At 38.4% G+C, this 54,555-nt stretch carries 43 protein-coding genes (1 of these 43 running past the window's edge); 14 read left to right on the top strand and 29 right to left on the bottom strand.

The window, feature by feature from the left end:
* Window positions 1-313: 313 nt before the first annotated feature.
* Window positions 314-2,659: a T9SS type A sorting domain-containing protein gene (locus JIV24_RS04190; protein WP_200463757.1), complete on the top strand. Its 2,346-nt coding sequence runs from the start codon at window positions 314-316 to the stop codon at window positions 2,657-2,659.
* A gap of 271 nt (window positions 2,660-2,930) precedes the next feature.
* Window positions 2,931-3,542, top strand: a complete 612-nt coding sequence (locus JIV24_RS04185) for a DUF6266 family protein (protein ID WP_200463756.1) — start codon at window positions 2,931-2,933, stop codon at window positions 3,540-3,542.
* A 270-nt stretch (window positions 3,543-3,812) separates the two neighbouring features.
* On the opposite strand, the gene JIV24_RS04180 is transcribed toward JIV24_RS04185, so the two are convergent.
* Window positions 3,813-4,169, bottom strand: coding sequence for a response regulator (locus JIV24_RS04180; RefSeq protein ID WP_200463755.1), 357 nt, complete (start codon window positions 4,167-4,169; stop codon window positions 3,813-3,815).
* A gap of 367 nt (window positions 4,170-4,536) precedes the next feature.
* Here JIV24_RS04180 and JIV24_RS22845 point away from each other — a divergent pair, with 367 nt between their 5' ends.
* Entirely contained in the window at window positions 4,537-4,677 is a 141-nt protein-coding gene (locus JIV24_RS22845) for a T9SS type A sorting domain-containing protein (RefSeq protein WP_353890329.1), read from the top strand.
* Between the two features lie 241 nt (window positions 4,678-4,918).
* On the opposite strand, the gene JIV24_RS04170 is transcribed toward JIV24_RS22845, so the two are convergent.
* The gene (locus JIV24_RS04170; RefSeq protein ID WP_234445701.1) at window positions 4,919-5,365 is read right to left on the bottom strand and encodes a nucleoside deaminase; all 447 of its coding nucleotides are present in this window, start codon (window positions 5,363-5,365) and stop codon (window positions 4,919-4,921) included.
* 198 nt (window positions 5,366-5,563) lie between these two features.
* Between JIV24_RS04170 and aspS the strand changes: the two genes are divergently transcribed.
* A complete protein-coding gene (gene aspS / locus JIV24_RS04165) occupies window positions 5,564-7,324 on the top strand; it encodes an aspartate--tRNA ligase (RefSeq protein WP_200463753.1) in 1,761 nt (586 codons plus the stop codon).
* A 156-nt stretch (window positions 7,325-7,480) separates the two neighbouring features.
* Here the strand turns inward: aspS and JIV24_RS04160 are convergent, their stop codons facing one another.
* Window positions 7,481-9,079: a hypothetical protein gene (locus tag JIV24_RS04160; protein ID WP_200463752.1), complete on the bottom strand. Its 1,599-nt coding sequence runs from the start codon at window positions 9,077-9,079 to the stop codon at window positions 7,481-7,483.
* Between the two features lie 418 nt (window positions 9,080-9,497).
* Between JIV24_RS04160 and JIV24_RS04155 the strand changes: the two genes are divergently transcribed.
* Genes JIV24_RS04155 through JIV24_RS04145 form a run of 3 tightly spaced genes read left to right on the top strand, consistent with a single transcriptional unit; the run spans window position 9,498 to window position 13,426 of the window.
* A complete protein-coding gene (locus JIV24_RS04155; protein WP_200463751.1) occupies window positions 9,498-12,461 on the top strand; it encodes an AsmA-like C-terminal region-containing protein in 2,964 nt (987 codons plus the stop codon).
* Window positions 12,442-13,095: a thioredoxin domain-containing protein gene (locus JIV24_RS04150; RefSeq protein ID WP_200463750.1), complete on the top strand. Its 654-nt coding sequence runs from the start codon at window positions 12,442-12,444 to the stop codon at window positions 13,093-13,095. Before JIV24_RS04155 ends, JIV24_RS04150 begins: the two co-directional genes overlap by 20 nt.
* Window positions 13,096-13,099: 4 nt before the next feature.
* On the top strand, window positions 13,100-13,426 hold the full coding sequence (locus tag JIV24_RS04145) for a hypothetical protein (protein ID WP_200463749.1): 327 nt from the start codon (window positions 13,100-13,102) through the stop codon (window positions 13,424-13,426).
* Between the two features lie 95 nt (window positions 13,427-13,521).
* Here the strand turns inward: JIV24_RS04145 and JIV24_RS04140 are convergent, their stop codons facing one another.
* The 8 genes from JIV24_RS04140 to JIV24_RS04105 form a co-directional block, all read right to left on the bottom strand.
* The gene (locus tag JIV24_RS04140) at window positions 13,522-14,058 is read right to left on the bottom strand and encodes a peroxiredoxin family protein (RefSeq protein ID WP_200463748.1); all 537 of its coding nucleotides are present in this window, start codon (window positions 14,056-14,058) and stop codon (window positions 13,522-13,524) included.
* Window positions 14,059-14,191: 133 nt separating this feature from the next.
* Entirely contained in the window at window positions 14,192-15,238 is a 1,047-nt protein-coding gene (gene mnmA, locus JIV24_RS04135; protein WP_200463747.1) for a tRNA 2-thiouridine(34) synthase MnmA, read from the bottom strand.
* A 381-nt stretch (window positions 15,239-15,619) separates the two neighbouring features.
* Complete coding sequence (locus tag JIV24_RS04130; RefSeq protein WP_200463746.1) at window positions 15,620-16,396, bottom strand: prephenate dehydrogenase/arogenate dehydrogenase family protein; 777 nt, start codon at window positions 16,394-16,396, stop codon at window positions 15,620-15,622.
* Window positions 16,397-16,487: 91 nt separating this feature from the next.
* Window positions 16,488-17,585 (bottom strand): bifunctional 3-deoxy-7-phosphoheptulonate synthase/chorismate mutase type II, encoded by a 1,098-nt coding sequence (locus JIV24_RS04125; RefSeq protein ID WP_200463745.1) that lies wholly within the window; start codon window positions 17,583-17,585, stop codon window positions 16,488-16,490.
* Between the two features lie 6 nt (window positions 17,586-17,591).
* A complete protein-coding gene (locus tag JIV24_RS04120; protein WP_200463744.1) occupies window positions 17,592-18,764 on the bottom strand; it encodes a pyridoxal phosphate-dependent aminotransferase in 1,173 nt (390 codons plus the stop codon).
* A gap of 1 nt (window position 18,765) precedes the next feature.
* Window positions 18,766-19,665 carry a prephenate dehydratase gene (locus JIV24_RS04115; RefSeq protein ID WP_200463743.1) on the bottom strand — a complete coding sequence of 300 codons (900 nt, stop codon included), beginning with the start codon at window positions 19,663-19,665 and terminating at the stop codon, window positions 18,766-18,768.
* Window positions 19,666-19,945: 280 nt separating this feature from the next.
* Entirely contained in the window at window positions 19,946-22,000 is a 2,055-nt protein-coding gene (locus JIV24_RS04110; protein ID WP_200463742.1) for a hybrid sensor histidine kinase/response regulator, read from the bottom strand.
* A 54-nt stretch (window positions 22,001-22,054) separates the two neighbouring features.
* Window positions 22,055-23,923, bottom strand: a complete 1,869-nt coding sequence (locus JIV24_RS04105) for an ABC-F family ATP-binding cassette domain-containing protein (RefSeq protein WP_200463741.1) — start codon at window positions 23,921-23,923, stop codon at window positions 22,055-22,057.
* A gap of 109 nt (window positions 23,924-24,032) precedes the next feature.
* Here JIV24_RS04105 and JIV24_RS04100 point away from each other — a divergent pair, with 109 nt between their 5' ends.
* On the top strand, window positions 24,033-24,737 hold the full coding sequence (locus JIV24_RS04100) for a VOC family protein (protein WP_200463740.1): 705 nt from the start codon (window positions 24,033-24,035) through the stop codon (window positions 24,735-24,737).
* A 104-nt stretch (window positions 24,738-24,841) separates the two neighbouring features.
* Here JIV24_RS04100 and JIV24_RS04095 read toward each other — a convergent pair whose 3' ends face one another.
* Window positions 24,842-25,984, bottom strand: a complete 1,143-nt coding sequence (locus JIV24_RS04095; RefSeq protein ID WP_200463739.1) for a 1-acyl-sn-glycerol-3-phosphate acyltransferase — start codon at window positions 25,982-25,984, stop codon at window positions 24,842-24,844.
* A gap of 234 nt (window positions 25,985-26,218) precedes the next feature.
* Between JIV24_RS04095 and JIV24_RS04090 the strand changes: the two genes are divergently transcribed.
* Entirely contained in the window at window positions 26,219-26,563 is a 345-nt protein-coding gene (locus tag JIV24_RS04090; protein WP_200463738.1) for an STAS domain-containing protein, read from the top strand.
* 20 nt (window positions 26,564-26,583) lie between these two features.
* Here the strand turns inward: JIV24_RS04090 and JIV24_RS04085 are convergent, their stop codons facing one another.
* On the bottom strand, window positions 26,584-26,931 hold the full coding sequence (locus JIV24_RS04085) for a carboxymuconolactone decarboxylase family protein (RefSeq protein ID WP_200463737.1): 348 nt from the start codon (window positions 26,929-26,931) through the stop codon (window positions 26,584-26,586).
* A 41-nt stretch (window positions 26,932-26,972) separates the two neighbouring features.
* The gene (gene miaB / locus JIV24_RS04080) at window positions 26,973-28,367 is read right to left on the bottom strand and encodes a tRNA (N6-isopentenyl adenosine(37)-C2)-methylthiotransferase MiaB (protein WP_234445700.1); all 1,395 of its coding nucleotides are present in this window, start codon (window positions 28,365-28,367) and stop codon (window positions 26,973-26,975) included.
* A gap of 179 nt (window positions 28,368-28,546) precedes the next feature.
* Between miaB and JIV24_RS04075 the strand changes: the two genes are divergently transcribed.
* From JIV24_RS04075 to JIV24_RS04065, 3 genes are all read left to right on the top strand, one after another.
* Window positions 28,547-29,389, top strand: a complete 843-nt coding sequence (locus JIV24_RS04075; protein WP_200463736.1) for a universal stress protein — start codon at window positions 28,547-28,549, stop codon at window positions 29,387-29,389.
* Window positions 29,390-29,428: 39 nt separating this feature from the next.
* Complete coding sequence (locus JIV24_RS04070; RefSeq protein ID WP_200463735.1) at window positions 29,429-29,872, top strand: SPOR domain-containing protein; 444 nt, start codon at window positions 29,429-29,431, stop codon at window positions 29,870-29,872.
* 119 nt (window positions 29,873-29,991) lie between these two features.
* Window positions 29,992-31,893, top strand: a complete 1,902-nt coding sequence (locus JIV24_RS04065) for an amidophosphoribosyltransferase (RefSeq protein WP_200463734.1) — start codon at window positions 29,992-29,994, stop codon at window positions 31,891-31,893.
* A 278-nt stretch (window positions 31,894-32,171) separates the two neighbouring features.
* On the opposite strand, the gene JIV24_RS04060 is transcribed toward JIV24_RS04065, so the two are convergent.
* Window positions 32,172-33,290: a DNA alkylation repair protein gene (locus tag JIV24_RS04060; RefSeq protein WP_200463733.1), complete on the bottom strand. Its 1,119-nt coding sequence runs from the start codon at window positions 33,288-33,290 to the stop codon at window positions 32,172-32,174.
* A 291-nt stretch (window positions 33,291-33,581) separates the two neighbouring features.
* On the opposite strand from JIV24_RS04060, the gene JIV24_RS04055 reads away from it, so the two are divergent.
* A complete protein-coding gene (locus JIV24_RS04055; RefSeq protein WP_200463732.1) occupies window positions 33,582-35,786 on the top strand; it encodes an outer membrane protein assembly factor BamB family protein in 2,205 nt (734 codons plus the stop codon).
* A gap of 1,075 nt (window positions 35,787-36,861) precedes the next feature.
* Here the strand turns inward: JIV24_RS04055 and JIV24_RS04050 are convergent.
* The 14 genes from JIV24_RS04050 to JIV24_RS03985 all read right to left on the bottom strand — a co-directional run bounded on the left by JIV24_RS04050 (window position 36,862) and on the right by JIV24_RS03985 (window position 53,773).
* Window positions 36,862-38,043, bottom strand: a complete 1,182-nt coding sequence (locus tag JIV24_RS04050) for an acetyl-CoA C-acetyltransferase (protein WP_200463731.1) — start codon at window positions 38,041-38,043, stop codon at window positions 36,862-36,864.
* A gap of 414 nt (window positions 38,044-38,457) precedes the next feature.
* Window positions 38,458-39,195, bottom strand: coding sequence for a lysine 5,6-aminomutase subunit beta (kamE, locus tag JIV24_RS04045; protein ID WP_200463730.1), 738 nt, complete (start codon window positions 39,193-39,195; stop codon window positions 38,458-38,460).
* Between the two features lie 144 nt (window positions 39,196-39,339).
* On the bottom strand, window positions 39,340-40,902 hold the full coding sequence (gene kamD, locus JIV24_RS04040; RefSeq protein WP_200463729.1) for a lysine 5,6-aminomutase subunit alpha: 1,563 nt from the start codon (window positions 40,900-40,902) through the stop codon (window positions 39,340-39,342).
* 13 nt (window positions 40,903-40,915) lie between these two features.
* Window positions 40,916-42,499, bottom strand: coding sequence for a lysine 5,6-aminomutase reactivase ATPase KamC (gene kamC, locus JIV24_RS04035; protein WP_200463728.1), 1,584 nt, complete (start codon window positions 42,497-42,499; stop codon window positions 40,916-40,918).
* Window positions 42,489-43,364, bottom strand: coding sequence for a hypothetical protein (locus JIV24_RS04030; protein ID WP_200463727.1), 876 nt, complete (start codon window positions 43,362-43,364; stop codon window positions 42,489-42,491). Before JIV24_RS04030 ends, kamC begins: the two co-directional genes overlap by 11 nt.
* Before the next feature lie 61 nt (window positions 43,365-43,425).
* Window positions 43,426-44,709, bottom strand: coding sequence for a lysine 2,3-aminomutase (kamA, locus tag JIV24_RS04025; protein ID WP_200463726.1), 1,284 nt, complete (start codon window positions 44,707-44,709; stop codon window positions 43,426-43,428).
* Window positions 44,710-44,770: 61 nt separating this feature from the next.
* Entirely contained in the window at window positions 44,771-45,811 is a 1,041-nt protein-coding gene (kdd, locus tag JIV24_RS04020; RefSeq protein WP_200463725.1) for an L-erythro-3,5-diaminohexanoate dehydrogenase, read from the bottom strand.
* 72 nt (window positions 45,812-45,883) lie between these two features.
* Window positions 45,884-46,708 (bottom strand): 3-keto-5-aminohexanoate cleavage enzyme, encoded by an 825-nt coding sequence (gene kce / locus JIV24_RS04015; protein WP_200463724.1) that lies wholly within the window; start codon window positions 46,706-46,708, stop codon window positions 45,884-45,886.
* A gap of 225 nt (window positions 46,709-46,933) precedes the next feature.
* On the bottom strand, window positions 46,934-47,707 hold the full coding sequence (locus tag JIV24_RS04010; RefSeq protein ID WP_200463723.1) for a CoA-transferase subunit beta: 774 nt from the start codon (window positions 47,705-47,707) through the stop codon (window positions 46,934-46,936).
* 18 nt (window positions 47,708-47,725) lie between these two features.
* Entirely contained in the window at window positions 47,726-48,709 is a 984-nt protein-coding gene (locus JIV24_RS04005) for a CoA transferase subunit A (RefSeq protein WP_200463722.1), read from the bottom strand.
* A 3-nt stretch (window positions 48,710-48,712) separates the two neighbouring features.
* A complete protein-coding gene (locus tag JIV24_RS04000) occupies window positions 48,713-49,960 on the bottom strand; it encodes an aspartate aminotransferase family protein (RefSeq protein ID WP_200463721.1) in 1,248 nt (415 codons plus the stop codon).
* 416 nt (window positions 49,961-50,376) lie between these two features.
* Window positions 50,377-51,870 (bottom strand): dihydrolipoyl dehydrogenase family protein, encoded by a 1,494-nt coding sequence (locus JIV24_RS03995; protein ID WP_200463720.1) that lies wholly within the window; start codon window positions 51,868-51,870, stop codon window positions 50,377-50,379.
* An 88-nt stretch (window positions 51,871-51,958) separates the two neighbouring features.
* Window positions 51,959-52,906, bottom strand: coding sequence for a GNAT family N-acetyltransferase (locus JIV24_RS03990; protein WP_200463719.1), 948 nt, complete (start codon window positions 52,904-52,906; stop codon window positions 51,959-51,961).
* Window positions 52,907-52,936: 30 nt separating this feature from the next.
* Entirely contained in the window at window positions 52,937-53,773 is an 837-nt protein-coding gene (locus JIV24_RS03985; RefSeq protein ID WP_200463718.1) for a 1-acyl-sn-glycerol-3-phosphate acyltransferase, read from the bottom strand.
* Window positions 53,774-54,343: 570 nt separating this feature from the next.
* Between JIV24_RS03985 and JIV24_RS03980 the strand changes: the two genes are divergently transcribed.
* Window positions 54,344-54,555, top strand: the 5' end (the start) of a protein-coding gene (locus tag JIV24_RS03980) for an RNA polymerase sigma factor (protein ID WP_234445699.1). It continues 361 nt past the right edge of the window; only the first 212 of its 573 coding nucleotides appear in the window; it begins with the start codon at window positions 54,344-54,346; its stop codon lies beyond the right edge, outside the window.

The following is a 54,555-nucleotide window of genomic DNA, read 5'->3' as shown; positions in this document are numbered from 1 at the left end:
CAGATGGGATGGTTTTTGGAAACATTTTTCTGACGTATACTACACTAAAAATGCTGCGTAATATGAGAACTGCACCCCATAATAGTTATAATGTGTATTTGTAGTTATGTACGTGTTGTTGATGTAAAATGCATATAACGAGATGTGTGTAAGTTTCATGTTCGTGTTAAAAAACAGACGAGTCGTCAAATATTTTAATGAGTTAATACATTATTATATTACTTTTGTCATGTTCTTTCGTAAGAATAAATTGTGATGTTGGAGGTAGGGTGAGTCAGTACTAACCTCGGAGTAACTAAAATGAATGATTAAAATGATGAAGATATTTTTTATAATTCTATTTTCTCTAGTGTTTTTTGGAGTTAAAGGTCAATGGTCAAGTGTAAATGATGGCGATTATGAAACTTCCACACCTTGGGGGGAAGCAGCTCCATCGATAAATCCACTCAACAATAGTGAAGTTGTGATAGAAGGAGATTCAGTGAAGTTAGATAATAGTCTAATAATAGGGGGGAATAACGCTTCGACGATTGATGTCAAGTTAGATGGTATTTTTGTTGTAACGGGAACTGTTGATATTTCGAAAGGTAATTTAATCATCAGAGATGGTGGTAAAGTTGAGATATTTGGTAGTTTGGCCGATGATGCAGGAGTATTAACTGTTGAATCTGGGGGTGTGTTGATTATCCATACAAACTTATCATTAACACAGAATAGTTCTTCACTTGATGGAGATGTCGTGGTATTAGGGAATGTTAGTCTTAAGAATACAGATATGTTAGGTTCTGCCAACTTAGTTGTTGGAGGTACATTGTCTTCACCAGGTGGTAATCTAAATGATATTACCGGAGATGTTTATCTTTTAGATCCTGACGCTAATCCAAATCCTCCTGCTCTGCCAAATGGAACTGAAAAGGATTTAACAGATTTAATAAACGATGGGGGCGATGATCCTGTTTTTAAAGATTTGGTGGATGACATTATGGATAGTCCAAACAATATTTATACTTGGGATGGCACAAGTGAATTTTGGGATGAAGATACAAACTGGAGTTCAAATGCTATGCCGGACACTATAAACAGTGTGGTTATACCCGATTCTACAACTGTTTCGAAGATTGCTAAGTCACATAGTTTAGGTATATATGTTATGTGGAATCTAACTCTGAAAAATAAGGCTAAGTTGATAATTCCAAGTGGAAGTAATGTTACAATATATGGTGATGTTGTTATTCCTTCTGATGCATCTTTGATAGTGGAAAGTTCAAACTCTGAACCAAGCTCCTTTATTGTCCATGGAAATATATCAGGTAACATCTCTTTCGAGTGGTCCTACACGCCATTGCATTGGTTCTTTATTGGACACCCTATTTCAAATCCGCAAATGAGTGTTTACAGGGGTATTTTAACGGATGTAACTAATCCGGACAATAAGTATGCTTTATACGATTATGCTGATGATGGCTCATTAATAAATAGAGCAAATACGCCTGCTGATTTTGAATTCAATCAGGATGCTACTTCATCTGAACGAATCAGAGGTTATCAATTAAAGGTGTTGAATGCTACAACCATTTCTCAAACAGGAATTCCTAATAATAATGATTTATACTCGAAACCAGTAATTGAAGGCTGGCAGATTATCGCCAATCCTTATCCAGCCTATTATCAAATACCTGCTGCGAGTACTGATTTTGAAGGAACAGAAAAGACGGTTTACGTATCAGATTCAAATACGAATGCAGATAAGGCCTTTTTAACATTCAATACAACAACAGGGGTTTATTCGCCAGATGATGGAGATTCTGGTACTTATGATTATCTTCAAGATGGTATTATAGCTCCTGGACAAGCTTTTTATATTGAAGGCACTACTGGTGTTGTTGGTGAATCGATTCACATGCGTAAATCAAATTTAGTACACGAACCAGTTGGAGAGAGTATCAGTTTGAAATCTACACCTAAAACGGCAGAAGAGAACATTCTTCGATTGAAGCTATCCAATGAACATGGTTTGACCGACGAAGCTGTGATAGCCATACTCCCTAATGGAGATGTAGCCTTGAATACACAGGATTCGAAACAGATGATGTATAGTGGCACAAGTTATTCATATATCTACTCTATAGTGGAAGATACAAAAGCCGTCATAAATGTTCTGCCTGAATCGTTGGATGATTATCAACAAACAATAGGTGTAAAAACGAAAGCAGGTGTTCAGGAGTTAAAAATAAATGGTATTGACAACTTGACAGGTAATTATGAGTTGGTGTTAGAAGATAAATTAACAGGTTCATTAACAACAATGAGCAATTCTACGGTTTATACCTTTACAGCTGAAGAAGGTGAAGATCACGAACGATTTGTACTGCATTTTAAATCATTGGAAACACAAGTGCCAACAGATATAGACGATGTAAGCGGCAGTAAAAATGCTGTTAAGATATATATTCAAGATAAATCTACCCTACAAGTTGACTGCGATTGGGAACTTCGTGAGAAAACCATTGAGGTATTTACCGTTTCAGGTTCACTTGTTCTTCGTGAAGCATTCGAAGGAGATAAATACAATGCACAGTTGAGTGTTCAGCCAGGTATTTACATTGTAAAGGTATCAGGAGGTGAGTATTTGTATCAACAAAAGGTATTTGTGAGATAAAAAAGCAAATAAAGATAAATAGAAAACAGCCCATTCGTGTATTTGAATGGGCTGTTTTTTTTGTAGTTACTTAATCTCAGATTCGTGTTAATAGGTGATTAAACTCAAAGTAAAGTCGGTTTAAATAGGAACTAAATACGAATTAAGTTCGAATGCAATTGAGTTTAACTTGACTTAAGTATGAATTGAATGTAACTTAATACTGACTTTAGAGAAACAAAGGTAAGGGCTTGTGAAGTCTTAAAATATTATTTATCTAACTAGTGATGATATGGCACGATACAATGTAAATGATGGTTCATCAGGGAGATTAGGGAATGTAATAATTTACCCGATGTACGGTAAAAGCTATATGCGCTCTTTGCCTAGTCAGTATAATGACAAGAAGTCGAAGAAACAACTGGCGCAACGACAAAAAATGCAATTGGTGAATGTTTTCTTAGGCCCTTTTAAGGATGTATTACGAATAACCTTTAAGAGCCAAGCTGTTGGGCGATCGGCTCATATGGCGGCGAAGTCCTATAATATGCTGAATGCCATTGGCAGTGAATATCCTGAACAATACATCGACTACACCAAAGCTATGGTGAGTCTGGGCTCAGTGCCACTGCCATCAGAGGCAAGTATAGTTCGTACAGATGAAGGGGTGTTATTTCAATGGAAACACGATGAGCAAGAGCACCCTTTGGATACTTTATTTGTAATTGCACAGGTGCGTGGGCAGAACAATGTAGAATACAAACAAACGGAAGCAGAAAGAAGGGACGAATCATACCTTTGGAAGATGGATTGTTACAGTAAGGAGCCATATGATATTTGGCTGGTCTTTCGCGATTATAAAGAGCGAGGTTTTAGTAATAGCAGGTGGCTGGAATTGCAATAAAGGGCATATGTATTGAAGAGTGGAAGTTGGAAAGGGGATGAGCCTTCAAAAGTCGATGGTTCCATGCATTTAAACTATGGTAAGTGAATGAACGCCTGTTGGGGCGATTTCTCTTTCAATCATAAAAGTCTTTAACTACGTTTAAAAGGAATGTGAGTTGAATTATTTTTCTGGAGTCTCCTTCTGATATCAGGCAGGTAACGGAATTATAATGCCCCTCTGCCAATAAAAAAAACGCCAGGCTTTTCAGCACTGGCGTAAATCTATAGTTTAGAGAGGTAATACCTTAATAGCTTCCTTAAATTCTTCTAATACCACCGGTTTTTTTAAAAAGGCTTTGGCACCATAGTATTCGCAGGCACTAACCGTTTCTTCCTCTGTATCTCCTGAAACAACCACAACCGGAATGCCCATCCACTCTTCCTCTAAATCTTCTAAAATTGAAAAGCCATCTTTATGTGGCATGTGTAAATCCAGTAATACAAGATCTGGTTGCTCAGATACTATCTTTCGCCAACCTTCAACTCCATCTTTAGCTTCCACTACATTAACATCATAGTTTTTAAGCATGCTTTTTAGAATTAAGCGGCTATCCGGTGCATCATCAACTATTAATATTTTTTTCACTGTTGTGTGTTTTTAGAGTTAGTTCCATTGTTATTAACGTAATTATAACGAAAATGTTTTACTTAAAATACTGATACACAGGCGTTGTGAGTTGTTGTTTCTTGGGTCGTATTGGTGTTTGTCAATAATATTGTACCGTTTATCATAGAAAATGCCACGTTAGTCACAGGCTGAGCAAGTTGAAATTGTGTAAAATTTTTTAAAGATTTTAATTTCATTCATCGACTTAAAACGACAGTTTGTCAAATTGACAAAAAATATTGCTATCGTATTAATTGTATAAGTGCCACATATAGACTGAGTCATAGTAGAGTGGGGAAATGCTGCGAAGTTAGTTGTCAATTGCGATTGGTTAGGCGAAAAGCAAGTGTATTTGTTTACGATTGATGGTCGAATGGTATCTAACTCTGAGTTTAAAGGAGATAGTTTTACCAATGATCTAAACTTGCAACCGGGTATTTATGTGGTTAAGGTAATGATAATCAATATGAACAGAAATTATTTGTAAAATAATACTTGTGATATGAACGAATAAAGCCTGATATGAAATCATCTATCAGGCTTTATTCGTTTTTTGTAGCGCGTACATTGTCAATAGTTTGTTAAGTTTAATAAAGACAAATGTTTGAGTCTTTAAGTGGTTTTGATTTAACTGACTGATGTTGTGTGCTATTGTAAATAGTCGAATGTCTATTTTCTAATAACCCGAGTTCGATATAAAATTTCTGGCTCAAATCACCTATAAATATTTACCTTTTATGTCGAAAGAAATCTTTTACAATTTCCTGGCACTCATCTTTCATTATTTCCGATTCAATAATTGTTTTTGGATGAAGAAGCGATGGTTGGCATCTCGCATATCCGCGTTTTTCATCACTGGCACCAAAGACGATGCGTTTAACCTGCGCCCAACTTAACGCGCCGGCACACATCACACAAGGTTCCAAAGTGACATAAAGCGTGCATTCACTCAGGTATTTGCCACCTAAAAACTCTGCGGCCGATGTGATGGCTAACATCTCAGCATGGGCAGTCACATCATTGAGCGTTTCTGTCAGGTTGTGGGCTCTCGCAATTATCTGGTTGTTACAAACCACAACGGCTCCTACCGGCACTTCATTTTTTTCTTTAGCTTTTTGAGCCTCCAGAAAAGCCTGTTTCATAAAATACTGGTCCGAAAAATTAATTTCACTCATTTACAACTCATTTTAAATTACTACAGATTAGAAGAGTGACAAAAGTCATGTATTTGCTATCAGTCACTAAAAATCTAAAAGCTAAAACACTTAACAGCTTTTTTGTGTCCTTTTTCTTACTATTTTCGCAAAGATAATTTTAAACGTCAATATCGTTGCATACATTTGCCAACTGGCAACGATAAATATGTAATTACAATGTACAGGACACATACGTGCGGAGAATTAAGAATTGAGCACATCAATCAATCGGTAACCCTTAGTGGTTGGGTGCAAAAGGTTAGAAACCTTGGAGGAATGACCTTCATCGATTTGAGAGACAGATATGGGATTACCCAATTAGTATTTAACGAAGAATCACACAAAGAGCTTTGCGAGAAAACCGCAGACCTTGGTCGTGAATTCGTTATTCAGGTTAAAGGGCAGGTTGCTGAACGAAGCAATAAAAATGCTAAAATAGCAACCGGTGATGTTGAAATTTTAGTGGAAGAGTTGAACGTTCTTAATTCTTCAGAATTGCCTCCTTTTACGATTGAAGATGAAACAGATGGTGGTGATGAGTTACGAATGAAGTATCGTTACCTCGATTTACGTCGTAATCCTGTACGTGAAAACCTGGTGTTACGTCATAAAATTGGTTTTGAGGTTCGTAATTATTTGAATTCACAAAACTTTATTGAAACAGAAACACCTGTTTTGATAAAATCGACACCTGAAGGAGCCCGTGACTTTATTGTACCTTCGCGTATGAACGAAGGGCAGTTTTACGCTTTACCGCAATCGCCACAGGTATTTAAGCAATTGTTGATGGTTAGTGGTTTTGACCGCTATTTCCAGATTGTAAAGTGCTTCCGTGATGAAGACCTTCGTGCCGATCGTCAGCCTGAGTTTACACAAATTGACTGTGAAATGTCGTTTGTGGAGCAGGAAGACATCCTGAACACATTTGAAGGGATGACGAAACACTTGTTTAAGGTTATTAAGAATGTTGATATCGATTATACATTCCCCCGTTTGTCATATGCCGATGCGATTAAATATTATGGCTCAGATAAGCCGGATACTCGCTTCGAAATGAAATTTATTGACCTTACAGATGATGTCAAAGATTCAGAGTTTAAGCTGTTCAACGAGGCTGAGTACGTAGGTGGTATTTGTGCTGAAGGATGTGCAACGTATACGCGTAAGCAATTGGATAAATTAACTGATTTTGTTAAAAAACCACAGATTGGTGCTGGCGGATTAATTTACATCAAATTCAATACTGATGGCTCGGTTAAATCATCTGTTGATAAGTTCTTCTCAGCTGAACAGTTAAAGGCCATTGGGTCTAAGTTCAATGCCAAAGAAGGTGATTTGGTATTGATTTTAGCTGGCGGTTTAAACAAAACATTAACGGCCTTATGTGAGCTTCGTCTTGAGATGGGTGAGCAAATGGGCTTACGTGATAAAAATAAATTCTCACCACTTTGGGTTGTTGACTTCCCATTGTTGGAGTGGGATGAAGATGCAAATCGTTTTCATGCAATGCATCACCCATTTACTTCACCAAAGGCAGAAGACATGGGTATGCTTGAGAGCGCACCAGGTGATGTGCGTGCCAATGCTTATGACTTGGTTATTAATGGTGTTGAAATCGGCGGTGGTTCGGTTCGTATCTTTAATGATGAGTTACAGCAAAAGATGTTTAAGTTACTTGGTTTTACCGAGGAAGAAGCAGAGAATCAGTTTGGTTTCTTAATGAATGCTTTTAAATATGGTGCGCCGCCTCATGGTGGTGTGGCATTTGGTTTCGACCGTTTGGTATCATTATTTGCAGGTTTGGATTCTATTCGTGACGTTATTGCATTCCCTAAAAACAATTCAGGACGTGATGTAATGATTGATTCGCCATCGCCAGTTGCCAATGAGCAGCTCGATGATTTAAGCATTGCACTTAATATGAAAGATAAAGAATAGTAAGATATACTTTAAGAAAAATGGGGCATCTGTTAAGGTGCCCCATTTTTTAATTTAATAAGTTTACGGATGTCATCTTTTTGAGCAAAATGCCAATAAAGATGACATCCTTTTTTTGTCTGGCTTCTTATATCTTTAGTCTGTTTTATTGTGTCCTTAAAAATTATAATACAAACTCTTCAGCGATGTTCTTACACCAAAATAAAAGTGTTGTGTATCCATTGTCTCCTGTTCGTTTTGAAGCTTTCTGATTCTTGCACCAGCCACAATGTTAAACATGTTACGGGGGTTAATTAAAAATGAAGCATTAACATCAGCATTGTAAACATCAGTTTCTAAGCCTTGACCAATGGTATGGTTGTAATCGTAAGGCCTCTGTGTATTGGGCATAAATACATCTTTTCCCCAACTTACGCCATCGCCATAATCTTTTCCGTAGCTTGTAGCCATTAATTCGGCCTTAAATAGCCAGCGATTTTTTCGGTATTTTAGTATGGCTAATCCTTCTCTGAAGTTAGCACCAAGAATATGGGCCATGGGTTGATTCATATGGCCGTAAGCATAAATAGTGGTATAATGCGAGTAGGTATATGGCCGCACCTGGTTATACTCAAGTTGTAAATCAAGTTTATCAATGCCAAATAAATCAAAAGTACGTGCTCCTAGCTGAAAACCATGTTTGTTAGCCCACCACTTTTCACCACTGCTTACTTCATCAAACTTAAACTCACCTAATACAAATTGCCCGTATAAAGTTAGCCACTTGGCTGCAATGTAGCGCGCATTAAGTCCCATTGTTACATTATCAGGCGAGCCCAAGTTATACTCCACAGGCCTGAAAAAGTTAACAGGGTTAAGGTAATGCATGTCAAAGCCCCGATGCCCCATTGTGTCTTGTTCGGCATAAACCACATTGGCGTAAAATCCTAAACTAAGTCGCTTGTTAATATTCCAGTCGAGGTATTGAAATACGCCATATTTTCCCGGGTAGCGGAAGTCAGTTTGATCTGCTACTTCGTCGTATTGCAGCATCTTGTTCCACATCACCATGTATTTAATATTCCAGAAATCAGCCGTTAGCTTTACATACGGATAACTGTAGGCGCCATCGGATAAAAGTAGAGAACGATGACCATCACCAATAAAATGCTTACCATTACCTAGCTGGAAATTAAAGTATTTGGCGAAGTTAAAAGCAATATATCCGGTAGCCTGGGCATAATCATGGCCATTGGTGCTAAAATCTTTTCGCTGTCCCTGACCAGGCATCATGTTGGTTTCTTGTGCAAATGCGTTGATGTAATTGGGAACGACAGCTTGATTTTCAACAAAGTCAGTATAAAAGTGCAAGTGTTTTCCAATATTACCTTTTATAAAAATACCTCGTGTATTGGTCCAGGTGTTAAGCCCTTCGTTATTTTCACGTCCTCCTTCAAAGTTAAAGATGGGGTTGACTACAATGTTAACATCACCTTTGTCAAGTTTAAATAAGTCATCATGAAAGATGCGTTTCCAAAAGTTCAGTTTGCCAGCTGGTATTCTTAAACCATCATATAATACCGAATCGGTATTAACAATGTTATTGAGCTGATCCATCCGATACTGCCTGATAGAGGTATGAAAGCCAGTGCCTGGTTTGTATACATAGCGTTCAAAAGGTGAGTAGTATGGGTCTTCGTAATGACTAATTGATTGCGACTTTGCCGCAACAGACAGGATAAATAATGTTGCAAGAACAATTGAACTCTTATACATGGATGAAATTAGTTTTTCTTAACGAATATACGATATACAAGCCATCTATACGCCTTGTGCAGTTCAAAGTTTCGGTAATCATTAAGTGAAATACTAAAAAGAAGACATAAAAAAGAGCTAAAAGCCGCCTCATCTCTCGTTATCCCTCAATGGCAATACTTTCACCAGGATCCTCGTACCCTTATTATAGCGAGGTGCTACAGCTTTTGGCTCCATAACTGAATTCGAAATCTCATCCGTGAGACAATATATAATTTAAGGCTTGAATGGCCATATGTCAACTTAATTACTGCTTTTTATAGGTAATTCTAACAAATTATTAACTTTTCAACAATTCGTTCGATCATAATATGTATAAATCATAAATTTGTCATTCATCCGATTTCAATTTATAGCAAATCACATCGACTACCTTTATATGAAGATTGTAAAAAGAGTTCTTGCTTATTTTTCTTTAACATTACTCACAATAGTGTTATCACTTATATTAGTAGCTGAACTGGCCGAAAATAAAGTGATTCAATTAACCTTGAGGAAAATAAACCAGGGAATTGATGCCGATATCACAATTGGAAATATTGATTTTTCGCTCATCAAAGATTTTCCAGACGCTATTGTTGAGCTAAATAATGTTGGGATTTATACCCAAACAGATACACTTGCTGAAGTAAAACGTATGTTTGTGTCGGTAGAAATGTATCCGCTTATTAATAGTGAATTTAATATTACCGAAATTTCCGTTGAAGGTGGTTTAGCTAATTACCGAATAGATAGCATTGGCCATTCTAATTTTGATGTTTTTTTAGTGGCAGATGAAGTGCCATCAGAAGACACCACGAGTAGCCAACTATACTTAAACCTTAAGCATCTGGAATTAATTAATCTGTTTTGTTCCTACCAGGATGTTACAAATGATATTAATGCCTGCCTGCATATTGATAATGCTTTAACAAGTGTGTATATCGATAGTGAAACGACAAAAGCTGAGCTTAAAGGCGTACTTAGAGCCAATAACTGTCAGTACCCAAGCAGTAATTTACATTTAATGGATGAAACAAAGCTAGATATAGATATTCTATACTTAGATGATGATATAACCATTAATGATGTATACATCGAAAGCGATGGCGCACAATTAAAAGCGAATGGTGAAATTAAGAATGACTCTGCTATATACATGGATCTTCGTGTTTCATCGTCATTATTTGATTTGCGAGAGTTACAAAAGTATATACCCGATAGCTTGCTACGAGCATGCGAACTACGTTATGTTTCAGGTGTTGCGAGTGTACAGGCCGATATTAAAGGACTATACAGCGACAGCGTTATGCCAAGAATTGATGCCTGGATGCAATTCAGAGATGGAGAAGTAGGCATTAGTGATTATCCGGCCGTGAATGATATTCAGTTCTCAGGTAAGTTTTCCAATGGCGAGTTAATGACTAATGCAAGTAGCTCGTTAATAGTCGATACACTGGCTTTTAAAGTGGGCAATAGTCATGCGTTCACCAGGGCAAGTATTAGAAATCTGGACAATATTCATTATTCGCTGTCGAGTAATTTGCATGTTGACTTAGAAGAGGTAAAATACCAATTACCCGATTCACTGGTTAATGATATGAGTGGTAATATTTGGCTTGAGGCTAAAACGAGTGGTGTTTTACCGCAACAATATAATGACCAATTTGCCGATTATGTATTGGGGCGTACTATGCTTAAGGTAAAAATAGATGATGTAAGTGTTGTGATGGATTCGGTATTAAATCTGCAACAAGCCAATGGACATTTAAAGTACCATAATCAACAATTTGCCTTGGGTGATTTTGAGGCTCAACTACCCGACTATAAGTTAAATATTAAAAATACAGGAGTAAAAGGTAGTTACAAAGGCAGTGTAAATAGCTTGAATACAATAGGTATTGATTTATCAGGTTTTGAGATTGAAACAGATAATAGTCGATTAATTGGCAAAGCAAGTGTTGCCAACCTAGAGCAACCAGTTTATAAAATAGATGCTAATGCCGATGTAGTGTTAGCTGATTTTCTGGCTTTTGCTCCTGATTCATTGATTGAAAACATGGATGGAAATATAAAAGCCTGGTTTTTAAGTGAAGGAAGTGTTCATCTTGACTCGGTAAGTGACAATGTAATGCAAGCGCTATTTAAGCGAAGTAATTTAATTGCCGACTTTGAGAATGTGAAACTGTCAATGCCTGATAATATTCTCAAATTAAATGATTTGGATGGGCAGTTACTTGTGTCAAACGACTCGATTCGATTGCTTAATATTAATGGTGATTTAAGTGGAATTGCGTTCAGAAGTGATTCAACCATCGTTGCTAATTTTTATGAAGGCTTTTGGTTAAATCAGCCCGATACCATTATGGTTGATGCCAATTGGCAACTGGGCGATATTGATTATGCCCTTTTTGAATCTCTACTGGTTGATGACACTGTTACATCTGAAAATGTGGGTGAATCAGAGCCTGCCCGTTATCGTTTTTCGGCCAAAGGGAAAATAACAGCCAAAAGCTTTTGGTATGGCAATGCCTTGTTAGAAAACTTAAGTACGTTGTATAATGTGTCGGACAGCCTTTACATTGCCGACCAAATTAAATTTGATGCTTTTAAGGGAAGTGCCAATAGTTCGGTTAGGTATGAGTTGGGTGAAGAAAGTGCTGAAGTTAAGTTTCATACTAACATATATAACATGGATATTAATCAGGTGCTTTATGACTTTGATGATTTTATGGAATATAGTGAGGAGGTATACATAAGTCATGAACAACTTAGCGGAAGGCTTAATGCAACAACCGATGGGAGTGTAAGTTTTATAAACGATTCTATTGATATGGAATCTATAAAAATGCGTGGAAATTATATGTTGGAAGATGGTCGATTGAAAGGTTATGATATCGCGGTTGAAATGGGGGAGTTATATAATATTGATGAGTTGGGTGATCTTCATTTTAAGACGATTGATACAAAAATGTTCGTTTACAAAGGTGCTGCATATGTACCATTAACAAACATTAAAAGTAATGCTTTAGATATCTCATTTTTTGGTATGCAACAATTTGATATGGATTGTGAATACTATTTAAGGCTTTATTTGAAAGAACTTTTGAGAAGAGGGAAAACAAATACTATTGTTAAAAAACAATCAAAAGAGAAGAAAGCAAAAGATTATGATGGTGGTACAAAAGGTATGATATCTATTTTCCCATATTATGAGATAAAAAATGGTATTTCAGATATGGGAACTCGTGGTAATAAGCACAAGGATAGAAGGACGATGAGAATGCGTGTTAAGATGCAGGAGACAGGTCTTAAGGTATCATTTAATCCGAATGACTTTAATTATGAAACCGGTGTTAAGTAAAGGAAAAAGGCAATATGTATTCAATTTATCATGGATTGTCATATTACTAATAGGAGCTTACTTTTTAAAAAGTAGATATAAGGCAGAAGTGCTGCCGGTTTTATCTAGTATGCCTAAAGTATATTATAATGATATTATAATTGGTGAGGATAATGCACCATTGCAGGTAATAATGTTTCATAACTATTATAGTGTAGGTGGGAGAAAGTTCTTTGATGAAGCTTATTCAGAAATGCTTGAAAAGTATATAAAAAGTGGAAAAATTCAATTTGTAATAAAGCTCATAGAACCAGGAGAACATCCGGATATGATGCTGGCTTTACAAACAGCCATTTGTCTTAATCAATTTGGGGTATGGGATACATTTCATGACGTAATAATTTTTAATCCGCTAGCAGTACATTCAGAAGAGTTTAAAAAACTTATTGATGAGTATATTAGTGTTAATTCTGACATCGCAGAATGTATCTTGACTAATGACATGTTTGATGATGTAATAAGAAATAACAATGACTATTACATGTTAAATACTAAAGTAAGTCCTACATTTGTAGTAAATAATAAATTACTTCAAGGATACAAAGGTGTTGATGAACTGTTTAATGTATTTGATTATGAACTAGATAATTATTGATGATATGAATAAGATATTTTTTTATTTGGCATTTCTTTTTGTGGGATTATTTGTTGCTACATCAGTAGGCTGTACTTCTGATCCAGAAGAGGTTTGTGAGCAATATGAAGCATGTGAGAATACTGCAACGACATGTTGTACAGATGAAACAAGTTGTTATTATGAATACAATGGAGTAGAATATCCTGATACGGAAAAAGGTTTAGAGGATTTGTTAGCTGCTATGTGCCCACAATCTTCGAAAGCTGAAATTAGGTCTATGAGGAGTGAGCTGAAATCTAAAACAAGTAAGCTTATCAACGAAGCTCGTCAGGCCGCTCTATGTAACTAATAGACATTATCAGATAAAAGAAAGACCTGTTGACTTGTATCAAGTTTGCAGGTCTTTTTTATGTATCCTTGAATTCAACGGAGGATTGCTTTAGCTCATTCCCAAAAGCGATACCAACCCCGACGCTGTAGTTTCTTAAGTTTTTTCAGCAAAGCTTCGCCTCGTAGGTCAACAGCGACAATAACACCTTCTTCATCGATTAAAAAGTTAGAAGGCACTTTTCTCACGCCGTATTGTTTGGCAACAGCATTTCGCCAGCCTTTGAGGTCACTTGTATGGTGGGGCCACACAAGTCCGTCATCTTTAATGGCTTTTTTCCAGGCATCATCTTTCATATCAAGCGAAACACTTAAAATGGTAAAGCCTTTTGCCTTATTAAAACGCACATTTTTATATTGCTGATAGGCTTCGACCAGGTGAGGATTTTCTTTGCGGCAAGGAGCGCACCACGATGCCCAAAAATCAACAAGTACAAGCTGACCTCTGAGTGATGATAATGAGAAGCTTTCACCATTAACAGATTGTTGCGTGAATTCAGGAACTGTATCTCCTACAGAAAGTTTCTGAGCAAAACTAAGTTGCACTAGGCATGTTAGTACTGCAATTGCTATGATGTATCTGATGTTCTTCATTGTTCCCAGGGGTTTAATAGCAACGAATATAATCAATATTAGCGAATTGTGATTGATAAGCAGTTTTGCTGGTTTTTTTTAATCGCAAGATAGTGACTCTTAAGTGCGCTAAATATATTCTGTAATTAGTTGTTTAACTTATTCCGCCGCCAATGATGATGTCTTTATCATATATAACAATGGATTGACCTGGAGTAATAGCCCAAACATCTTCATCAAAATCAATGCTTAACGATTGGCTATTAATACTAATTGTGCCCCAATAACCAGGTACACTATCCAGACCTCTAATTCGGATAAACACTTTTTGATCTTTCCAAAGTGAAGTATTATCTGTTAGTTGATAATTGGATAGAGTTACACTTGATGTATTTAATGTCTCGCGTGTTCCTACGATTAGTTCCTGATTTTTAGCATCAATTCTAACCACACATTTACCTTTGGCCACGCCTTCAATGCCTCTGCGCTGTCCAATGGTATAAAATGGGAAACCATCGTGCTTTCCAAGTATGGTATTGTGTTCATCCACCACATTACCTGAGGAGAAGGCCGGATGATTAGGATTTAATAGTTCTTTAAGGTATTCGCGATAATCAGTACCACTTAAGAAACACACACCCATGCTTTCCTTTTTGTCAGCAATGTCGGTATAGCCTAATTCACGTGCTAGCTGGCGTACCTCTTGTTTATGCAACTCACCTAGTGGAAACAGTGCTTTGCTAATGGTTGTCTGATTAAGGTTCCACAAGAAGTACGATTGGTCTTTATTGGGATCAATGCCTTTTTTTATGTAATAACGTCCATTAAGCTGCTCCTTTCTAACATAGTGGCCGGTAGCGATATAGTCACATTGATACTTTTCTGCAGCTTCCAACAGAAGTTTCCATTTTATGGTTTCATTGCATTTAATGCATGGATTGGGCGTTCGTCCATTGGTATATTCATCAATAAAATACTGGATAACCGTATTTTTGAATTGCGTTCGGCAATCAATCAGGTGGTGTTTGATATGACGTTCGTTGGCCAATTTATGGGCCGCAATAATGTTTGAGTCTGTTTCATCGGTGTGGGTTAAAAGTGTAGCGCCAATAACTTCATAACCTTGCTGCTGTAATAGTACAGCCGACATTGAGCTGTCCATGCCACCACTCATCCCTAGTAATATCCGCTTCTTTTCCATAATGTTAAAACTGGTGCTAAAATAGTAAAAGGCGACGATATATTTAGATTTGGGAGTATTCGCTCCCGTACTCTGGGAGCATACGTTGCATTGACCTGGGATCGTATGTCTATGAAGGCTGGGAGCTATCGATCCCGCCACCTGGGAGATTATACCAATTGTTGTTCAAGTTGAGCATTAAGCGAAACTTGGGGTTGCAATGGTAAATGCCGATATATCAAAGAAGAGACTTGGCCAAACGAAGTTTGAGATAAGGCTCATATCATATAATAATCGGTATTATTAATCAATACAACTACTTAATGTAGCAATGATATAAATACAAAAAATGCCCGTTAATCACTTTTGACCAACGGGCACAAGTATCACTATTATTTAGTGTCACTCTTCGATATTTTGTCTCACTTTATTTAAAAAGGTTTGCATGCCTTCAGAGTCTTTCTTGTCAATCAGCTCCAAAAGATGCTTCAGTTGAAAGCGAATGTTCTCAACCTGCTCATAAGTAAACGGGTTGAATAATATCTCCGTCAACAAATGGTCTTCTTCAGATAACAAGCCTTTTGCAATATTCATGTGCTTGTTAAAAGTTGTGCCCGGTGCTTTTTGGTGCTTCATACAGGCAGCGAATACTAATGAAGATGAGAATGGTATGGACAATGAATAGGCAATGGTTTCATCATGGTCATCAAAGCTGTATTCGTGGATGTTCAATCCCAAAGAGGCATAAAAGTCTTTGAAGAAAGCTTTCCCTAAATGATCGCTTTGCGTAATGATGATGGCGTGATGCATACTCAAATCCTTCAGATTGGCAAATGTAGGGCCAAACATAGGGTGAGTAGATACGTATCGCATGCCACTCTTTTCGTAAAAATCTTGCAGACCCGTTTTTACCGAAGCAATATCCGATAGGATACATTCTTTGGGTAAATAGGGTACAACTTCTTCAAAGGCCGGAAGCGTGTATTTTAAACTCACAGCATTTATAAGAAGCTCAGGACCAAACTCAGTAATTTCATCAAGCTTAGTGAGGCGTTGCGTATTAAAGACATATCGGAGGCGGGCAATGTCTTTGTCGAAAATAGCAACTTCGTGCTGAAGACATAGGGCATCGGTTAACCAAGTGCCCATTTTACCTGCTCCGAGAATTAGAATTTTCATGTTTTTTGTATCAAGTATCAAGACAAAAGATGCAAGACAAAAGAGTTTTTCACTCGTCTTTTGCCTTGGTCTTAGTGTCTCATGTCTAATCTTATTTTTTAGCCAATTCCTTATTCATCACCTTATTTTGTCGATTGATCGATTCTTCGTGAATATGCTCATATACCTTCACAACGAATTCAGGGCTGAGGCCAACATCTTCAGCCTGGCGACGACGGTTGTTCATCACTTCGTCATAACGTCGTGTTTGAAGAATCGTAATATTGTTTTCGTGCTTGTATTTACCAATGGCTTCCGATATTTTCATTCGCGACTTCAAAGTCTCAAGCAACTGCTTATCAATATTGTCAATCTTCTGGCGCAATTCATCAAGTGTTACGCGCGGTGTATCACCAATCGCTGAGCGTCGAACCACAAGATTTTCTTTGATTTCGCCCAAATGTTGAGGTGTTACCTGCTGGCTGGCATCACTCCATGCTTTTTCAGGACACATGTGAGATTCAATGATTAAGCCATTGAAGTTAAGGTCCATGGCTTCCTGTGAAAGGTCGGCAATCATTTCGCTCTTACCACCAATGTGGCTAGGGTCGGTGATGATTGGCAATTCAGGAATTCGGCGACGTAACTCAATAGGAATCTGCCACTCAGGATTATTACGGTATTGGCTTTTATCGTAGGTGCTAAAACCACGGTGAATGGCACCAATCATTTTTACGCCTGCACGATTAACACGTTCAATGGCACCAATCCACAGTTCCAAATCAGGGTTAACCGGATTTTTGATTAATACAGGCTTGTCTACGCCGGTTAATGCATCAGCTACTTCCTGCACTGCAAATGGATTCGCCGTAGTTCGTGCTCCAATCCAAAGCATATCAACACCGAATTTAAGCGCCTCATATACATGGTGAGCATTTGCTACTTCAACGGCTACAAACATGCCGGTTTCTTCTTTTACTTTCTTAAGCCAAGGTAAACCAACAGTTCCAACACCTTCGAATGCGCCAGGACGAGTTCGTGGTTTCCAAATACCGGCTCTGAATATTTTAACACCCTGAGCTGCTAACTGACGCGCAGTTTCAAGTGTTTGTTCTTCTGTTTCGGCACTACACGGTCCGGCAATTATTATCGGACGCTTCAGTTCTAAGCCTGGTAATGCAAGTGGTTGTAAGTCTAATTTATGTTCCATGGTTATTTAGTTTTTTAATGTTTTAATGCGTTGTTTTGCTTCCTGTAATACTGTTTGATTGGTGCACAAGCTAATGCGGATGTATTGTTTTCCTTTGTCGCCAAAGATGAATCCTGGTGTGATAAATACATCACATCCATATAAAATCTCATCTGACAATTCGCCGCTGTTTTTATATTGCTCAGGGATGCGCGCCCAAACAAACATGCCTGTTTGATTAAGGTCATAATCGCATTCGAGAAGATCCATTATTTCGTGCACTAACATACGTCGCTGCAAATATTCGGCATTGACAGTTTTGTACCAGTCTTTATCGAGTTCTAATGCTTTAACAGTAGCGAGTTGTAAGGGTTTAAACATGCCAGAGTCCATATTGCTTTTTACGCGTAATATGTATTGAATAAACTCAGGGTTCGAAACAGCCATGCCCACTCGCCATCCTGCCATGTTGTGCGATTTACTAAGTGAATTGAGTTCAATGGCAATGTCTTTTGCTCCTTCAATGTTCAAAATGCTTTTTTGCGAATCGTTTAAGATAAAACTGTAAGGATTATCATTTACAATTACAATGTTATGCTTTTTACCAAAGGCAATTATTTGCTCAAAGAACTTATTATCAGCATTGGCTCCTGTTGGCATATTGGGATAGTTAATCCACATCAACTTAACCTTGCTTAAATCCTGCTTTTCTAATTCATCCAGATTAGGTAACCAATTGTTATTTTCATCCAAATCGTAATGAATAAGATTGGCCTCTGCAATTTTGCTTACTGAGGCATAGGTTGGGTAGCCCGGATTAGGCACCAAAACGCCATCGCCGGGATTAACAAATGCCAGGGTGATGTGCATAATCCCTTCTTTTGAGCCCATTAGTGGTAATACCTCGTTGGCTGGGTTTATATCAACCTGATAGTATGTTTTATACCAACTAGTCATGGCTTCACGAAGCTCAGGAATGCCCACATAACTTTGGTAGCCATGGTTATTTTCAGCTGAGCTTTGCTTGTTCAGCTCTGCCAAAACTTCAGGTGCTGGCGGTAAATCCGGATTGCCAATCCCCATGTTGATAATTGGCTTACCTTCTTTTCGTAGCTTGTCAAGTTCCTTTAGTTTAATGGAGAAGTAGTATTCTTCTACCGTTCCAATTCTATTAGCTGGCTGTATATTGTTTGCTTGCATACTATAGTGAGTGTGTTGATTCAAGTTGTATATTGTTAACAGGGTAGGACTGCTTGCCTTTTGCGTATTCACCCAACGATTTGAGTTTGCTTGTGAGTGGCCTGATGGCATCCAACGATTGTAAATAGCGTTTGTAATCCGTAAAGGTTAAATCAACATAGAAAAGGTATTCCCATTCTTGTCCAACTATTGGTAAAGATTGAATTTTAGTCAGGTTGATACTGTAGAACGCCAGAATGGTTAATATTTTCGATAAGCTTCCTTCTTCGTGAGGAAGTGAAAAAACGATTGACGACTTGTTGACTTTATTTTGCTCCAACAATTCATCCACTTCAGTTTTCGCCTTATCGGTAATGACAAGAAAGCGAGTGAAGTTCTTTTTATTCGTTTCAATGTCCTTAGCCAAGGTTTCTAATTCATACATTTCTGCTGCTAATTCAGAAGCAATTGCACCTATGCCTTTTAATTGCTGGTCGGCAATACGCTTGGCACTTAACGCAGTATCTTCTGATTCAATAAGTTTTATGTGTGGGTAGTTTTTAAAGAAAGCTTCACACTGAGCTATTGCCATAGGATGCGAGTATACTTCCTTGATGTCTTCAATAGATTGTCCGGGTAAGGCCAAAAACTGGTGTTTGATGCGTAGTTTGTATTCGCCAATAATCACCAGATCACTATCTTTCAGCATCGTGTAGTTTGGTAACAAGCTTCCAACTAAGGTGTTTTCAATGGCAATGATGCCGTAACAGTCCCGGTCGTTTTTTAGGGTTTCAAATAGATCAGGAAAGGTAAGGCACGGCACGACATCTAAATTCTCATCTTCAAAATAAGCTTTAGCAGCTATTTCGTGATTTGCTCCTGGCCATCCCTGTATGGCTATTTTTTTATTTGATTGGTTCATGGTTGAAATTTATGGTCATAAAAAAACCCGCCTTATTGAGGCGGGTTTTAAAAATTTATATCGTTTCGTTTAAATCATAGAATGCCCACCTCTTTAACTGTTGCTAAAAAAGAAATAATAAAAGTTATAAAAGAAAATGTGAGCCATCATTGTTTTGTTTATACGTTGCAAATGTATGAATATATTTGCAAATGCAAAATTGTGAGTAATGTTTTTAAAGAAAAAATAATTTGAAAGTGAATGGTGATGTTAGCTTATAGGTTGTAAGTTGTTGAGTGGTCTATTTTTTTGAGTTCAATATTTTCGAATCGAATAGTTCAGCACCTTTAGCTAAATTATATCTGCTTAAGGGATGTGTCAGATAGAATGTACTGCCAACATCAGGTTCCGATTCAAGGCTGATATTTCCGCCAAGTTGTTTAATTAAGTCATGCGCAATGGTTAGGCCTAAGCCTGAACCGGAAGCTTTTTTCATGTTCGTGTTTTCAACTTGCGAAAAGCGTTTGAAAACCTCTTTGTGTTTACTTTTGGGAATGCCAATGCCGGTATCTTTAACAAAGATATTAAGTTGTTCATTCTTTACTGTCCCACCAATGGTTATGCTTCCTTTTTCGGTGAATTTAATGGCATTAGTAATTAAATTAAACACAATTTGCTTTAGCCTTACAAGGTCGGTTTCTAATTCTAAATGATCGTTAATATCACACTCTAAACTAATGTCTAATGACTTGTCGTATTTTTTAATCTCATTCTCAAACTGGTGATAAATGTCTGAAAGAAAATCAACCACTTTTACATTGCTATACTGCAAATTGACATGGCCCGATTCAATTTGTGAGAAGATTAATATATCAGAAATAAGTTTCAGAAGCTGGTTGCCATTAGATTGTATGATATTCAGATAGTTTTTCTTTTCAACAGAAGATAGTTTGTCGTCTTCCAGAAGCTCTGAAAAACCAATGATGGCATTCATTGGTGTTCTGATTTCATGTGACATATTGGCTAAAAATGCCGATTTTAAATAATCCGATTGTTCTGCTTTTTCTTTGGCAGCAATAAGTTCCTCTTCATACTTTTTCTTTTCTGATATGTCAGATAGTATTTCGACAAAACCAATTGCTTTGTGTTCGCTATCGAAAACAGGGTGTGTTTTGTGCGTGAAAATCTTGCCTGATATAGTGCTCGTATGTTCGCGTACTTCTGTTCGATTGGTTGAAAGGCATGTTTCGTAATTACAAAATTCACATGGAGTATCTCTATTGAAATAAGCCGAATAGCATTTTTGCCCAATCAGTTGTTCAAAAGGAACGTCTGAGGTTTTCTTGAAGGCATCATTCGCCCAAACAAGGTTGTAATTATTATCCATAAACACTACCTGTTCATCAAGACTGTTGAGTATAAGCGTTTGTTCATGTTCTAACTGCTTGATGGTACGTTCTCTTATGTTGCCAATCTTTTGAGCCTCATTTAATTTGCTGGTGCGTTTCTTTACAACACGTTGCTGTATAAGTAGAGTGATTAGCAAGATTAGCGTTAAGCATAGGAGAATATAGATAACGTTAATAACCCATTGTGGTATATGTCGTGCATCTTTAGTCAACCATTGATTGATGGTGTTTTGATAAAACTCAGGGTTCTCTTTTTTAATCCGTTTTAGGGCATTGTCAAATTTTGAAAGTAATTGACTGGAGAGTGGACCGCCCGCTATGTGAACATTAACTGGGTTAAATAAAATTGGCGTGGCTTTTAGCTTTTGGTCGATGTTTTGCTGATAGCCATAAATTTTGTTAACTGCACCTGCATCAGCCTCATGTGATTCAATTTTGCTGAATACCTCGTTTAAGTTTTCACACCAAATGACATTCACGCTAATATTAAAATCATTAAGAAGTTTTAATAAGGCCTTTGCATGAATGTCGCCTTTCTCAAGCGCAAGACTCTTGTTATTTAAATCAGGAATGCTTTCAAAATTATTGGCTTTATTGCAATAAACAATTCCCCAGTTGGTGAATATTGTTTCGTTATTAAAGTTTAGAACTTGTTCTCGCTCCTTAGTACGTGCTACAGTTGTAAGGAAATCAAACTTACCAAAGTTAAGCTCCTCTATTCCATCGGATAAGTTTGTTTGAATATACTCAATGTCCCAGTTGTTAATAATGGCAACTTCATGAATGATATCAATGAAAATTCCCTGGGCCTGCCCCGAAGAATCAATAAAGCATAATGGAGGATTGTAGTGTACGCCAATTTTTACTTTTTCGCTCAAATTTGCATGCGCTTCACCAAAAGTGATGAGTATAAGTAAGGCGAGTATTAGTTTGGCTGTTTTTTGCATAATTATGGCTAAAGCTTCACAAATATAATACTTTAGCCATATATCAAAACAAAACTAGTTATCTTCTATTTCTTTCAACTCGAGCCAGCGTAATTCTTTTTCGTCCAGGGCTTCCATTATTCCTGACAGTTCTTTTGATTTCTGAACTAAATCATCAGAGGAAAGTGTACCTGTATTGAGTTCATTTTGAAGTGATTCCTTTTTTTCTTCCAATTGTTCAATCTCACTTTCAATCTGTTCCAGTTCTCGTTTTTCTTTGTAACTAAGCTTTTTTACTTTTTGAACAGGCTTTGGCTTTTCAATTGCTGATTCCTTCTTAACTGATTTATTCACTTGTTTGTCCTCAGCTTTCTTTTGTTTATTGTAATCGCTGTAGCTGCCTACAAAATCTTTGATTTTACAATTACCTTCAAAGGCAAATAAATGATCCGTTACTTTATCAAGAAAGTACCTATCGTGAGACACTACCATAACACATCCTTTAAAATTTGCCAGGTAATCTTCTAATACATTCAGTGTGAATATATCCAGATCATTGGTAGGCTCATCAAGAATAAGGAAATTAGGGTTCTTAATTAAGACTGTCATTAAGAGAAGCCGCTTTTTCTCACCGCCACTTAACTTATTAACTTGCACATAATGCATCTCGTTTGGAAACAGAAAGTAACGAAGGAATTGTGCCGCTGACATGCGTTTTCCTTCACCTAAATCAACGTCTTCGGCAATGTCAGAGATGACTTCAATAACCTTCTTGTTATCGTCTATCTGAATTCCTTCCTGGCGGTAATAGCCAAATACAACGGTTTCTCCTTTCTCTACTTCTCCCGAGTCGGGAGCTAATGCGCCTGTCAGGATGTTTAAAAAAGTTGATTTGCCAGTTCCGTTTTTACCAACGATACCCACCTTTTCATAAGGTGCGAACTTATACGAGAAGTCCTTAATTAATTGTAAATCATCAAACGATTTAGAAATGGCGTGCAGGTTAATTACCTTTTTACCTAAGCGAGCTTGCGCTATTCCTAATTCTAAATTATTCTCATTTATATTTTGATTAGCTTTATCTTTTAGTTCATGAAATGCATCGATACGATACTTCGCTTTTGTAGCTCGTGCCTGAGGCATACGGTTCATCCATTCTTGCTCAGTTTTTAACAAGTTACGTGCTTTTTCGATTTCAACTTTCTTGTTAGCGAGGCGTTCCTGTCGTTTTCGAAGAAAGTACGAGTAGTTTCCCTGATAACGATAAATGGTCTCTTCGGCTAATTCAATAATTTCGTTACAAACCCTATCCAGAAAGTAGCGATCATGCGTGACCATTAATAAGGTGGCCTTAGACTTTGATAAATACTGCTCCAGCCAGTCTACCATTTCCAAATCCAGGTGGTTGGTAGGCTCATCAAGAATAAGTAGTTGAGGTTCACTGATTAAGATGCTAGCTAAAGCAACGCGCTTTTGCTGACCACCAGATAGTTCTGAAACAGGTTGGTCAAAGCGTTGAATCTTTAGTTGCGAAAGAATTTGTTTTATGCGTTGCTCATAATCCCAGGCCTGCAACAAATCCATCTTCTCTATAAGAGTACCCATGGCTTGTTGGTCATTGTTTTCAATGGCCTGCTCATATGCCTTAATCGTTTGAACAACCTCGTTATCAGCATTGAATACTTCCTCAATAACCGTGTGTTTCTTGTTTAAATAAGGATCCTGAGGCAGATATCCCATTGTAATGCCCGATCGAAGGGTCACTTTGCCTTCACTGGCAGGAATTTTATTACCAAGGATATTGAGTAATGTGGTTTTTCCAGCTCCGTTACGTGCGATTAAAGCTACTTTCTGGCCTTCGTTTAAACCAAATGAAATATTATTAAAAAGGCGAACGTCGCCCCAGTGCTGTGTCAGATTTTCAACTGATAGATAATTGATCATAACCTTATTTTATCAGATGACAAAGGTAATATTTAAAAGTGCGATTAATGTCAGCTTGAGTTGATATATCTACTTTATTATATTTAAGGTTTAATTCTTCGGTTTAATAATGGATGTACTAAAAGGTCTTTTTATAATTGTTATGCTCAATTTGAGTGTTGATTTTTCTGCTCAATCAATCCGTATTGATCATGTTATTGAAGTGGTTCACAATTTAGATAGTGCCATTAATAAATACCAACAGATGGGTTTTGTTATTAAGTTGGGGTCCTTGCATGCTAATGGACTGAAGAATGCTCATATTAAGTTGGCTAATAAATCGTCCTATGAATTGATGAGTATCCAAGGAGAGCCCACAGATAATGTCGCAAAGCACTACCAGGAGTTAATTGAAGAGCATGAGGGAGGCGTTTATATTTGTTTGACCGGCTTGGACACTGCAGAACTGATAGCGTTGCTTTCCGAAAAAGAATATGTGTATACTGTTATTGAAGGAGCATTATGGAACTATATTATTCTCGATGAACCGACAGATTTAAGACCATTCTTTTTTATCGACTATAAGAAACCATTGCCTGAAAGTAAGAAGTATTGGAATCATAAAAATGGTAGTAAAGGTATTCAAACTGTTTATGTTGAAGGAGGGCTGCAAACTCAAAAATTCCTAACTGATATTGATTTCATTAATCTTGGTGATTATAGTTTTAAGTCATCCACAGGTATTATTGAGCTTGTAAGGCCTTGTAAAGGCAAACGATTGCGATTGACAGGAGTTGATTTTGATGCTGTCAATAAGATTTGTATTCGCTACTAATTGCAATAAGTGTATTAACTTTAAGATTTGACTATCAAAGCAAAAGTATCACACTTTATTTTAACAGATAAAAAGAAAGGCGGGATAATCTCCCGCCTTTACTATTATTTGTCATCATTTGTGTAAAAATTCTTAACCGGATTGGCATACATTTCTAATAATGCAGAATGTAGAAATTCTTTATCACCATCAATACGCGATAAGTGTTCGTCTAAGTACGCTAAAAAGGTACTCTTGTCTTCATCGGTGTATTTAGTAATGTGTCGCGTGTGATTAGTAAATAAGTCATCTGCAATAAAATTGCCCGGATAAAACTTATAGTTATTGTGAATTTGGTTATCAATTGTCTCGGCCAGAGCTTGTAGCTGGTCATTCTTCGATAAATCAGCTAAACCTGAAAGTTCTGTATCAATAGGATCGCCAAAACCAAAATGAACACGCCCTTTTCTTCCTCTTAATCCGGCGCCCATGTGTTTCAAATCATCAGCCTGAGTCTTTTTGTACTCAGGATTATCGCGTTTCATTTGAAATTCAAGTGCTTTTAGGTAATCACAGGGATCGTATTCATATGAAATCGATAATGGTACAATTTTGATTTCTTTAAAGTTTTTGGCAAAATCACCATTGCCACTCATGTTAAGCATTTTAAGTAAGCTTACTTGTGTGCGATCATCACCATCTTTAGAGCGACCTTCACGTTGAGCTATCCAAATACTCTGATTGCGCTCTGTTAAAGTTTGTCTGATATAAGCTGAAAGACGTTGTGTGCTTTCCATCATTTGACGTACAGGAAGGTTTCGCTGCACGATAAATGACTTATTTAATTTCACCAAATCAGTAATCCAAGGATATATTAACAGGTTATCTCCAATAGCGATTTCTGTAGTACTAAAGCCATTCTCAACCATTAGGATATTCAATATGGCCGAATCGAGCACAATGTCGCGGTGATTGGATATGAATAAATAATGTCCGTTTGGATCGAGTTTATCAAGACCTGAGTGACTAATCCCTTTAGTGGTAGTTCTAAGTACTTCCTTTACGTAAGGATAAATCACCTCCGTTTGAAATTCACGAATTGATTGTATGCTTAGGAGTTTCTTCAGAAATTGTTCGGTGGAGAAGTTAGGGTAGAGGAATTTAATTAATTCCAAAAAGTTGACTTCATTAATTAAACGCTCAAACACCTCATGAATCTCTTCGTCTTTGTATGGACGAATCGAATCAAAGTTTAATTCTTTTCCCATTTCTATTTAATAATGTTTGGCGCAAAATTACAGCAAAGTATTGTGTTTATGAAATTATCCAGAAGTTTATATGACATACCATAAGTTTTCATTTTGGATGAATTCCAAAAAGTGGAATAATTTATTGTATTTGGACGTTTTTTGAGTTTTGAAAATAAACATGCATTGATAATCAGGATGTTGAAAAAAGTGGCATAGCCGTTGTCTTAAGTCTAGTACAAAACACCCAAAGTTATGATACGAATTAAAGTTTTTAAAAATACCACGTTAATATCTTTTGATAAAAAGGAAAGCTTGGATCTTCAAACATCAAAGCATTTCAAACATCAAATGATGGATATATTAAAGAAACCTTTTACAAATCTTTTTGTGGATTTAGAGAAGGTCGATAATGTTGATGCAGAGGGGTTGAATACTTTAATGGCGGGCCAGCGTTTGTCGGAAATGAATCAAAGTCAGCTGAGCTTGTTTAACGTGAAGGAGGAAGTGCTGGAATCAATGAAAAAGTACGACCTCGACAATTACTTCTTTTTTTGTGACCGTCCAAAGCCCTTTTCTGATGACCTATTAATGGTTTAAAGTTAAGGATTCCAGGAGGCTTAGGCCTCCTGGTTTATAATTTCCCAATATTCAATAGCGCGTCTGGTGTGAGGTATTACAATTGTTCCTCCAACCAGGTTAGCGACAGCGAAAATCTCCATCATTTCATCGTTGGTGATGCCCTGTTCGTGGCACTTCTCTAAATGATATTTAACACAATCATCACATCTGAGAACCATAGAGCTTACCAAGCCAAGCATTTCTTTTACTTTTGTTGATAAGGCACCTTCCATATAGGTGTTTGTATCTAAATTAAAGATACGCTTCATCACTTTATTATCACCAGCCAATATTTTTTCATTCATGGCTTCGCGATACTCCCTGAATTCTTTTACTTTCTCATTCATGATAACTGGTTTTGTTTGTTTAACAGACGATTCGTACTCTTCTATATAGCTTCACCTTTTAAAGTTGCCTGTGTTGCTTCTTTAATGATAACTTTTGCAATATCACCTGTTTTAAAATCTTTTTTAGGGAAAACAACGACTTTATTTTGTGATGTTCTGCCGTATAGTTCTTCTTTAGATTTTTTTGAAGTTCCTTCAACTAGCACTTCATATGTTTGACCAATGTCACATTGGTTACTTTCGAATGATAGTTGGTTTTGCAGATCAATTATTTCTTGTAAGCGTCGTCCTTTAACCTCTTCGGGTACATTATCTTCAAGGTTTTTAGCCGCATAAGTACCAGGTCGTTCTGAGTATTTGAACATAAATGCCGAATCGTAACCGGCCCATTTCATCAGGCTTAAGGTTTCCTGATGATCTTCTTCTGTTTCGCTATGGAAACCACAGAATACATCAGTAGATAGACCGCATCCAGGTAAAATACGTCTGATTGCTTCAATACGTCCCAAGTACCATTCACGGTCGTACTTACGGTTCATTAATTTAAGAATGCGTGAACTACCTGATTGTAATGGCAAATGTATGAATTTGCAGATGTTATCGTGCTTCGCCATCACCTCCAGTGTTTCATCACACATGTCTTTCGGATGAGAAGTTGTAAAACGAATACGCATTTTAGGGAAGTTACCTGCTACAAAATTCAATAAACCCGGAAAGCTCATAGAGTTGCAGCCTTCAGCTTCATAGTTATACGAGTTAACATTTTGTCCAAGTAAGGTCACTTCCTTGAATCCCTTGTCGTATAGATCTTGTATTTCTTTTTTAATGCTTTCTGGTTGACGGCTGCGTTCACGACCGCGTGTATATGGTACAATACAGTACGAGCAGAAGTTATTACAGCCTCTCATGATCGAAACAAATCCTGAAATTTTGTTTTTTCCAATACGTGATGGGATAACTTCGGCATATGTTTCGTTAGTTGACAACTCAACATTAATTGCTTTATCGCCCCTTTCGGCCATGCCAATTAAATTTGGCAAGTCGAGGTAGGCATCCGGACCGACAACGATATTAGCACCTTGTTCAAATAGTTGTTCTTTAACCCGCTCGGCCATGCAACCAATGATGCCAATAATTAAGTTTGGCTTTTGCTTTCGCATAGCTGTTAGCTGCTTAAGGCGGCCCATTACACGTTGCTCAGCATTGTCGCGAATCGAACACGTATTAATAAAAATGGCATCGGCTTCGTTCATATCATAACTTACGCCGTAACCATCCATTTCCATCACAGATGCCACCACTTCGCTATCGGCTACATTCATTTGGCAACCATAGGTTTCAATAAAAAGTTTTTTACCGCTCTTACTGCTAATTAAAGGCTTTACTTCACTAAACTCCATCATTTGTCCGGGATTATTATTCTTATTGATTGTCATTTTTTTAGGAGCTGCAAAGTTAATGCTTGTATGAATATTGACAAGTATAATCGTTCTGAATTACTGAATTGAATTAAATGATTCCATAATTTGGAGTCGTCTGTATTTGATACATAATTAGGGTTTTAGAATGGTATTTATTAACTTTAAGATTGTCAGTTAACTTAAATCACCACACCATGAAAGAAGTTTTAATTCCTGTAGATTTTTCCAATGAATCACTCATCGCTCTTGAGTATGGTATTAATATGGCTAATCATCTTAATGCCAGAGTGCGTGTTGTTCATGTTAAAACAAATCAATTAATAGTTCCTTTTTTTAGTTCCGATGAAGCTACTGATAAATTAAATCAGGATGTGGATGCGTGGGCTCATGAGCTTTATCGACGATTTAAAAGTCAGTATAAGGTTGAATGTGGTCTCTTCGATTTTAAAATAAGAGAAGGAAATATTGTGACAGAAATTTGCAATCAGGCAAAGTATGGCGATTCAACCATCATGGTATTAGGAGCCCACGATGATGTTTCTATGAATTCGAAGTGGCTGGGGAGTCCGGCGTACAGGTTGGTAGCACATTCGCCTTGTCCGGTAATTGTTGTTAACAAACGAATGCAGTTCAGACACGAGATAAAAAGCATCGCTTTGCCGGTAGATTATAGCGTAGCCAGCAGAAAGAAAGTTCCTGAAATTGCAGGAATAGCTCATTTATTTGATGCAAAAGTACATGTTGTAGGTCTTAAATCATCCGATTTGGTATGGATGAATAAGGAAATGATGTCTTTCGTTAAGCAGGTTAAGGAGTTCGTATCTGCCGAAGCAAAAGTGGAAGTCAGCGATACAATGATTACCGGTAAAGATTACGCTCACAATCTATTGGATTATGCACAAGCGAGTGATATTGATTTAATTACAACGCATGTGCATCATACCACAAATCCATTTGTACGTATTTATCAGTCTTTTACAAACGAAATTATTAATAAATCTTTAAAACCCGTATTGGTTATTCCTACAAAAGATTAATCTATTGTTTATATTTGCGCCTCAATAAGCTATAATAATATGAAGAGCCTGATAATTGTTTTATTCTTTTTTAGTTCATTGGTAGTGAATGCTCAAAGTGATGGTAATCTTGCTGGTAAATTGCAGGAACGCACAGAAGGCGAAGGTGTTATTACTATTTATGATGAAGAAGGAATTGAAGAACTAGTTGATATACAGGTTGAAGTGAATGAGCGTATTGGCGGTGTTGAAGGGTATCGTATTCAACTGTATTCAGGTTTGGGGCCTGCCGGAAAAAGAAGAGCATTAAATGTAAAAGGTAAGTTTTTAAATAATTTTCCGGGATACGATGCTGACCTGTCGTTTACTTCGCCAAATTGGCGCGTTAGGGTTGGCACTTATCGACACAGACATGAAGCGTTGTCGCTTTTAACAGATTTGCGAAAGATTTTTCCAAACTGTTATATTGTGAAAGATGGAGCCGTTAAAATGAATAAATTTTAAATAAGATATTGAGTGTGCAAAGCCGGAAAATTTTCCGGCTTTTTCTTTTCTGTAAATCGTGTTGGGCGATTGAAAAAATAGAAATAAATTTGCGCTTTATTTTTTAAGAGGGAAAAATCATGAGTGACCAGATTAAGCACGAGTGTGGGATTGTTCTTATCCGTTTGCTAAAACCACTTGAGTACTATCAAGAGAAGTACGGAACATGGCGTTATGGCCTTAATAAGTTGTACCTTTTGATGGAGAAGCAACATAACCGAGGACAAGATGGGGCAGGAGCTGTCAACTTAAAAATTGATCAGCCAGCGGGGCAGAAGTACTTTTCTCGCCACCGTTCTAATAAAGCCAATCCAATTAAAGATGTATTTGAGAAGATTAATGAACCATTTATTAAGCAGCAGGACAAAAATGCTGATTTACTAAATGATCCAGAATATGCTAAAGCGCACCTGCCATTTGCAGGAGAACTGTATCTGGGGCATTTACGTTATGGAACATTCGGAAATCATAGCATCGACTATGTACATCCGGTAATGCGTGAAAACAACTGGCGATCGCGTAATCTTACCTTGGCTGGAAACTTTAACCTAACCAATGTAGATGAGATTTTTGAGTCGCTTTCTGAATTAGGACAGCACCCAAAAGATTATACCGATACAGTAACTATCTTAGAAAATGTCGGTCATTTTCTTGATGAAGAGAACCAGTTATTATTCAGAAAGTACAAAAACGAGGGTAAAACCAATCGCGAAATTTCTCAAAATATCGAAGAGGAGTTAAATATTCGCGAAATATTAGAGCGTTCAAGTCGTCGCTGGGACGGTGGATATGCCATTGCAGGAGTAGTTGGTCATGGAGATGCTTTTGTAACGCGTGACCCATGGGGTATTCGTCCGGCTTGTTACTATGCCGATGATGAAATTGTGGTAGTAGCTTCTGAACGTCCGGTAATTCAAACAGCTATGAATGTACGATCGGTGCAGGTCAAAGAGCTAAAACCAGGCCACGCACTTATCATCAAGAAAAATGGTAAAGTATCAGAAGAGCTGGTTCGTGTTCCGCAAGAACGCCGTTCATGCTCATTTGAGCGCATTTACTTCTCACGCGGTAGCGACCGTAAAATCTATGAAGAGCGTAAAGAACTTGGTCGTCTGTTAGCCAAGTCAATTCTTGAAAAAGTTGATTACGACATTGAGAATACGGTTTTCTCATTTATTCCTAATACGGCCGAAACAGCTTTTTATGGAATGATGGAAGGTGTACGTCGTGAAATGGATCAGGTGAAGAAACAACAGATTCTTGATTTGGGAGCGGAGATGTCGCCAGAGAAACTGGATAAAATTCTGAGTCTTGAGCCCCGCGTTGAGAAAATTGCCATTAAAGATGTGAAAATGCGCACCTTTATTGCCGATGATGATAGTCGCGATGATATGGTGGCTCACGTTTATGATGTGACCTATGGAATTGTTAAAAACGGGGTTGATACTCTGGTTATTATTGATGATTCCATTGTTCGTGGAACAACTTTGAAAAAGAGTATTCTTCGTATTCTTGACCGTTTGCATCCGAAGAAGATTATTGTTGTATCATCAGCACCTCAAATTCGTTATCCTGACTGTTACGGTATCGATATGGCGAAACTGAAAGACTTCTGTGCTTTCTCAGCGACAATAGAATTGTTGAAGGATACTAAACAAGAACACATTATTGATGAGGTTTATAATAAGTGTAAGGAACAGCAGAACTTGCCAAAAGAGGAAATTGTCAATCATGTAAAAGATATTTACCGTCCGTTTACAGCTGAGCAAATTTCGGCCAAAATAGCTGAAATGTTAACACCTGACGATATTGATGCTAAAATTGATTTAGTATATCAAAGTGTTGAGAACCTGCATGTTGCTTGTCCGGATGATAATGGAGACTGGTATTTTACCGGCGATTACCCAACACCCGGAGGAAATAAAGTGGTGAATACATCCTTTATAAATTTTGTGGAAGGTAAGAGTGGAAGAGCGTATTAAAGAAGTGAAGAGTGAGTAGGTAAGTTCAAGTGTTTTACAAAAGCTTTTCACCTCTAGATTGATATACAAACCTCAGTTGAATTATTCAGCTGAGGTTTTTTTATGGTTTAAATATGCAGAAATGTAGATATCTACATTTATCTACAATATTTAACTTCCAATAACTTAAATGAAATGGTTTTTGGCACAGAGCTTGCAATTTACCTGACAGATTTTTTTCATAGATTTGGGTTAGGTTAGTAAATGGGATTCTAAGCAACGGTTTAGGTCCCATTTGTTTATGGTCTTAATTCAAAGGAACTTTCCTCTACTTCAATACCATTGACAATGAGGCTAACAAGGTGCTCACCCATGTGGTATTTGCGTGTTGAAACCAGCTTAAAAGATTGAAGTTTTTTAATACTGCTAGTTGAACCAGCTTCATAATTTCGCTCACTTATTTTAAACACTTTTTTGGTATGCGTGTCATTTTGCTTTAAATAGTAGATGCCATATTCCAGACGAATCAATTCATTTTTTGCCGAATGATTAGTCAAACTAAACTGAAACTCAAGAGCCTCATCAACGCGTATTATATCTTTCTTGACATTAAAGTTGGTGATTTCAATATTATCAATAGAGCCAAAACCAAAGACTTGCATGAGTTCCTGGTTGCCTGCTTTCAATAATGTGCGAGAAGCATGCTTGACTATCCAGTCCGTTTCTTTTGATGCACCTTTCCATCTTTTTACGATATCAATGGTGACTTGCGGATTGTCTTTGGAAATATCATTGAGGTTATTGGCTACACTTTTTCTAACATACTCCGAGGGATCGTTCTTTAGCGCTTCCAGTATGGGCATAATTGGACTGGGATCAATCTTAAACTCGCGAATGGCCATTCCCCATGGTAAGCGTGAACGGCAGGCTTCAGTAGCTAGTCTCCTGACATGATGGTTTTCATCTTGTGTCCATTCTAATAACTCAGCCATCATTTGGTCGCCATACTTAATGATAAATGGGCGTACAGCAAATTCACAGGTTGAAAAGGACGTGATTTTTTTGATGGCCGCCACCGATGTGTCATAATCACTCAGTCCGTGGCGTTCAATATAATTGGGGAATACCAAGAATACCAGGTCGGGGTATTTAAGCCTTTCAGAAACACCAATGCTTTTAAGCGAATCGATAAGCTGCAGCAGTTGCTCAATGCTCTTTGGGTAGTTGTTCGACAGGTAGGGTGTTAGTATACTTGTTATATGATGCATGCGTTGCTTTAACTCTAAGTCATCCCATTCATCGTTATAAATCTGTATTAAAAAAGCTTTCTTGTCAAAGTTATCTATAACCATTTCCAGGGCTTCGGTAAATACCTCGAAGAAGGCTTTGGAATAAAGGTTTTTAAATAGTTCTGCCATTATAAAGTGTGAAATTGTTTGTAGCCGTATATAAGATTGTGTTAAGGTACTATAAGTTCAGGTAATTGTATGGCGAATTAGATGAGTTCTTTTTAACTTGCTTATTCTTAAAATATTGACCGTTTTTATGCATGGCAGAATAAACATAGAGGCACAAAGACGCAGCGTTTTTGTGAGTTTGGCAATAAGGCTCTGTGACTAAGTGTCTTTGTTATGTCTTTTCATTTTCGAAATATTTAATTAATGTCTTATGCGAGATGACGGATATTCAGAATTTTAAAATTAACAGACATGAAAAAAGCTAGCTTCATCATTTCGACATTGATTTTTACATTTCAACTAAGTTTTGCTCAAACAGATATTGAAAAATTGTTTAGAGCGGCCAAAGTTAATGATGTAAATAGTATTAAGGAGTTGATAGCGTCTGGTGTAGATGTGAACGCAAAATCTGAATACGGAGCAACAGCCCTTACCTTTGCGGCCGATAAGAACAATACAGAGTCTATCAAGATTCTGCTTGAGAATGGCGCCGATCCTAATGCCAGAGATTATTTTTATCAGTCTACACCTTTTGAATGGTCGTTTTACGAAAATAATGTAGAAGTAATTGCACTAATGATAAAGCATGGAGCCAATGTTAAAGTGGATTGGCTGTTGCCGAATAGTGTTAGAGAAAATCAGACAGAAACAGTCAAGTTACTTCTAGAAAATGGTGCACCAGGAGCAAGTAGTTGTATCGGTATAGCCGTGCGAATTGAAAATGCTGAAGTATTAAAGCTTTTACTTGCGGAAGCAACAATCGAACAAGACAAATTAAACTCGGCGCTTTTAACGGCAGTTGGAATGGAAAAACACGAATATGTTGATATGCTCAAGCATGCCGGAGCTGTAATGCCAAAAATAAAAAAACACGATCGTCATATTAAGTATGCAGGTTTATATGCTGATAATGATACACGATTGAAAATAAAAAATGAAGATAATAAGATGCTGTGTAGTTTCAACGGCGATCAATTTTATCAATTACAATTTGACTCTGCATCCATATTCTCCTTTCAGGAATATCCACACATCAAATTAGCTTTTAAAGTGGTTGATGAAAATGCGGTTTCGGTGCAATTAATAAATAGAGCTAATAAGACAACTTTTGTGAGGTTTGAAGAAGCACTTACAAAAGAAAAACAAGTGGCATTCAAGGATAACACCGGAGAAGTTAAAGAGGTGCTTAATTGGAACTCTTTCAGGGGGGTAAATGCCAGTGGAATTGCTGATGGGCAATTTCCGCCAGCACGTTGGAATGGGGAGAAAAACCTAAACCTTAAGTGGAAAACACGTATTCCGGGACTTTCACATGCCTGTCCTGTAACCTGGGGTGATAAGCTGTTTTTGATTACGGCTTTGGGTGAAGACACAACAGCGGAGTACCGGGTAGGGCTATATGGTGATGTTAAACCCGTAAAAGATGATTCTAAACACATTTGGAAAATATATTGTTTGGATAAGTATAAGGGGCGCATAATATGGGAGAAGACCGGTTTTACAGGTATTCCGAGGGTAAAACGGCACCCCAAAGCGACACAAGCAAATTCGAGCCCCGTAACGAATGGTAAATATGTGGTTGCGCTCTTTGGTTCAGAAGGGATGGTTTGTTACAATATGAACGGAAAAGAGATTTGGAGAAAAGATTTGGGTCAATTAGATGCAGGCTGGTTTTTTGAATCAGAAACCCAATGGGGACATGCGGCTTCGCCGATAATCTATAAAAACACAGTTGTTGTTCAGGCGGATCGCTCCAATAAATCTTTTATTGCCTCGTATGATTTAGCTACTGGAAAGGAAGTGTGGAAAACAGACAGAGAAGAGATTTCTTCGTGGGGTACACCATCTATTTATTATGGGAAAAACCACCATGAAATTATAACAAATGGTACAAAATACATTAAAGCCTATAAGGCAGATACGGGTGAAGAACTGTGGAAACTCGGGCCTAATTCTGAAATTACAGTTGCTACACCAGTTGTGTATAAGGATATGGTTTATGTAACCGGTGGTTATCCACCGGTACGTCCTATATATGCCATAAAACCTGGAGGGAAAGGGGATATTTCAATTGCCGACAGTTTATCTGCCAGTGAGTTTATTAAATGGAGACACTTAAAAGGAGGTACGTATATGCCTTCTCCAATTGCTTATGAAGGGTATTTTTATACCATGGCCAATAATGGTATGCTGACATGTTACGATGCGGAAAATGGTGAGCGAATTTATCGGAAGAGTATCAAATCAGGAGCAGTGACAGCATCACTTGTGGCAGCCGATGGTAAAATATATTGTACAAGTGAAAGTAATGGGGTTGTTGTAGTGAAGGCCGGACGCGAATTTGAAATCATTGCTAAAAATATTGTAGGAGAAACATGTTTGGCTACGCCTGCCATATCTGATAGACTCTTTATAATTAGGGCGCAAAACAATGTCTATTGCTTCAGTAGAAATTAGAGTGGCGTAAGCCTCGTTCTACGAAGCAATATATGCAAAATCGTTCGGCGTAGCGTCTCGCTACGTCGCATTTAAACAGGCCTCCGGCCTTTTATTAATAATATCGTCAATTCGCCATATATGTGTAGGTTAGAAAAGAGTTGGTAGCTATTGAAAAAATGCAATGCAGTTAATATTTAAACGTATCAAAAAATATGACATGACATTTGAGGAATAGGGAATTATTAAAGCAGCGTAATTGAAAGAATTGAGAATTAATATTATGAATTTGAAAATGCTATCCATAAAACAGGCTTCTCAGTGTATCGGACTGACTGCGCAACGTAATATCCCGACCGCGCAATGGATTTTCCTGTTCGCTCAGTCGATTGTACCGGTTGCGCAATCAATTGTAACGACGCCGCAATGCATTTTCCCAAGCTCTCAATCAATTTCCCCGATCTCTCAGTGGATTTCCCCGCTTGCGCATAGTATTGTTACAGATGCGCTATAATATGTAACGGTGGAAAAATTGAATTTGGCAGTAATACGAAGTAAGACAAGACCTATAGTGGTTGGGGCATTCATATAGAATTATACTGACTGAGAAGTAGAGTCAATCAAGTCAAGAAAAATATAAACAACAGCTACCAATAATGGCTTATAAATCAAAAGTGTGCCGACTAATTTTGGTTGGTTAGCAGCTTCGGCAACCACCGCCAAATCGTTGATTTGGCTTTTGAAAAAGTATAAGATAAAAACAAAACCAACGCTTTGGCTACTTTGTATTTTGAAAGGTAAATTTGGCAACAAATCACTTTCGCTTCATAGCCGAGCCGCTAATTAGGATGGTGTTTTTACCTGACTTCGTAAGTTGTAAAGTTTATAAAATCAATAAACTGTGAAATGTAGAATTGGCCAGAGGACTTGAATATAAGAACGTAGCGAGACGCTACTGTTAGCAGAACTTTCTTAGCACCAAGAAAGCCCACCAAACTGGCGGGCTTTCCATAGACTAAAGGTTTAAGCATCCCGTTTAAGTAAGCAAAGCTCTTTAACGGGATTACTAATTATAAATAGGACAATAAACTACTGATTAAATTCTTTCAATACACATGGCAATGCCCATGCCACCACCAATACACAAGGTAGCTAACCCTTTGCTTACTTCGCGCTTCTTCATTTCATGTACTAAAGTGGTTAAAATACGCGTTCCGCTAGCACCAATCGGATGGCCAATGGCGATTGCGCCACCATTAACATTGGTAATTTCCGGATTGAGCTTCAACTCTTTCATTACTGATAATGATTGAGCCGCAAAAGCTTCATTGGCTTCAATTAATTCCAGTTCATCGCTTTCCCAACCTGCCTTTTCAAGCGATTTTTTAACAGCCTGAACCGGGCCAATACCCATAATTGAAGGCTCAGTACCATGCCAGGCATAAGATACAATTTTGGCCATAGGTACGAGGCCATATTTTTCTACAGCTTCTTTACTGGCAACAATTATGGCAGCAGCACCATCATTAATTCCTGATGCATTAGCCGCTGTTACGCTTCCTTCTTTTTTAAAGGCAGGGCGCAGTTTAGCCAATGAGTCTGCTGTAACACCAAAGCGCACAAATTCATCCTGCTTAAAAATGATAGGATCCTTTCTGCGTTGAGGGATTTCCACTGCTACGATTTCATCTTCGAATCGACCATCGTTAATTGCTTTCTCGGCTTTGTTTTGTGAATCTGCTGCAAAGGCATCTTGCTCTTCTCGCGTCAGATTGTATTTATCAGCCAGGTTCTCAGCTGTAATGCCCATATGGTAATTATTGAACACGTCAGTCAAACCATCAGCTATCATGGTATCGATTAAAGTGCCATCACCCATGCGATAGCCTGTGCGAGCCTTAGGCAAGATATATGGTGCCTGCGACATGTTTTCGGCTCCACCTGCTATGATTAGCTCTGCATCGCCGGCTTTAATGGCTTGTGCAGCCATAGCTACAGTTCGTAAGCCAGAGCCACATACCATATTAATGGTCATAGCGGTTTTTTCTTTAGGAATACCCGCACCCATCGCTATTTGACGAGCTACATTTTGCCCATGACCAGCCTGTAACACACTTCCCATTAAAACTTCATCCACTTCAGAACCGTTGAGCTTGTTACGTTCTAAAAGTGATTTAACAACAGTGGCGCCCATTTGTGCCGGAGAAACAGTTGCTAAACTTCCGCCAAAATTGCCGATGGCTGTACGAGCAGCGTCTATGATATAAATTTCTTTCATGATTAATATTTTAGTCCGAAGTCCGATGTTCGGATTCCGAAGTTTGATTACGTTATTTTTTACGCTGGCCGGATTTATAGTCCGTGCCAATTGGTTTAATTATTAGCACAGATTGCAAATCTGCGCTAGTGATGTGCACTGAATAACCACCCGCCTTTTGGCACCCTCCTTAATAAGGAGGGGGTGTTATTGCGTTATTCTCCTCCTTTCCAAGGAGGAGAATAACGCCTTAAGCGAGGGGAGAAGGTTAACGGTGCTTGAATAGCTAGGATTATTTATCTCTTAATCCCCCATCGCCTTTCAGGCACTTCCCCAAGGGGAAGATGAAGTGAAAGATGAACGGATATTCTCCTCCTGGGAGAAACCCGAAGGGAGTGGGGGCTTTGTTTCGTAATGTTCACAATACACAATACACTACTGTGAACTTTTTCGCTCCACCATTTTTTTAACAATAAAAGACCCAACATTTTCAGGGTAAGTGCCTCGGCCAAAGCCTACATCGTAACCCAATTCAAGTGCCAGCTTATTACTTATGCGAGGTCCACCAGCACATACAATCAATTTAGAGCGTAAACCTTCGGCTTCGAGCAGTTCAATAAGGTCGGTCATGTTTTGAATGTGTACCTCCTTTTGTGTTACCACCTGCGAAACCAGGATAGCATCCGCATTTAGCTCAACAGCTTTTTTAATTAACTCTTCATTGGGGATTTGCGCACCCAGATTATGAGCCTCCATCATTGGATAGCGCTCTAAACCATAGTGCTGGTCAAAGCCTTTCATGTTCATAATGGCGTCAATACCCACTGTATGGGCGTCTGTTCCGGTACAAGCACCTACAACCACTACCTTCCGCTTTATGTGGTCTTTGATGTAATTGTTGACTTCGTAAAAGTCCATTGACTTTTCGACGGCTTCCACTTCAATTTTATCGTAGTTAATTTGTTGTTGTGATTTGCCATATACCACAAAAAAGGAGAAGTTCTCAGATAGAGGATTCGAGTGTACCACTTCCACCTCTTCAAAACCTAACTGATGGGCATATTGTTTTGCTGCTTCATCGGCTTTGGCCGAGTGGGCAACAGGAAGAGTGAATGATAACTGAACAGCACCATCATTCATTGTATCTCCGTAAGGACGTATCATGTTATCCATTTCTTTACTTTTTTTAGTTCTCAAGGCATTACTAAATGAATCACCCCGTCTTTTGGCACCCCTTCTTAGAAAGGAGGGGATAGTATTGCATTGCTCTCCTTCTTTATAAGGAGGAGGTGGTTATTTAATGTTAATGCATTCACTTTACTTTTTTAATCCAAGTTCAACTTCCAGATAATCGTACACAGGGTTAAAATACTCTGCTGCTTTTGGGTGAACCCCGTCAAAGCCTTTTCCACCATGTTTCGGACGACTCACCTCGGCAAATAACTTTTGCTCAATAGAATCAAACAAGCCTTTTTCGCTGATTTGCTCCATAAACCCGATGGTTTCATCCAGTACATTCTGAGCACGTGTTTGCATAATGCCATCTTTTTTAAACTCAATGTCGTTGGCAAAATCCTTCGTGTTGTTTAATATGTAGCGGGCATTTTCAACTGCTAAAAAGCGGTCTTGCATAAAAGGCGTATGTATTGCTTCGGTAAGCATTCCCAATAATAATATGCCTTGATTGGTGGATTTAGCAATGAAATTAAACATGGCATTCATGATGTAGCCTTTAAATACATCGCCAGTCATGTATTTGGTTGGAGGCATGTATTTTAATGGAGCCTCAGGGAATAGCTCTCGTGCCATTTGTGCCTGTGCCATTTCGTATAAAAATCCATTCTCTATCTCCGGATTCATTTCGAAAGCATGGCCCAGTCCCATTAGTTTAGCCGGAAGCCCTGAATCATAGGCAAACTGCTCATTGATAAACTGTGATGCTGTGACAGTATAAGCTTTCTCGTATGCGTCAGAAGTTGTCAGGTAGTTGTCTTCGCCAGAGTTAATCACAATTTCAGCAAAGGCATTAATCATGCGAGAGAATTTCTGATCGACAAAGGTGCGATACATGTTAATGTCACGAAATAAAACGCCATACATTGAATCATTAAGCATCATATCCAGACGTTCCATGGCGCCCATGGCAGCAATTTCGGGCATGCATAAGCCAGAACAGTAATTCACCAGGCGTATGTATTTTCCGGTTTCGTTGCCTACTTCATCTAATGCTTTTCGCATTATTTTAAAATTCTCTTGAGTGGCATATGTTCCTCCGAACCCTTCGGTTGTGGCGCCGTAGGGCACAAAATCGAGCAGACTCTGACCTGTTGTGCGAATAACGGCAATAATATCAGCACCTTGACGAGCAGCTGCCTGAGCCTGTTTCACATCTTCGTAGATATTACCTGTTGCCACGATGAGGTAGAGAAGGGGTGAGTTTTCCTTCTCCTTAAATTCGGTGATTTTGGAGCTTCGATAGGCCACGTTTCCTTTTACCCGATGGGCAAATGCCGCAACTAATTCCTTCGCTTTTTCAATGATGAGTGCTTTATCGCCTAACTCAATCGTTGAAACATCGAGCCCCTTCGCTATTTCATCATTGAGCTGTTCGGTGCTAAGATTTTTGCGAAGCATGGCATTTATGTAATACAACGATGCACCATATTGTATTTTGTCACCCAAAGTGTTAACGATGGCATTTGGTACCGGCACATCATCGGTCGTCACTCCATCGGCCCCAAGCATGCGCAGAGTGGCACGTTCAATAGCAACAGTGGTATGCTGCTCAATGTATTTATTCACAGGTTGGGTAATCTGCTTTGACAGCTCCCTCGCTCTGTTTATTTTGTTTTTATCCAGATTTAGTTTCGATTCTGTCATTTTTATATGGTCTTTATTTTTTCTTCAAATAATTGTTGGCATCTTTTAGTATCTCTGGTTGTAAGCCCAGGATACCAGCGATGCTTAGTGCGTCTTTGCTCTTTTTACTGTCGTTATCAGCTATAACTTCGTATTGCATAAAGGCATTAATCAGTCGTATTTTATCACTAATTGCAGCTGATTCTTTCTGGTAATGTTTTTCAAACGATTCCTTGTTTAGCCCTTTCATCCTGTGTTTTGAAACACCTTCCATATCAGGAATCTTTGTAAAGTGTGTAGAAAAGAACCCTGTTAGCTGTTTGTTCTTTGTGATAAAGTTTAAAACCGCACAAAGTATAGCTTTCGCCTCAGTAGCATTGGTCGTTTTTGCCAGCTCATCTACAAATAGAAGCCGCGATTCTTTACTGTCGAGTGCATTGGTTAATTGGTGGATTTCCTCACCAAAAGAGCTGAGTCCTTCGATACTATTAGCCTGGGTGGTGCCCAATACATGGATGGCAGAAAAAACGCTGGTGTGAAATTCAGTAGCCGGAATTCTGAACCCCAATTGAGTGAGCAATTGTAAAAAGGCCAGCGTCTTGAATAAAACTGTTTTGCCACCCATGTTTGAGCCCGAGAGTAATATGGTATTACTGTTAAAAGTGGCATTTAAAGGTGTGTAAGCAAGTCCTTTGCTTTGGTGTGTTTCCCAAAGCGGATAATGAAAGCCTTCTGTCACTTTTAAATGTGAAGCCTTGTAATTTGGTTTTGTTAGTTTGAGTTGGCTTGCCAGGCGTGCTTTAGCCAAAGTGGTATCCAGAAGCCTTATCGCTTCAATAGATTGATGCAATTGTTGTTTTTCATTAACAATCAGCTTCGACAATTCAGTTAAAATATCTCTTTCAGCTTCTGTCTCTTTTAGTAGTAATTTTTCTTTTTCAAACTGCTTATTCAGATAGTTCTTTCCAAATACAGGTTTGACCTTCATGAGGTGTGAATCGTAGAACTCACATCTCAACTCTTTAGCTTCCTGAAGTTCGGTTCTTGTTTTACTAACAAGTAAAAACTCACGACCACTAAATGGCAGCTGATATTTTTCTTCGATAGAGGCAAGAGTTTCTTTAATAAGGGTACTTAAGTGAGTATTAACCAATTGTATAGCCTCACGTATTAACTTTAGCTCGTTACTAAAAGCCGATGATAAGTAAAATGACTCATCTGTTTCTACATTGGGCGATAAGGCATTCCATAAAGACTCATGATTGGAATTGTGACCAATTATCGTTTTTATGTCCTGTGGAAGTAGTGCCGTAATAGCCCGATAGTTAAGTAGGAATTTTTTTATGAGATGTAAATCAACTGTATCGAACTCTGACTTGTTCAGTGAATTTAAGCGGTCAATACGATTGAGATGGTGTTCAGTTTTTAATGCTTTGTGCTCATCTGAATGGATGAACTGAATCAGAACATCCGTAATTTCATGTACTTCATCGAGTTCCTTATGCGTACAATAAAAATGCATGGCATCCTTGTGCTCAAGGCCATAAGGAGTCAATGGCTTATACTTACAATAAAAGCTATTGAAATTAGTAAATGCTATGACTTTTTTAATGCACATAAGGGTTATAGATGATTTTAGTATTTATGCCAGCTTTTATCAATTGCTTAGAAAACTCTTCCTGTTTTATATCTTTTAGAACGACAACGAATGCTTTGAGTGATATTTCATTTTTAACTCTGATAATTAAGTATTTAAGTAGTTGCTGTGCCTGACGATAATTTAAGAAGATAGCAGACATGTCATTGATAAGTATTGAACTGCAATTATCTGGAATATCTGTTAGTTTTGATGGTGTTAATGCACCATTAATTACGTAAGGTTTTTCAGTGTCTTTTGCTTTTATAAATTTTGAGTAGATGCTGATTAATTGCATCTGTTCCACCATTTTTGTCAGGTTCTTTCTATCGATATTAACCAGGTAGTACAAACTTGATTTTCTAATGGAGGCAATGGGTGTTATTCTGCTTGCAGCACCATCGATAATAATGGATTTGTAACCCAATTCATCCGATAGAAAACTAACAACCTGCTCCAATTGCTGATTGTGTTCTGGCCCAACCAACTCAATGTATCCATCTCTAATCGTTTGTGCAATTACGAGCTGGCCCAATGGTGTTTTTATGGGTAATGCTTTAGTAACTTTGAAAAGACCATTGCTTCGTTTTAGCATATTGGCACTTGTAACAACAGCATCGCCTTTCACCGTGTGAATAAGGGGTTTTTCTCGCCCATCAATCATATCATTACTTTCACCGTCGATACCAATGGTCGCCAATGCAGGTGATTCAACGTGCCTGATTTGGTTCAATGCCCAATTCATAAACGTTGTTTTACCGGCATTTTTGCGATTACCCATCACAAAAGTGGTATTGTTGATAAATTGATATGTCAATGCATCGTTGCTCATCTTAATAAATACCATAGACTGGCTTAATTGAAAACCAGCCTATGGCGTAGTTGTATATGGATAGTTTAAGAGTCAATTAATGTTTCCCATTTCCATTGGTGCGAATTTCGCGTCGCATTGATTGTGGTCGTATGGTACCGCCTTCGTTCAGTAATTTCGCCACACCATCTTTTGCAACCAAAGCATCGTTATGACAGAAATCGCAATCGTCAGATGTGTGCCCCTGGTAGTCCGATGGCTGCGTGTAACTGGTGATCATGCCTTCGTAATTACGCAATACCACACGTTTTTCAGTTTGCGAAATCAGGTAGTCGGGCATAACCGGTATTTTACCGCCACCGCCAGGTGCATCCACTACAAATGTTGGAACAGCCATGCCGGAAGTATGACCTCGCAGGTTTTCTATAATTTCAATACCCTTAGAGATGGTTGTTCTGAAATGTGAGATACCTTCTGACAAGTCACATTGATAGATGTAATAAGGCTTCACTCGTATTCGCAGTAAATCATGCATCAAGGCTTTCATTACATTGGAACAGTCATTGACACCTTTTAGTAGCACCGACTGATTACCCATTTGAACACCGCAATTGGCTAATTTTTCACAGGCCTGCCGGGCTTCCTCGGTAATCTCCTTGGGATGATTAAAGTGGGTGTTGACATATACCGGATGATGCTTCTTGATGATGTTGCATAAGTCATCTGTAATACGCTGTGGTAATACCACAGGCATTCGGCTACCTATGCGAATCACTTCAACATGGTCAATTTTACGAAGCTCTGTTAGTATGTAATCGATGCGACTGTCGCTTAAAATCAATGGATCACCACCGGAAATGACTATGTCACGAATTTCAGGTGTTTTAGCAATGTATTCAAAAGCCTTCTCTAAATGTCCTTTGGCCATATCTTCATCGGTCTCACCCACTATCCGGCGGCGCGTACAATGACGACAATACATAGAACATTCGTGTGTGACTAGTAATAGTGCTCTGTCGGGATAACGGTGTGTTAAGCCCGGAACAGGAGAATCCACATCTTCGTGCAGCGGATCGCTTAAATCCGATTCAGCAATATAAAGCTCCTGCTGGATAGGTACGGCCATCTTACGAACCGGACAATTGTTATTTTCCTTGCTCATTAAAGCCGCATAATAAGGCGTAATGGCCATTTTGAATTTCTTCAAAGTTTTAGAAAGATGCACCTGCTCTTCTTCACTTAAAGGCATTACTTTTTCAAGACTGGGAACATCGCGAATGGCATTTCGCATTTGCCACTTCCAGTTGTTCCAATCTTCCTCACTCACATCCTTAAATAGTGGGATGGTTTTGTAGTCAACGTTTGAATATTTTCGTTTCATTCAAGTAGATTTTCTGATTCTTTAGTGATTTGCACATTGTGTGCTCATCGCTGCACCCTTGTTATGTATACAACTCTTCGTATAACTTCCTTATCTTCTCATCTTTCCGTAGAATATCAATGGACATGTCGGCGTGCCCAATGGCATAACCATTACCAATTAACATATCCACATCTTTGCCTACACCTTCGGCGCCAAGTGCAGCTTTTGTAAATGATGTCGCCATGCTAAAAAAGTAAACAGTACCTCGATCCTTACACATTAAAATGCTTCCCATCTCAGTATTCGGGATGTTTACATTGTTGATAACGACATCAGCCAACTGTCCTTTTGTAAGCTCGTCAATGGTTTGATAGCATTGAAGGGCATCTGTTGCATTTAGTTTAATGGTATGATGGCAAACGCCTACTTGCTTTAGGCGATTAATGTTTTCATCGCTGTAATCGGCTCCAATCACCATTCCATATTCACCTACTATTGTTTTGGCAACAGCACAGCACAATATGCCCGATTTGCCACCAGCACCTAGCACAACAACGGTATCTCCTTTTTTAACCAGACGCTCAGTTTGCGCCGGGGCACCACATACATCCAATACGGCCAATGAAAGTGTTTCAGATAAATCGGCAGGCAATTTGGCATAAATACCACTCTCAAATAAGATGGCTTTTCCTTTTATTTTAACCTGATCAATCTCTGGTTTGATATCGATAATTTCCTCGATAAACAAAGGTGTTAATGAAAGCGAAACTAATGTGGCAATACGATCACCAGTTTTTAAATCAATTTTGCCCTCAAGGGCTGCGCCAACTTTTTCTATTGAACCGATGAGCATTCCTCCTGAACCGGTTACCGGGTTCTTCATTTTACCTTGTTTGGCAACAATGGCGAGGATGATGCTCTTAATTTCTTCGGTATTGTCATTGGCTTGTTCTTTAATTTGTGTAAAGCTGGCCGAGTCAATATTAAGAACATCAACATCAATTAAGATTTCGTTATCATACAGCTCGCTCATATCATTACCGACCTTTGCAGCCGGTTGTGGCAATACCCCTTGAGGTTCAATAACACGATGTGTTCCGTATTTATTTCCTGTCTTCATTTATTATCGTTGATAAATAAGCAATTAGCTTTTGTGTTTACAGAACCAAAAGTCTTGATTCCTGCGTCTTTACTAGATTCCTTTTAACTGCAACATTTCTCTCACATCAGCTGGCGTGGCAATTTCATATCCGGCATCGCGAGAAAGTTTAGCTGTACGTTCTACTAATTGTGCATTACTTTCGGCCAATACACCTTTTTCGAAGTATACATTGTCTTCAAAACCAACACGGATAAATCCATTTCCAATGGCAAATGCTCCATAATGAGCAGGCACGCAAGCACGCCCAACGCCCATTACCGTCCAGTTAGCACCTTCAGGAATACGGCTGACTAATAGGTTTAATAATTCAATATCGTAAGGGATGGCAGCAGGCACATTCATCACAAAGCCATAATGGTAAGGCGGTTTTAGTAGGCCTTCTTTTATTAAGATATCAGCAGCTGCCACATGTGAAATATCGAAGCATTCCAAAGTAGGGCGTACATTGTACTTGTTCATCTCTTTGGCAAAACGACGCATCGTAGGTAAGGTGTTTACGATGTATTCATCGCCAAAATTAACTGTACCACAATCCAATGACGCCATTTCTGGTTGAAGCTCTTCAATAACCGCTACTCGTTCATCGTCGCTCATGCCAACAGCGCCGCCGGTAGTTATTTCAATTACGATGTCGCATCGCTCGCGTATTAATCGGATTGCTTCTTTAAATACTGCCGGGTCTTGCGTTGGGCCGCCATTTTCGTCGCGCACATGAAGGTGAACGATTGAGGCTCCTGCTTTGTATGCTTCAAGAGTTGCTTCTGCTATTTCTAATGGCGTTAACGGTAAATTAGGGTTGTGCTCGCGAGTCGTTTCGGCTCCACATACTGCACATGTTATAATCATTTTTTTCATTACTCCAGGTTTTAAGTTGTTGATTGTTGTTAAGGTTGAACCTGTAATATGGTTTAGAAAATCTATTACGCCATTAAAACACTTCAAAACAAGTCTCTTTGTTACTTTCCTTCAACTCAACAAAACGATGCTATGCCTCGTTTCAGGAAAGTCTTGTTTTATTGTGTTTTTAATGCTCATGACGATGTTCCAAATCATAATCCAGGTTTATTGTTGAAGAAGGGGTTATCGGCCAATAATGACGCCAGCAGGGTCAACTTTCTCGCGCAGAATCTTTAGTTCTTCATCACTGGGTTCTTGCGTTGTGTCGTAGATGTCGGGAATGATGATGTCAAACTCAGCATTGGCTTTGACGTCATCAATCGTTTTGCCCGGATGAAGCGACAGCAACATCATGGCTTTTGAATCTACATGATAGCCATAAACACCGATGTCGGTAATGACTTTATATGGTCCGGTTTCAGCAGGTAATCCTGCCTCCACACGTGAGGTGCCACCATCTAAGAATCCCGGGGTGGTGATGAAGTCGACTTTGTTTGCGAAGCGTTTTGGGTTTTGCGGAGTAACAACCATGGTTCTCCAACATAATGAAGCAAGGTCATTGGCGCCACCACTTCCCGGGAATCGGGTTTTGGGTTTATTATAATCATCTCCAATTAAAGTGGAGTTTAGATTTCCATATTTATCAATTTGTGCACCTCCTAGAAAGCAGTAATCAACTACACCTGCCTGGCATAATTCCATTATTTCGGCCATAGATGTTGCCTTCAAGCCTTTGTGAGTTGTTCGCGAATCACCAACTGATATTGGCATTGTTGGCAATAAAGGAGCAATACCACCAGCTTCAAACATGATGGTTAAGTTAGGCGACTGAGTCATCTGTGCCAGCATTGCTGCTGCCACCGGGACACCCGTGCCAACTACTACCATTGCACCATCTTCAAGAGTTCGGGCTGCAACGGTAATCATTAATTCCATTGGATTATATGTATTTTCCATTTAATCGTGTTTTAAAGATTAGTACAAATGTTCGGCTTGCATAAGTTGCTTCATCTTGTTCATACCTCCATTTTTCTCCAGGTATTCATAAAAATCCTTTGATGATAAAATGTGATGACCAATGAACTCTTCCAGTTGCATTTCATCTTTTTCGGCCACTAACCAATCTTTCAGGTGTTCCTCATCAGAGAAGTATTCGCCCGGCATATTACCCGGATATGAACCAAATGGCATTTCAATAACTGCATCAACACACCAGTATGGAATAACTGTTTTTGATGGTTCTCTTCTGATTTCTTCGTTAGAGATGATTTTTTCAGTGGTTATTATTACACGTTTTGACGCCTTGGCAATATCGTCATCGGCTACCAGAATGCCATCAATTTGGCAGTTACCATACACATCGGCCCGATGCACATGAATTACGGCTACATCAGGATGCAAGGCTGGTAAGGCTGCCAACTTTTGATTGGTAAAAGGACATTCAACTTCGATAGCGGCTGAATGTTTGAAGGTGTCGGTGCCCAGCATAACTCTTGATGGCAGATAAGGCAAGCCCATTGCAGCAGCTTTAAATCGCCAGGATAAGGCACCGTTTGACCACTCTGTTACTTGAACATTGCCCGACTCAAACATGCGTCGTGAATTCTTTGATAAGCCGCGAGCTTCGAGGCCTACGATATACGCAGCATCACATCGATTGAATGATTTACCGGCACTTAATAATTGGCAATCGTGAGTAGATACATGGCCGGCAAAGCCAAGGTTTTTCTTCTCTTTACGAATGATTTCGTGTATCAGGGCTGTGGGGATACGAACCCCGCCAAAACCACCAATGGCCAAATAGTCATTGTCATTTATATAAGCATCAACTGCATCGGAGATACTAGTTAACTTGCTTTTCATTTGTTTCTTCTTATTTCGAAGAAAGCCTCTCATTTCATCGGCATCGGGCGACATGAATAGCTCGCCAATTCCTTTTTTTAACGGTGCGTTACTCATGTTCTAATAGTTGTCAGTTAAGTATTGTAGTGCTTCTTCAATGGCATTCACTGTGTAGTCCAGATCTTCCTGTGTATGACGGTGACAGATATAGCCGTGGTGATAAGGTTGTAAGAATACTTTACGACGAATGAGTTGCGTATAGAAATCCTGACGTTTCTTTTTATATGAACCATCTTCATTCTTGTCAAACGTTATGAACATCATCGGGGCAATGCCGCTGATGCGTGCTCCAACAGGATATTTAGTTAATAGGTTTTCGATTTTGCTATTGAACTCTTCACCTTTAGCCCAGATTTTATCCAGCACTTTATCGCGTTCGAGTATCTCAATGGTTTTTAAAGCAGCTACATAACTAAGGCTATTTGGGAAGAAGGTGGATGAAATAAATACATTATGCTCCCCTTCCTTCATGATATCAGCTTTGCCAGTAACCGCTCCAATTGGATAACCGTTGGCCATTGCTTTGCCAAATACGGCCAGGTCAGGTGTTACCTTATAAAGCTTCTGAGCACCACCAATACTTGCTCGAAAACCTGTGCGTATTTCATCGAAAATTAATACCACACCATATTTCTCGCAAAGAGCTTTAACACCTTCTAAGAAACCTTCCTTTGGTTCAGATATTGGTGCAGCTAATGGGTGACCAAGAGGTGTGATAATAACTGCAGCAGTGTCATCACCATGCTCTTTTAATAATGTTTCAAGCGATTCCAGATTGTTGTATCGGAATTCAAATACATCTTCATATAATTTCTCCGGAATACCACCTTTAACCTCTACACACCAATCGTGCCAGCCGTGATATCCGCAACGCATTACTTTATTGCGTTTGGTATAGGAGCGCGCTAAACGTATTGCTGTAGAAGTAGCATCAGACCCTGTGCATACAAATAAACTCATCTCCGCACATGGAATCAGTTCATTCATTTTTTCAGCCAACATATTCTGGTACTTCTGTGTAAGCGAGAAGCAAAAGCCTTTGTTTTGAATTTGTTCGATAACAGCATCATCAACCTCTTTCTCTCGATTACCAAGTATCATGGGTCCGTAAGCACATAAATAATCGATGTATTCGTTGCCATCGATATCCGTCACCCGACCGCCTGTTCCTTCGTCGAAGTAAATTGGGAATTCACCCTCAACAAAGTTATAAGGGCGACGAATACCAAGTACGCCACCAGGAATTAAGGATTTGCCTTTTTCTAATTCATTTAATGAATTGTCGAGTTGTAGTTTTTTTACTTCCATAACTATATTTTTTGGACTTTAGCAAAATAAGCTGCTACACGGAGCAGTATTGTATTAGGTTAAGGGTACAAACAGACAGGTTGGTTTGTGAAATAAACCAATGGAAAGTCGCTAGAAGTCTGTTACTTCTATGCGTTCAAATTTGTCAAATATGGGTTTGTACTGCCAATTCATCGTTGCATATAATAACAAAAATACTCATAAGTGTTAAAATATACACAAATATAATACAGGAGTTAAAAAGTAAACATGATAAAGTGCATATTTTGCAACTAAATCATTTTTAAACGCTAATTTAAAATTAGTCTAAATGGGAAGTGTAGGTGTTAATTTTGGTTAATGTGTTCTGTTTCTTGTAACTAGTCCCTGGTTTTAAAACTTTTTGTTTCAAGTGGCAAATATGAATACATCAAACATTATGTATTTGTATTGGGGGTCCATTCTCTGATGTTGATTAAATCAGGGAAGGCTTCTGGTTTGTATACCGACTTACCACTTAGGGTACGCATACATTCCTGAATGCCTTCTGGTATACTTGGATGGGGGTAGAAAATTTTTAATACCTCTTGTAAGCTATTACCTTGATTAATAAGGTGAGCGACTGATACAATGAATGCCGATGCTTGTGGTCCGGCTGCTCGCATACCTAATATACGTTGTTCATCATCGTTACTGACCAGTATTTTCACAAAACCATTGGTGTTGCGCATGGCAATGGCCCGGTTAACCAATTTATTAGAATAATAAGCTGCTTTATAGGGTATTTGTTTTTCTTGAAGCATTTTTTCGTTAGCACCTACTGCCGCTACTTCGGGTTTAAAAAACATGAGGGTGCTCATGTGTGAATAGTCGAGTGGGTATTGCGGGATATCACCGATTTTTTCGGCGGCTAAGCGTCCCTGAAACTCAGCAACACTATATAGTTGGCTGTGACCCGTAACGTCGCCGGCAGCATATACATGGCAGTTTCCTCTTCCATCGCGCAAAAGGCAGTCGTCTTTGATTGGGATAGTGCCATTTTTGTGTAGCTCAATATCAATGCTTTCAAGGTTTAAGCCTTCCGTGTTCGGAATACGTCCGATGGCCACTAATGCCACATCTACCTCAATGACCTTGCTATGTCCATCCTGATAATCCAAAACCACCTCTAGATGTTCAGGGTGTTTGCGAATGTGTCGCAAGGTAGCTGTATGGTGTATGTTAACACCATTGTTTTCGAGGTTACGCGATACAAAGCTACTGACATCGTCATCTTCGTATGGTAATACGCGATTAGAACGGTCTAGTAGGTGAACTTCTGTTTGTCCGAAATTTGAGAATATAGTGGCAAACTCACAACCAATGATTCCCGAGCCGATAATTAGCATTCGCTCGGGAAACTCTTTAAGGTTCAGAATGCCATCTGATGTAATAATTCGTTCGCCATCAATTTGCAGACCTTCGTACTGTCTGGGGCGCGATCCGGTGGCAATAACAAAGTTTTTACCTTTTATAAGTTTACTTTCTTTTTGTCCTTTAAGCTCAATATGGTCGTAATCTTTAAAGGTGGCCCACCCATACTCAATGGTGAGCGAGCCTTTTTTGTTTTTAGCCGGAGAAAAGGTCTCAATCTGGCTAAGCATCTGATATTGCTTCTCCTTGGCCGCTTGTATGACTGTTTTTTTTACTTTTTCGAAATTAACACTTAATGAACTCACCCGATAGCCACGGTCAACACGGGCAGCAATAGCATAATCCATTGAAAGTTCGTACATGGTTTTGGATGTAAGCGCCCCATTCATGATTCCGGCGCCCCCCAAATGTTTGCCTTCAACAATGCAAACGTTTAATCCATAGTCCAATGCGCGAATGGCTGAAGAGTAGCCGGCTGGTCCGCTGCCAATAACTACAAGGTCGTAAGTGTTTATCATCGATTAAAATCTTTATCCATATAAAAAAAAAGAGTCGCAATTGTTTAACTGCAACTCTCCTTTGTTTAGATATCTTTAATGTAATGTATTAATCGTGTGATTCATTTGGATTGAATGTATCAACGTGTCGATTAATCTTTTGTTTGTACAATTCATTAATTGTTAAGATAATGCCTGTTTCTTCAACATCACCAAAACGATCGTTAATAGCTGTTCCGAATGTTCGCATTGAAGGCGATAAATTCATATATGCATTAATTAACGGTGGAATATTTTCTCCAAACTCTCTAACGCGTTTGGTTAATATTTTGTAATCTTCCTGGTAGTTTTCGCCACAGAAGATTTCTTTTAAATCCTGCTCAGTCAAATCAATCTCAACAGGCTTATGGGGGTAAAGTAATTTATCCGGATCGTTAAAGTATTTCTGCATGAAACCTAAAATAAGGTCGCGCGCGTATCGGTTAAAGTGTGTGTACATTGTCACTTTACCAAAGAAATACTTCATCTCAGGATGACTGACTATTAATGAACCGAGTCCATCCCATAGATTGTCCAAAGCAAATAAGCTTTTTGTACCTGCTTTTGATGATTGATAGGTTGGCTGTACAAATGAACGGCCTAATTCAATCATGTATGGCAAGAATTCGTACACAAATTTATCTGAGAATTGAAATAGTCGGGATGTCGCTAGTTTAACATTTCCTAATTGATCAACAGGTATGTCGCTTCCTAATAAATAACGATAGCCACCTAATATTTCTTTAGCATGCGGATCCCAAACGATAAGCTGGCGATAAGGTACTTCTGCGGTATCGTAGTCGTCAATATCAGTTTCTTTACCTGTTCCGCCCCCAGCCATTCTAAAAGTGATTTCTCTCAATCGGCCAACTTCACGCATCAAAGCAGGTGCTTGGTGAGCGGTAAAATCGTATATTTTATTATCCCCTTTATTGGTATTTCTAACAAAGGTCTCCTGTGTCAACTCAGCTTCAAGCTCTTCCCTTGGTACAGGAGGTATTATTTCTTTTACTCTCATTCGGTGAATTTCTAACGGTAGGCTACAAATTTAATTTTTTTTTGATAAGGCATAGACTTCATCCTTTATTTTTTGAGCCCATTCTTTACCTGCCTTGGTGATTTGTACGTCACTAATTTTAATTGGTTGCCCAAATGTGATCGTAATTGTTTTGTTTCGTTGTAAATAGAGTTCATCAACCAAATATAGCATCTCAATATTGATTTTGATACCCAGTTTTTTGCGCCAGTTAGCCAGGTTGTAGAAACGATTGGTATTTCGGCCAGATATGTGAACCGGGATGATGTCTCTATTGTGAGCTTTTGCTTTTTTAATGAAATTGGGTTTCCAATCTAAATCTTTGATCTCGCCCGTTTTACCTTTTCGCGATACTAGTCCGGCCGGAAACATCAATATTTGATTGTCGCTGGCATAAGCATCTTCTATCATTTTGGCAGCTTCACGGCTATGTGCGCCATGTTTGTTAATCGGTAGGAAAATATCACCGAGATTCTTAATGTTCATAAGAATGTCGTTCACCGGGAACTTTATTTTATTAAAGAACTTCCCAACTGCTCCAACAAACACCATTCCGTCTAAACCTCCAAGTGGGTGATTAGCTACAAAAACATATCTGCCTTCTTTAGGAATGTTATCAGCTCCTTTGATTTCGTATTTCGATTCAAAATTAGCAACAATGGCATCTGCATATTCAACGCCATAAATGTTCTTTTTACTGGCAATAAATGTGTTGATTTCTTCCTGATGTGTAATTCGTTTAAGGTAATTAATCAGAAATGAAGGAATAAATCGCTTTAGTTTCGGATTTTTGTCGTGAAATACCTTATCAATATCTATGAATTTTTCTTCTGCTCTTTTCTCTTCCATGAACGCTATAAAATAAGAAAGTTCAATTTTAGGAAATATTTTAGAAAGATGATCTAAAATGGGCACCATATTTTAATTGCAGGTATTACTTGTTTGTGTTTGATGCTATGAGGTGTTAATGTTTGAAGCTGTACTATTGGTAATTTTCAGCTTAAACTATGAAACCTGGTTTTTTGAGTGAAGAGCGTACAACCTGCGGGCATTCAAATTAATGAAAGGCTAAAATTATCGAACCTCTAATGTATTACTATAATAGGGCTTGAGATATTAGCTATTAGTAGATGGTCTTTATGAAAATTGCTGTCTGTTTACGTTATGTATATAGTAATATTTGATAAATCATCTGAAATTGTGAGAAATCTTCATTTGATATTTTAGTGCTCGATGTTATGGTTAGGTATGTATGTCGAAATAACAAACAATGGAAGTTAGTTTTTAGTACAAGTGACATTTAATTCTTAAATGAACTGGATTGTGTTTTTTATCTAAAATCGGTTAACCATCCTTTAAAAGCAAGGAAAACCATGTCGTTGCAAAGCTTTAGTTGGTAGTAAATTTGTCCGCGATGTAATGGGGGGGAGATTGTCAACTATCTATAAGTTCAACAACATACAAAGAATAAAATCGGGTAATAGTCAAGCCTTCAAAGAGATGTTTGAAGAGTTTTATACACCTCTATGTTCTTTTGCATACAAGTACCTAAAAGATTCAGTAAGTAGTGCGGATGTTGTACAGGATGTGTTTTTATCAATATGGAATAGTCATACAGATTTTTCCAACGT

Source organism: Carboxylicivirga marina (assembly GCF_016612505.1).
GTDB lineage: Bacteria > Bacteroidota > Bacteroidia > Bacteroidales > Marinilabiliaceae > Carboxylicivirga > Carboxylicivirga marina.
Note: the sequence above shows the minus strand (reverse complement) of the source record. Positions and strands in the feature narration are given on the sequence as shown.

What these genes read in the sequence shown, in the direction of transcription:
- JIV24_RS04190 (WP_200463757.1), top strand. Translation starts at nt 314, where the DNA reads ATGATGAAGATATTTTTTATAATTCTATTTTCTCTAGTGTTTTTTGGA.
- JIV24_RS04185 (WP_200463756.1), top strand. Translation starts at nt 2,931, where the DNA reads ATGGCACGATACAATGTAAATGATGGTTCATCAGGGAGATTAGGGAAT.
- JIV24_RS04170 (WP_234445701.1), bottom strand. Translation starts at nt 5,365, where the DNA reads ATGAGTGAAATTAATTTTTCGGACCAGTATTTTATGAAACAGGCTTTT.
- aspS (WP_200463753.1), top strand. Translation starts at nt 5,564, where the DNA reads ATGTACAGGACACATACGTGCGGAGAATTAAGAATTGAGCACATCAAT.
- JIV24_RS04160 (WP_200463752.1), bottom strand. Translation starts at nt 9,079, where the DNA reads ATGTATAAGAGTTCAATTGTTCTTGCAACATTATTTATCCTGTCTGTT.
- JIV24_RS04155 (WP_200463751.1), top strand. Translation starts at nt 9,498, where the DNA reads ATGAAGATTGTAAAAAGAGTTCTTGCTTATTTTTCTTTAACATTACTC.
- JIV24_RS04150 (WP_200463750.1), top strand. Translation starts at nt 12,442, where the DNA reads ATGAAACCGGTGTTAAGTAAAGGAAAAAGGCAATATGTATTCAATTTA.
- JIV24_RS04145 (WP_200463749.1), top strand. Translation starts at nt 13,100, where the DNA reads ATGAATAAGATATTTTTTTATTTGGCATTTCTTTTTGTGGGATTATTT.
- JIV24_RS04140 (WP_200463748.1), bottom strand. Translation starts at nt 14,058, where the DNA reads ATGAAGAACATCAGATACATCATAGCAATTGCAGTACTAACATGCCTA.
- mnmA (WP_200463747.1), bottom strand. Translation starts at nt 15,238, where the DNA reads ATGGAAAAGAAGCGGATATTACTAGGGATGAGTGGTGGCATGGACAGC.
- JIV24_RS04130 (WP_200463746.1), bottom strand. Translation starts at nt 16,396, where the DNA reads ATGAAAATTCTAATTCTCGGAGCAGGTAAAATGGGCACTTGGTTAACC.
- JIV24_RS04125 (WP_200463745.1), bottom strand. Translation starts at nt 17,585, where the DNA reads ATGGAACATAAATTAGACTTACAACCACTTGCATTACCAGGCTTAGAA.
- JIV24_RS04120 (WP_200463744.1), bottom strand. Translation starts at nt 18,764, where the DNA reads ATGCAAGCAAACAATATACAGCCAGCTAATAGAATTGGAACGGTAGAA.
- JIV24_RS04115 (WP_200463743.1), bottom strand. Translation starts at nt 19,665, where the DNA reads ATGAACCAATCAAATAAAAAAATAGCCATACAGGGATGGCCAGGAGCA.
- JIV24_RS04110 (WP_200463742.1), bottom strand. Translation starts at nt 22,000, where the DNA reads ATGCAAAAAACAGCCAAACTAATACTCGCCTTACTTATACTCATCACT.
- JIV24_RS04105 (WP_200463741.1), bottom strand. Translation starts at nt 23,923, where the DNA reads ATGATCAATTATCTATCAGTTGAAAATCTGACACAGCACTGGGGCGAC.
- JIV24_RS04100 (WP_200463740.1), top strand. Translation starts at nt 24,033, where the DNA reads ATGGATGTACTAAAAGGTCTTTTTATAATTGTTATGCTCAATTTGAGT.
- JIV24_RS04095 (WP_200463739.1), bottom strand. Translation starts at nt 25,984, where the DNA reads ATGGGAAAAGAATTAAACTTTGATTCGATTCGTCCATACAAAGACGAA.
- JIV24_RS04090 (WP_200463738.1), top strand. Translation starts at nt 26,219, where the DNA reads ATGATACGAATTAAAGTTTTTAAAAATACCACGTTAATATCTTTTGAT.
- JIV24_RS04085 (WP_200463737.1), bottom strand. Translation starts at nt 26,931, where the DNA reads ATGAATGAGAAAGTAAAAGAATTCAGGGAGTATCGCGAAGCCATGAAT.
- miaB (WP_234445700.1), bottom strand. Translation starts at nt 28,367, where the DNA reads ATGACAATCAATAAGAATAATAATCCCGGACAAATGATGGAGTTTAGT.
- JIV24_RS04075 (WP_200463736.1), top strand. Translation starts at nt 28,547, where the DNA reads ATGAAAGAAGTTTTAATTCCTGTAGATTTTTCCAATGAATCACTCATC.
- JIV24_RS04070 (WP_200463735.1), top strand. Translation starts at nt 29,429, where the DNA reads ATGAAGAGCCTGATAATTGTTTTATTCTTTTTTAGTTCATTGGTAGTG.
- JIV24_RS04065 (WP_200463734.1), top strand. Translation starts at nt 29,992, where the DNA reads ATGAGTGACCAGATTAAGCACGAGTGTGGGATTGTTCTTATCCGTTTG.
- JIV24_RS04060 (WP_200463733.1), bottom strand. Translation starts at nt 33,290, where the DNA reads ATGGCAGAACTATTTAAAAACCTTTATTCCAAAGCCTTCTTCGAGGTA.
- JIV24_RS04055 (WP_200463732.1), top strand. Translation starts at nt 33,582, where the DNA reads ATGAAAAAAGCTAGCTTCATCATTTCGACATTGATTTTTACATTTCAA.
- JIV24_RS04050 (WP_200463731.1), bottom strand. Translation starts at nt 38,043, where the DNA reads ATGAAAGAAATTTATATCATAGACGCTGCTCGTACAGCCATCGGCAAT.
- kamE (WP_200463730.1), bottom strand. Translation starts at nt 39,195, where the DNA reads ATGGATAACATGATACGTCCTTACGGAGATACAATGAATGATGGTGCT.
- kamD (WP_200463729.1), bottom strand. Translation starts at nt 40,902, where the DNA reads ATGACAGAATCGAAACTAAATCTGGATAAAAACAAAATAAACAGAGCG.
- kamC (WP_200463728.1), bottom strand. Translation starts at nt 42,499, where the DNA reads ATGTGCATTAAAAAAGTCATAGCATTTACTAATTTCAATAGCTTTTAT.
- JIV24_RS04030 (WP_200463727.1), bottom strand. Translation starts at nt 43,364, where the DNA reads ATGGTATTTATTAAGATGAGCAACGATGCATTGACATATCAATTTATC.
- kamA (WP_200463726.1), bottom strand. Translation starts at nt 44,709, where the DNA reads ATGAAACGAAAATATTCAAACGTTGACTACAAAACCATCCCACTATTT.
- kdd (WP_200463725.1), bottom strand. Translation starts at nt 45,811, where the DNA reads ATGAAGACAGGAAATAAATACGGAACACATCGTGTTATTGAACCTCAA.
- kce (WP_200463724.1), bottom strand. Translation starts at nt 46,708, where the DNA reads ATGAAAAAAATGATTATAACATGTGCAGTATGTGGAGCCGAAACGACT.
- JIV24_RS04010 (WP_200463723.1), bottom strand. Translation starts at nt 47,707, where the DNA reads ATGGAAAATACATATAATCCAATGGAATTAATGATTACCGTTGCAGCC.
- JIV24_RS04005 (WP_200463722.1), bottom strand. Translation starts at nt 48,709, where the DNA reads ATGAGTAACGCACCGTTAAAAAAAGGAATTGGCGAGCTATTCATGTCG.
- JIV24_RS04000 (WP_200463721.1), bottom strand. Translation starts at nt 49,960, where the DNA reads ATGGAAGTAAAAAAACTACAACTCGACAATTCATTAAATGAATTAGAA.
- JIV24_RS03995 (WP_200463720.1), bottom strand. Translation starts at nt 51,870, where the DNA reads ATGATAAACACTTACGACCTTGTAGTTATTGGCAGCGGACCAGCCGGC.
- JIV24_RS03990 (WP_200463719.1), bottom strand. Translation starts at nt 52,906, where the DNA reads ATGAGAGTAAAAGAAATAATACCTCCTGTACCAAGGGAAGAGCTTGAA.
- JIV24_RS03985 (WP_200463718.1), bottom strand. Translation starts at nt 53,773, where the DNA reads ATGGAAGAGAAAAGAGCAGAAGAAAAATTCATAGATATTGATAAGGTA.